The 57671-nt window shown below is 33.8% G+C and carries 30 protein-coding genes; 6 read left to right on the forward strand and 24 right to left on the reverse strand.

Annotated elements, in window-relative coordinates; all coding sequences use genetic code 11:
• The 3 genes from ABXT06_RS18125 to ABXT06_RS18135 all read left to right on the forward strand — a co-directional run.
• Nucleotides 1–246: hypothetical protein (locus ABXT06_RS18125; protein WP_354591997.1), on the forward strand; the 246-nt coding region annotated here is incomplete at its 5' end.
• Nucleotides 247–1218: 972 nt separating this feature from the next.
• Nucleotides 1219–4017: an outer membrane beta-barrel family protein gene (locus tag ABXT06_RS18130; RefSeq protein ID WP_354591998.1), complete on the forward strand. Its 2799-nt coding sequence runs from the start codon at nucleotides 1219–1221 to the stop codon at nucleotides 4015–4017.
• 4 nt (nucleotides 4018–4021) lie between these two features.
• Entirely contained in the window at nucleotides 4022–4804 is a 783-nt protein-coding gene (locus ABXT06_RS18135) for a GLPGLI family protein (RefSeq protein ID WP_354591999.1), read from the forward strand.
• A 161-nt stretch (nucleotides 4805–4965) separates the two neighbouring features.
• Here the strand turns inward: ABXT06_RS18135 and ABXT06_RS18140 are convergent, their stop codons facing one another.
• From ABXT06_RS18140 to ABXT06_RS18170, 7 genes are all read right to left on the reverse strand, one after another.
• Complete coding sequence (locus ABXT06_RS18140) at nucleotides 4966–5946, reverse strand: helix-turn-helix domain-containing protein (RefSeq protein WP_354592000.1); 981 nt, start codon at nucleotides 5944–5946, stop codon at nucleotides 4966–4968.
• 606 nt (nucleotides 5947–6552) lie between these two features.
• On the reverse strand, nucleotides 6553–7407 hold the full coding sequence (locus tag ABXT06_RS18145; protein ID WP_354592001.1) for a thioredoxin-like domain-containing protein: 855 nt from the start codon (nucleotides 7405–7407) through the stop codon (nucleotides 6553–6555).
• Nucleotides 7408–7446: 39 nt separating this feature from the next.
• Nucleotides 7447–7827, reverse strand: a complete 381-nt coding sequence (locus tag ABXT06_RS18150) for a hypothetical protein (protein ID WP_354592002.1) — start codon at nucleotides 7825–7827, stop codon at nucleotides 7447–7449.
• A 93-nt stretch (nucleotides 7828–7920) separates the two neighbouring features.
• Nucleotides 7921–9393 (reverse strand): hypothetical protein, encoded by a 1473-nt coding sequence (locus ABXT06_RS18155; protein ID WP_354592003.1) that lies wholly within the window; start codon nucleotides 9391–9393, stop codon nucleotides 7921–7923.
• A 150-nt stretch (nucleotides 9394–9543) separates the two neighbouring features.
• The gene (locus ABXT06_RS18160) at nucleotides 9544–10347 is read right to left on the reverse strand and encodes a phage tail-like protein (RefSeq protein WP_354592004.1); all 804 of its coding nucleotides are present in this window, start codon (nucleotides 10345–10347) and stop codon (nucleotides 9544–9546) included.
• Between the two features lie 277 nt (nucleotides 10348–10624).
• Nucleotides 10625–12556 carry a glycoside hydrolase family 97 protein gene (locus ABXT06_RS18165; protein ID WP_354592005.1) on the reverse strand — a complete coding sequence of 644 codons (1932 nt, stop codon included), beginning with the start codon at nucleotides 12554–12556 and terminating at the stop codon, nucleotides 10625–10627.
• A gap of 33 nt (nucleotides 12557–12589) precedes the next feature.
• Nucleotides 12590–13612, reverse strand: a complete 1023-nt coding sequence (locus tag ABXT06_RS18170; protein WP_354592006.1) for an aldose epimerase family protein — start codon at nucleotides 13610–13612, stop codon at nucleotides 12590–12592.
• Nucleotides 13613–13750: 138 nt separating this feature from the next.
• On the opposite strand from ABXT06_RS18170, the gene ABXT06_RS18175 reads away from it, so the two are divergent.
• The 3 genes from ABXT06_RS18175 (at nucleotide 13751) to ABXT06_RS18185 (ending at nucleotide 19529) form a co-directional block, all read left to right on the forward strand.
• Entirely contained in the window at nucleotides 13751–14659 is a 909-nt protein-coding gene (locus tag ABXT06_RS18175) for an AraC family transcriptional regulator (RefSeq protein ID WP_354592007.1), read from the forward strand.
• A 127-nt stretch (nucleotides 14660–14786) separates the two neighbouring features.
• Complete coding sequence (locus tag ABXT06_RS18180) at nucleotides 14787–16196, forward strand: sugar porter family MFS transporter (protein WP_354592008.1); 1410 nt, start codon at nucleotides 14787–14789, stop codon at nucleotides 16194–16196.
• A gap of 18 nt (nucleotides 16197–16214) precedes the next feature.
• Nucleotides 16215–19529 carry a DUF5107 domain-containing protein gene (locus ABXT06_RS18185; protein WP_354592009.1) on the forward strand — a complete coding sequence of 1105 codons (3315 nt, stop codon included), beginning with the start codon at nucleotides 16215–16217 and terminating at the stop codon, nucleotides 19527–19529.
• Nucleotides 19530–19999: 470 nt separating this feature from the next.
• Here the strand turns inward: ABXT06_RS18185 and ABXT06_RS18190 are convergent, their stop codons facing one another.
• The 17 genes from ABXT06_RS18190 to ABXT06_RS18270 form a co-directional block, all read right to left on the reverse strand.
• Nucleotides 20000–22267 carry a GH92 family glycosyl hydrolase gene (locus tag ABXT06_RS18190; protein ID WP_354592010.1) on the reverse strand — a complete coding sequence of 756 codons (2268 nt, stop codon included), beginning with the start codon at nucleotides 22265–22267 and terminating at the stop codon, nucleotides 20000–20002.
• A gap of 231 nt (nucleotides 22268–22498) precedes the next feature.
• Entirely contained in the window at nucleotides 22499–24838 is a 2340-nt protein-coding gene (locus tag ABXT06_RS18195) for a glycoside hydrolase family 95 protein (RefSeq protein WP_354592011.1), read from the reverse strand.
• Between the two features lie 180 nt (nucleotides 24839–25018).
• A complete protein-coding gene (locus ABXT06_RS18200; protein ID WP_354592012.1) occupies nucleotides 25019–27964 on the reverse strand; it encodes a discoidin domain-containing protein in 2946 nt (981 codons plus the stop codon).
• A gap of 197 nt (nucleotides 27965–28161) precedes the next feature.
• The gene (locus ABXT06_RS18205; protein WP_354592013.1) at nucleotides 28162–29694 is read right to left on the reverse strand and encodes a RagB/SusD family nutrient uptake outer membrane protein; all 1533 of its coding nucleotides are present in this window, start codon (nucleotides 29692–29694) and stop codon (nucleotides 28162–28164) included.
• 26 nt (nucleotides 29695–29720) lie between these two features.
• On the reverse strand, nucleotides 29721–32747 hold the full coding sequence (locus tag ABXT06_RS18210; protein ID WP_354592014.1) for a SusC/RagA family TonB-linked outer membrane protein: 3027 nt from the start codon (nucleotides 32745–32747) through the stop codon (nucleotides 29721–29723).
• Between the two features lie 518 nt (nucleotides 32748–33265).
• The gene (locus tag ABXT06_RS18215) at nucleotides 33266–34858 is read right to left on the reverse strand and encodes a solute:sodium symporter family transporter (RefSeq protein ID WP_354592015.1); all 1593 of its coding nucleotides are present in this window, start codon (nucleotides 34856–34858) and stop codon (nucleotides 33266–33268) included.
• Between the two features lie 3 nt (nucleotides 34859–34861).
• Entirely contained in the window at nucleotides 34862–35878 is a 1017-nt protein-coding gene (locus ABXT06_RS18220; protein WP_354592016.1) for a GntR family transcriptional regulator, read from the reverse strand.
• 70 nt (nucleotides 35879–35948) lie between these two features.
• The gene (locus ABXT06_RS18225; protein WP_354592017.1) at nucleotides 35949–38153 is read right to left on the reverse strand and encodes an alpha-galactosidase; all 2205 of its coding nucleotides are present in this window, start codon (nucleotides 38151–38153) and stop codon (nucleotides 35949–35951) included.
• Between the two features lie 19 nt (nucleotides 38154–38172).
• Complete coding sequence (locus ABXT06_RS18230; RefSeq protein WP_354592018.1) at nucleotides 38173–40143, reverse strand: sialate O-acetylesterase; 1971 nt, start codon at nucleotides 40141–40143, stop codon at nucleotides 38173–38175.
• Between the two features lie 11 nt (nucleotides 40144–40154).
• The gene (locus tag ABXT06_RS18235; protein WP_354592019.1) at nucleotides 40155–42107 is read right to left on the reverse strand and encodes an alpha-galactosidase; all 1953 of its coding nucleotides are present in this window, start codon (nucleotides 42105–42107) and stop codon (nucleotides 40155–40157) included.
• Between the two features lie 441 nt (nucleotides 42108–42548).
• On the reverse strand, nucleotides 42549–45227 hold the full coding sequence (locus tag ABXT06_RS18240) for a T9SS type A sorting domain-containing protein (protein WP_354592020.1): 2679 nt from the start codon (nucleotides 45225–45227) through the stop codon (nucleotides 42549–42551).
• A gap of 392 nt (nucleotides 45228–45619) precedes the next feature.
• Nucleotides 45620–50314 (reverse strand): hypothetical protein, encoded by a 4695-nt coding sequence (locus tag ABXT06_RS18245; RefSeq protein ID WP_354592021.1) that lies wholly within the window; start codon nucleotides 50312–50314, stop codon nucleotides 45620–45622.
• 90 nt (nucleotides 50315–50404) lie between these two features.
• Nucleotides 50405–52861 carry a hypothetical protein gene (locus ABXT06_RS18250; protein WP_354592022.1) on the reverse strand — a complete coding sequence of 819 codons (2457 nt, stop codon included), beginning with the start codon at nucleotides 52859–52861 and terminating at the stop codon, nucleotides 50405–50407.
• Nucleotides 52862–52868: 7 nt separating this feature from the next.
• Nucleotides 52869–54212 (reverse strand): PKD domain-containing protein, encoded by a 1344-nt coding sequence (locus tag ABXT06_RS18255; protein WP_354592023.1) that lies wholly within the window; start codon nucleotides 54210–54212, stop codon nucleotides 52869–52871.
• A 60-nt stretch (nucleotides 54213–54272) separates the two neighbouring features.
• Nucleotides 54273–55316, reverse strand: a complete 1044-nt coding sequence (locus tag ABXT06_RS18260) for a hypothetical protein (protein ID WP_354592024.1) — start codon at nucleotides 55314–55316, stop codon at nucleotides 54273–54275.
• 30 nt (nucleotides 55317–55346) lie between these two features.
• Entirely contained in the window at nucleotides 55347–56189 is an 843-nt protein-coding gene (locus ABXT06_RS18265; protein ID WP_354592025.1) for a hypothetical protein, read from the reverse strand.
• 131 nt (nucleotides 56190–56320) lie between these two features.
• On the reverse strand, nucleotides 56321–57391 hold the full coding sequence (locus tag ABXT06_RS18270; protein WP_354592026.1) for a hypothetical protein: 1071 nt from the start codon (nucleotides 57389–57391) through the stop codon (nucleotides 56321–56323).
• Between the last annotated feature and the right edge of the window lie 280 nt (nucleotides 57392–57671).

Genomic DNA, 57671 nt, shown 5'->3' on the forward strand with positions numbered 1-57671 from the left:
TTGTTTTCGCTTCTGTTTCAAAGCGGGTGCAAAACTAAAACTTCTTTTTGTTTCTCGCAAGAAAAAATTGAAAAAATTTTGAAGCTTTCTTTTCGCCTCTATATTCTCATTTCTCTGCCAGTATCTCAAGGAACTTTCCGTGTTTTGCGGGGTGCAAAGGTAGTCAGTTTATCATCATTTACAAGAGTTTTCATGATTTTTTTTCTTTTTTTTCTAAAACTTTTTATTAAACCACTGACAACATAGAACTTAACAAACAAAACCTTAAATAAACATTAAAGATTTTACCTACAACTCTGTATTTTAAATAAGATAGTGCTTCAATACAACTTATTTGAAAAGTTGCCAAGTATATACATTATATCATATTGTATCATCAAAATGAAAGGATTATCTTTTTACTACAAAAAACTATGGTAAAAAAAATTCCTTACTATCGCTCCACTAAAGCTTGCTCATTTTTGAATTTGGTTAAAAAATCGCTACATCAAGTTTTAAACAATTAAAACATTATTTCAAAGAGATTTAAATCTTAAATTTCAAATGACTACTGATCACTAGAATTAATGCTTTTGCAACACATTCAGAAAGTAATCTAAACATTATACTACTAAATGTTCTAAACTACATCATTCTTCACAAATCAAAAATAAAGCAGTTTGAAAAAAAATATAAATAAATATAATGACTCCTTCTCTAAATAAACGAATATCTATAACCGTCTTCTCCCTCAAAGTCAAAAATTAAAGAATAGAAAAAATCTAAAGTTAACTGGCATGAAACTTACATAGAAACATTGTAAAATAAAAAACATCTCGAAGACTGCCTTAATTTTATGCAATCTCTCATTTTCTGTAAATGTTAGATGGAATAATTAACCTTAGCAACAAAAGCAAGTCTTTTTTTAATATTGTAGTATTTTTATTTACATTTGAACCAAATTCATATTTAACTATTCTATTAAGTATTACCAATCAAAATCGTTAAAATTCGAACCACTAACAATCAAAACCTCTCAAAAAAAATGAATTTCACAAAACCAAGCCACTTCACTTGTGCAAACCTTTATAAAAAAGTGCTATTTCAATTTCTACTATAGAATCTAGAATCTTCCTGCTCCCAAAAAACAAATCACAAAACCAAGTGCTTTTAATTTCTATTTCTCAAAAAATGGAATAGAACTTTAATGCCTCTTTTTCAAAAAACCATAACCAATTAATGAGACAAACCATTCTAGTATTATACTGCTTTCTTTTTTTATCAAATATTTCACAAGCACAAACATCAGGCACAGTTAAAGGATATGCAATAGACACCATCAACAATTCTCCATTATCGAAAGCATCAGTCTCTCTGTTAAGAGCACAAGATTCCATTTTACTAAAATTTACCCGAGCCAAAGAAAATGGTTATTTTGAATTGAATAATATTAAGCCTGGTAAGTTTATTTTACTGGTATCTTATCCCAAATATGCTGATTTTGTAGATCAATTTTCTATTGATTCCACAAAGTTGATCAAAGATTATGGTAAAATTAATTTGGCTGATAAAGGGAGATTACTATCCGAAATAATTATAAAAGGCAATAGAGCTACCATGAAAATCAAAGGAGATACATTAGAATTTGATCCAAAAGCATTTAAAATAGAACCTAATGCAAAAGTCGAAGATCTGATAAAACAATTTCCAGGAATACAAATTGATAAGGATGGAAAAATTACCGCTCAAGGCGAAACTGTAACCAAAGTTTTGGTTGATGGTGAAGAATTTTTTGGTGATGATCCCACTTTAGTTACAAAAAACCTCCGTGCGGACATGGTAGATAAAGTACAATTGTATGACAAAAAAAGTGATCAAGCCGCTTTTACAGGAATTGATGATGGCCAGAAAACCAAAACCCTAAATGTAAAGCTTAAAGAAGATAAAAAAAATGGTCATTTCGGGAAAGTAGAACTCGGAGGAGGGACTGATAATTTTTACAAAGGTCAGGCCATGTTTAATAAATTTTGGGATAAGAAAAAATTAGCAGCTTATGGCATTCTAGGCAACACAGGACAAGTAGGATTAGGATGGGGAGATAAAGATAAATATGGCCAAAGCAATTATCAAGTAACTGATGACGGCGGTATTTATTTTTCAAACAATGCAAATGATGAATTTGAAAGTTGGGATGGACAATTTAATGGTGAAGGAATTCCTATTGTACAAACTGGCGGAATACATTTTGACAATAAATGGAACAACGATAAAGAATCTATCAATGTAAATTATAAAATTGGTGACATCAAACTTTCAGGAAACCGCAATGATATTAACCAACAAAATTTAAGTTCTAGTAGCATTTATAATACTTCAGACAAGAGTTTTGAGAAAAACATGACTAAAAACAAATTTGATCTAGCTTATGAAATTAAAATTGATACTACTTTAACTTTAAAATTAAATGTAGATGGATTATTTAAGAACAGCAATTCAAGTGAAGCAGAAATGCGAAAAGGTTCTGACGAACAAGGTAACCAATTGAATAATTTGAAACAGACAACTACAAACGATGTTGATGACAAAGTATTTAATATAAATACTTTATTAACCAAAAGACTTAAAAAAACGGGACGAACATTATCTCTTAATTTAAGCCAATCAAGTACAGATAGCAAAAGTGATGGTTATTTAAATTCTCGAGCTGAATTTTTTACACCATCTGCAATTAGTCCAGATAGCACCAAAGTAGTCGATCAAAACAAAGTCAATAATATTAGCAATACGGCTTTTAAATCAAATTTAATCTATACTGAACCGTTATCCAAAAGTCTATCTTTAATTCTTAATTATGGATTCAACATTAGTAACGGGAAATCTGATCGTAAATCTTTTAATCAATCTCCAAATGGTGATTATAATGTTTTGGATTCCATCTTTAGTAATAATTATGAATTAGACCAAACGATAAACCAACTTGGAGCGATTTTCAATTACAAAAAAAACAAAACCGTTTTTAATTTTGGCTCTAAATTTAGTGATGTAAACTTTAAACAATATGATGTTTATAGAGATACTTCTTTTAAGCGAAAATTTGTCAACTACATGCCTCAAATAACCTATCAATACAATTTTAAACAAAGAGAATCACTGCGTTTGTCGTATAACGGAAACAACGATCAGCCAACATTAGAACAAATACAACCAATACCAAATAATCAGAACCCATTAAATACTATTTTGGGTAATCCTGATTTAGATCCTTCTTTTAAAAATAATCTTAGAGGTAGTTATTACTCGTACAAAGTGCTTAGCAATCAATACTTTTCGATTAATGGATCGTATAATTTTACGCTAAATCCAATAATAAGTAATGTGATTACAAATGATAGAGGACAAAGTATTTCTCAATTTGTAAACCTAAAAGACAAAGCTGCAACAAGTTATTATTTGAATAGTAATTTTGGGAAAACAATCAAAGCCATAGACATGAACGCAGGAATTGGTTTAAGCGCCAACAAAAATGTAAACTATAATTATATCAATACAAAACTGAATCAAACTAAAAATTCAACTTATTCCTTTAATTTAAACTTATCAAAATATAAAGAAAAAAAATATAATTTTAATACCAGTTTCGGGCCCACCTACAATGTTGCAGATGCAAGCATCAACGAAAACAGTGATAGTAATGGTTGGGGTTTTAATGGAAATTTCTGGACCAATATAGAATTGCCTTTCAAAATTGAAATTAGCACAGATGGTAATTATCAATATAATGGAAAAACACAAGTGATTCAAGAAACTTTTGAACGTTTTATTTGGAATGCATCTATCACCAAAAAATTCTTAAAAACCGATAATTTAAGAGTTACTATAACAGGAAGAGATCTTTTGAACCAAAATGTAGGATTTAATCGTTCTGCATTCAATGGAAATATCAGCCAAAGTACTTATACCACTATCCAAAGATACTTTATGTTTTCTGTAAGCTGGGATTTCAGCAAAATGGGAGGAGGAGAAATTAAACAAAACTAAAACTATGAAAACAATAATAAATCGCATTTTAATTTTAATAATTGTATTGACAAGCTACAATACTTTTGCACAAAATGACCACTTTGTACAAAATGGCGTAATCGAATATGAGAAGAAATCGAATATGTATGCTTTGATTACAAAAAAAATAAAAGGAGAAACAGATAGTTATTATCAATTAGCTTTTGAAAGTTATAAAAAAAACAATCCCCAATTCAAAACTACAAAAAGCATTCTCAGTTTTTCAAAAAACAAGAGTTTATACAAATGGGATGAAACAAGTCAATCAGCAAGCAACAGTTGGATTGCTGACGATGCAATGGCTAATTTAAAAAATGTTATCGCCACAGATCTTGATACGCAAGTTAGTATTACACAAAAAAATGTTTACGATGATTTATACCTAGTTAAAGATAGCTTACGCAAAATTGACTGGAAAATTACCGATGAAACCAGAGAAATTGCGGGCTATGAATGTCGCAGAGCAAATGCTATAATTATTGATTCTGTTTATGTTGTTGCCTATTATACAATTCAAATTCCATTCTCAGGCGGCCCTGAATCTTTTACAGGCTTACCTGGAACAATTTTAGGCTTGGCTCTGCCACATGAAAACATGACATGGTTTGCCACAAAAGTTACTGAAATTCCAGTTTCTGATAAAGATTTAGCTCCACCAATTAAAGGCAAACCTACTGACAATAAAGGGCTAAACAAAATACTTTTAGACGCTTTGAAAGACTGGGGAAAATGGGCAAAAAAAACATTACAAGCTTACTCTTTATAACTAAGCTTAAAACTTATTTCTGACATAAAAACTAATCTATATGGTTCTTGAGATTTCCAGAATAAATCAATGGAGCCAGTAATAGTATGGTGGAATCGTGATATTGTAAAGATGGAACTAATATATTTTCTACTACAATAGCATAAAGTTACAAATAAGCTTTATAGTTCTTGAATATATGTTTTAGGAGAAACTCCAAATCGCTCTTTAAATTTTGTAGAAAAATGAGCTCCGTTAGCAAAATTAAGCTGATCTGAGATTTGTGATATCGAAAATTGTTTAGTCTCAAGTAATTCTATGGCTTTAAATAATTTATTTTCCATAAAAAACACATTAGGTGCATTCCCTGTTATTTTATTGAATAGCATTTTAAATTTTGCCTCAGACATGTTCGCTTTTTTTGCAAGCAACTTAATACTAGGAAAATGGTCTTTTATATTTTCTATTAAATACATTTGACTTGCTATAATACTTGCTAAATCTTGTCGATTTACTGTTTGAATTATAATGCGTCTAGTACTAAGTTTGTTCAAATAGTTCGCAATAAGCATATGAACTGTCCCTATTAGATTTAAATCGAAAATAGAACCACCTACTTTCTTTTTCTTTAAATCATTTAGAATATGAAAGCTTTTACTGCTCATCCTATCAAATCGAACAATCGTGTTCTTTTGAGGATTTAAGATTTCATCAATATTTGGGAATTTAAGCTGATTATTTATTACATAATTCCGTATTGCCCTTTTTTTTATAAAGATGCACAATGCAAATGTTCTGCTTCCTTTTTTTACACTGTATTCAGATTCAAGTGTGCCGTCAATTACGGATAAATTATATTGCCATCTACTTACATCGTAAATTGAATTATGAATAGATACAGTAGCTTCACCATCGGTTAGATTGTAGTAAAATCCAACAAAATCACTATTAGGATTCTTTTGTATTAGATGCAAATCTTTTTTATATTCTACATTTACATAGTATGCAACAATTCCTTCACCGCAATCGAGAAAATACCTTGTTCCTGATTGAATATCCTCAGGAACTACTATAAAATTGCCTTCTACTTTTCCGCCATATTGTTTGGCAAAACTTTCTACCCAACTTAAATCTGCACCATAAAAATGTTCTATTGTTTCCATTGGAAATGAATGTGCTTTATAAAAATTTATTTTTTGTTTTTGGAAATGTTTTTAAGGCTAAGCTTAAATGCTTCTCGCTTTTACATTTATAATCTTAATGTCTTGAGTTACATCTATTGTTTAATTCACAACAACAGACATAAGTTCATTTTTTTTGTTTAACAAGCAATTAGTTATTCTGGGGTATAAAGATCATTACTTTTGGGGCGTAAAAAATTATTTCTATTAAGCGATGCTTGCTTGTTATACTATTCTTGGTTTAATTTATTCTCTATTATTAAAAATCTATATAGCCTTAAACAAAAAATACTGAAGACTTTATTAAACTCATTAGCAATAAAATAGGTCTATTTATTAATCTTGTTTTTTTTAAGTAAATATCTAACATTTAAAATAGATGATTTCAAGAGAACTTTTTATGAGCCTATGAATTAGGCCTTTACTTTTTTTATCTACTTTGTTTCTTTATATTTGAAAATAACCCATAAGTTTCTTATAATCCACATCTTTCAAAATCACTTTTTTATTTTGATCTAAAAGATAAATTGAGGGTATATTATCTATCCAGTACTCTGTTCTAATCTTACCGAAATTAGAATTGCCCCATTAGTTTATCCAATTTTTAGGAAACTTGTTTTCACTGATATATTTACGCCATAATTTCTCATCATTGTCCACATACACTGCCTGTAATACAACATTTTTAGGCGCACCATTACTTAGCCATTCCTTTACAATTGGAGATACTTGCATGCAGTGGGAACAATCTGGATTAAAAAAATATAAAATGGTGTATTGTGATTTATTATCTAGTAACGATATTTTTTTACCATTTTGATCCTCTAAGCGGAGATCTGCAGCTATAGAACCCAACTTATTTTTTTCGATAAAAGAAATGTTTGAGTCTATAACATCTTTACGCCAGTCTGGAGTAAAAGGCTGATTCTTTTCATTTTTAAGAATGTAGGTTCCTAACTCTTCATTAAAAAAGCCACTTTTCTTCTTCAAATAAAGATTTAACAATGACTCCTCTACAACATGATAGATATCCGGATTAACGCTCGCTTTCTGCAATACTTCATTTATAGCCAAAAGAATATTTTTATTATCTTTTATATTAAAAAGACTAATATATTGTGTCATTTTACCCCCAATATATGGAGTATTAAGAAGTAGATTGTCTTTAAAATTAACTCCACTCCAATAATTTTCCCTTAAAAAATTGATAACTTGTACATATTTTATATCGTCAACATCATACATAAGATGCTCGCCTTCCCACGCCATATTTGGTATAGGCAATGTATTGACACCTGCGATTAATTTTGCTACTGTCGAATTATGATATGCTTCTTCAATTCTTTTACCATAATTATAGAGAATCTGTTGCTCTGAAATTGCTTTTTCTCTAATTTTTTTCTTCTCAACACTATCTGGTTCATTTAAAAAATCTTCTTCCAATTTATGCTGTGTCGCATAAAACTTTTTTGAAGCAACCAGCTATTCTGCATAAGCATTATTTTGTTTGCTATTCTTAAAAACAGTATTCTGATTGTGTTCATAGTAATGCAAATCAATTATTTTCTCTTCAGCATCAGAATATAAAATGGGAATCATATTTTTTGAAATACGGAGCGGAAGCATTAGCATATAAATGCCTTCTGTACGAACTTTACTGGTATCTGTTATTGTTACCAAATCAGAGTCTTCTACTATTTTCATCTGCAAAAGCAAAGCCATTCCGTTTTTATAACCATATAAGACACAAGTATCTCCTTTACGCAGGCCTTCAGCTTCCAGTCTTATGCTTTGCTGCGCAGAATTTTTTGACGTTATTAGGCAAAACATCAATGCAAATAGAATAGTAGAAAAACTTTTCATATAATTAGTTTTTTCAAAAAAAACTGCCCTTAAAAAACTCAAGGACAGTAAATTTATTAATTATAATTCAATTCAGCATTGTTTCTTAAAACATTAATAAACAAACACTTGTATTACTTTATTTGCTGGACTCACAACTAGATTTGCTGGACCGCAAGTTTGCTGACCATTATTACAGTCAAAAAAGTGTCCACTTACTTCTGTAGTAGACCCAAAACCTCCAAAATAGTTGGGCTGACCAGCTGGAGCCCCTGTATAGCCGTATATTCGCTCACTTACAGGTGCGCCATAAAAATACGTAGTAGCATTCATGCTGTCATATGTACTAGGTGAGTAACTAATTACTTTTCCATTTAATTTACCAGTAAAAAGATGTGCTCCATTCGTATCTCCATAAGTAGATGTAAATGCATAACCATTATATGGATTAAATTCAATATAATTATCCATTGCATTTATGTCATCAATTTTTGACGCATTTGCCAAAGTAGATACTACTCTGAATCTCCATTTTGTGTTGGTTGTTGTACCTGTTGAAGTTAAACTTGGTAATGTTCCGTTATCTACACCAATTGCTGCCATTGCCGTTTTTGACATTCTAAAGTTCGCATAATTTATAGTTTCACTAGTGTAGTTATTATCATTTATAGGCATATCCGAAGAAAATTTATAAGTGCTAGGAATACCTGATGTTGCAGTCATATAAATATTTCTCGCTGTCTGTTCAGAATATGACCATACCATTGTTTGGCCATTTGTCATATTACAAAGCGTTTTCATAGCACTACCAGTGTATTGTGTTGGCTTTATCCAATATTCACCATTTGGAGCCACTCCAGCACCACCATTGTCAGCCATTGCATCCTTGCAGGTATTAGCAGGGTAATCCTTAGTACTTCCTTTTGTAGGTACTATAATTATATTTCTTGGGCAAGAAGTCCCTAATGCATCTGTTAAAATAAAAACTATACCATCTGTATTATTAGCTTGGTTTGGCTTACCAACTGCCTGAAAATTAATTGTAGTAGGAGTAGCAATTTGTGTTATAGTACCAGAAGCCTTAAGTGTTACACCTGCGGCCGTTGCACTTATATTATATGGTCCCGTAGAAGAAAACTCGACTGGTATTGCAATTGTTGCTGATGCTCCTGATACAGTAGTATTCATTTTCATTGTACTATTGATTACAGCATATGGCATATTACAAGCCATCGTTGCTTGATTAGCCTGAATTTCTATTTTTGAAGCTGGCGTACATAAAACGGCATTTTTGTTTGCGGCGTCTAATAATTTAAAAGAATATAATCCAACACTTCCTGCTTCGGCTGTACCATTTGAAACTAAAGTTACTTCCTGATTCCCAGTTTTGTCAAAAGTTCCCACTCCATTAAAATAAACTCCTTTAACCACATCAGTAGTAATTTTCAAAGGCCCTGGTTTAGTAACGTTCACTTTAAGCGTAATATAGTTTGTGGGAGATGCTCCCTTTGTTTCAACAAATACACCATTTACAACTGTTCCTGTTACTGTACAATCGGGAGTATAACCTCCTTTAACACTTTGCAAACTCACTGTAAATGTACATCCAACCGCTACGCTATGTTTATCATAAAGCGTAAAAGTGAGTTTTCCATTACTTCCCCATTTTGGTGTGCCTTTCGCAGTAAGAGTAATACGAGCAGCGGATGAAGTTGATACATATCCCGTACCTTCAAATCACATACCTGTATCTGCACCGTTAGATCCAATAACATCTGTATGCAAAGAATAAAAACCTGATTCTGCTACATCCAACTGAAGACTTACTCCATTAGTAACTGGATCTACAGGCTGATCTTCTGTAAAAGTACCAACTGGCTGTGTATTATCGCAAGAGATTTTAAAATCTGCATTATTTTCTGTTACTGGAATTGTAAAATTAGATGCACTACAAACTTCTTTACCTGTTTGATCATAAACTCTATACGCAACAGCTGGATTAACATCTGTTGGGGTTCCAAAAGCAGGAATCTGAATTTTTATTGGCCCGCTCGGCATTGCTGCAACAATTCCTGTATACGAAAATCGCACACCGTTTATTGTTTCTGTGTAAAAAGTATAGGTCCCAGGTTTAACAACTGTTGCAGTAATTTCAATATAATTATTTGTTCCAGTCGGTACTCCAGCATAATAACTTCCTTTTGTAACAGTAGCGGTAGAACAGTCAAAAGTAAACTTTGCTAACGAAATTGCATCACATTCCGACCAAGCATTCCCTTTCCAAGATTGCAGACAATTTTCATCTGTATTATATACTGTTAATCCTTTATTTATCATGCCCAATGTTGACTGTAATGTTGCCATCTGAGCAGAAGTAAATTTAGGAGGCATAAATCCTTTTGTTCCATTTTGCGATAGAATTTCAAAAGTAGCATTATCGTCTCCTTTTTGATTTCCTCCAACTACAACAGGCTTGCCTATCTGTGCAAAAGTCTGCAAGAAAATGAAGGTCATTATTAAAGTAAAAACTTTTTTTTTCATTGTTCTAATATTTATCATTAATGACTAGTAAACTTTCAAAAGATTACATTGTATATGAAACTGCATACCAATTTTCCCCGTCTGACTGTAAAGTAATTTTAGCACTGCCGTTAGTTACGCCACCAAACATACTTGCTGCTATGTAAGGACAAAAAGCAACCTCAAAAGGTTGCTTTAAACTTTATAGAGCCCTAAACTATCTGCAAATCCCAAATGAAATAAGAAATAATTAATCAGCAATTACTGCCATATCTCAAGCAGTTGGTTTGTTATTTTTTTATTTTATAAACTTTATAATAAATCCTCCTTTAGGTGCTAAGCTATACTTCCAGTTTGAAGTTACAGGATAAGTTTCTACTTTAAATTCCATTAACCTGTCGTTGCCTTCAGAGATAATTCTGAATTTTGAAAAACCTTTTCCGTATTTTTTCAGATCAATTGTTATAGGCTGATTTGAATTAGTCCCATTTATACCAACAACATAAGAAAGGTTATCTTTTTGGCGTGACAGCACTAACGCTTTACCTGGTTCTCCAATAATGCATTCTGTTTTATCCCACGTCGCAGGCATTTCTTTTAATAAATTTTTCAATTCATTTGGAAGCGAATTGAAAACTTCTTCTGAATCGGCAAAATGAATAACTCCTGAAGTATAAATCATTGCCATAGCCAATTCGTGCGCAGCAGTATTTAAACGAGTATACTTTCTAAAAGTCAGAGCGAATGGTGTATAATCTGCCGGACCTGCAACGTTTCTTGTAAATGGTAGTACTGTATTTTGTTCTGCTGCTTTTTCAGGAAATCTTGGCTCATAAAAATAACTTTCAGTTCCTAAAATAGCCTCTGCTGTTACAAAATTGGGCCATGTTCTATGCCAGCCTCTTGGCACTGTTGTACCGTGCAAGTTTACCAAAAGATGTTCTTTCGCCGCATCTTCAAAAACCGATTGCAGCGTTCCCATAACTTCCTGCCTATCCGAACACCAAAAGTCGATCTTAACTCCTTTTACGCCCATATCTGCCAACTCTTTGAATCTTTTCTTTCTCTTATCTGAATCAAAATATTCAGCCGAATATCCCCAAACCAATGGCTGAACTCCTTTTGACAAAGCATGGTCAATAATTTTTCCTTCTTTATTAGCTTTTTCCCATCCAGCATCAAAAAGCGTATATCTAAATCCAAATGAAGCCGAAACATCCGTAAACTTTTTATACATTTCTGGTGTAAAATCTTCAGGATGCGACCACCACGACCACGCCGCTTTTCCGGGAACAATCCATGAAGTATCTGAAATTTTAGAAGCTGGAGCCAAATCGGTAATCATAGTAGATAATAATATATCTCCCGCTTTATCTCCAATCATGATTACTCTCCATGGCATTGTCCAAGGCGAACTCGATTCAGGATAAGCAATTCCTTTATCAGCTAAAGGCAATGTGAATTTTTCATCATTTTTAGCAAAAGCAATGGTGTAAATTCCATTTTTAGAATCTGAATTTAGATGGCAGCCTGGAAACGAACCGTCTGTTCCTGATTCTGCAATTAAAACCCAGTTTTTAGTCTCATTAACATTAAAAAGCGCGGGCATACACCAACCTACAGATTCACCTCTTGCACCGTTTATAGGATCTCCAGGCTTGACATTAATATAAAAATCTTCATAACCTGGCGTATAATCTCCTGCTTTGTTATAAGGCTGTAACCATCCTTTTGCATTTTGAGCTATATGAAAACCAGTAAATTCATTTTTAAGTATTCTACTTTGTTTTTCCTGCTCTGGAAACTTATATCTAAAAGCAACACCTTCTTGACCTGCAATTAAATCTATTGTCATTAAAGCGCCTTTGCTATTTTTGAATGTAATGCTTTTGCTTTTAAAAACATGATCCGCAACTTTGTTATTCGCAACTTTGAGTTCGTATTTTTCGCGCTTTTCTTCAATTGGTGAAACTTTTACAATAGATAGTCCTGAAGTAAAATCATTATTCTCGAAATTTAATCCAAGAGGCGAATCTAAAATTATCGCTTGGTCTTTGCGAGTAACTTTATAAGACAATTTCCCGTCTTGGCTTAAAGACAGTTCAATCTTATTTTGATTGTCCTTAGACTTTAAAGAAAGTTCTTCATTTTGAGCGACACAACTTGTCAGTATAAAAAATACTGCGGGTATCAGAATACTTAAAGATCGGTTAAGAAACATTTTTTTCATTTATATAATTATTAGAGGTGATAGTTCTTTTTGTTATTGGATTACATCAAAAACATAAATAATAGTTTCGTTATAAACTTGTCCAGATTGGAATATCGTATTCGGAAAATGCTCGTGATTTGGACTATCGGGATAGTACTGGCATTCTAAACAGAGACCATCAAACGATCTGTATCGTTTATTGTGTTCTCCGATACTATCACTATTCAAATAATCTCCCGTATACAATTGCACTCCTGGATAAGAAGTATAAACCCGCATTATTCTTCCTGATTTTTCATCGTACAATTCACAAACAGGATTTTCATTTTTAGTGTTTCTATCAAAAATATAATAGAGATTAAGTCCGCTGTTTTGCATTACATCTTTTAGTTTGTCCTTCAAAAACAAATACTCATCGGCAAGCAAAATTTTTCCTGTCGGAATATAATCGGCTGTACTTTCCAGAATTTTAGATCCTTGAATAGTAAGCTGATGATGGTATATTTTTTCTTTACAGGCATTCAAATTAAAATAAGAATGATTGGTAAAGTTTAATGGAGTTGGCTCATCGGCTTCTGCCAAAAAAATAATTTTGAGCTCGTTTTGATCCGTCCATTTATAGATCACTTTTGTTTTCAAATTCCCCGGAAAACCTCCTTCTCCGTTTTCAGTTTCAAGAGAAAAAATTACGGCATCTTCTTCTACAATAAAATCAAACACTTTGTTATTAACCCCAGCCGAACCGCTATGATTATTGTTTTTACCATCGTTTTTATCGAGATGATACGTTTTATTTTCAATAGAAAATGCCGCATTATTAATTCTGTTGGCAAAACGTCCAACAGTTGCTCCTATATAAGATTGATCTTTTACATATCCTTCTAAAGTTGGAAATCCTAAAACCACATTTTCTTTGTTTCTCAATTTATCTGACACTACTATGGATTTTACTATGGCTCCATAATTAATAAGTTCGACATAATTGCCGTGACTATTTGTGATCTGAAATTTGAAAATCTCTTTCTCATCATGCCAGCCAAAAGACTCACAAACAATATTATTTGTAGGATTCATATCGTTTTACAAAAAGGTTAAAATCTGAAGTGTTAGTATAGAATTTCAAATTTAGTTTTGATTATTGTTCTCAAAATGGACATTTTTTGCGAAAGCATGGATTAAATTACGATATTTGAAAAACAAGATTCAGGAAAAATGAAAAATGCATCTCAAAAGGAAAAAATAAAAGTCAAAGAAGGTTTTCTAGGACAGCGAATGATAGTAATTCCAAAGAATATACTTTCGATCATAAAAAAGAATCCGCTCATAGCTGGTTTGTATTTTACGGATATTGGCGTGTTTCCTAATGCAAGCCATCATTCCATGAAACGAAAACACGGGAGCAAGCAATACATTTTAATTTATTGTTATAAAGGAGAAGGCATCATAAGCAAAGAAAATAAAACGATAACACTAAAAGCCAATACCTTTTATATAATACCCCCCGAAGTTGCACATGATTATTATGCTTTAAAGCAAAATCCGTGGAGCATTTACTGGATTCATTTTACAGGAATTCAAGCGCCTTTTTTCCATGATAAATTTATCGCTGAATATCCCGACACTGCACCTCAATTATCGCTTGAAGAAAGACGCATTGAACTTTTTGAAAACATTCTCGATGTTATGGAAGACGGCTACAGTGCCAGTAATCTCGAATTTGCCAATCTTTCGTTATGGCAGTTATTAAATACCTTTTTGTATGAAAAATTCTTCATTCAAAAGAATCGAAAATTTTCAGAGGATAATACTATAGAGTCGGCTATTGACTATATGAAAAAACATCTTGATCTTTCCTTAAAAATTAATGATGTTGCCGCTTATTTTAACTATTCTCCTTCTCATTTTTTTACCTTATTTAAGAAACAAACTGGCTATTCTCCTATTCATTATTTCAACTATCTAAAAATGCAGAAAGCTTGTCAGTATCTCAGTTTTACAACTATGAGCATAAAAGAAATCAGTTTTAATTTAGGGTTTAATGACCCTTTGTATTTCTCTCGTTTGTTCAAAAAAATCATGAGTACTTCACCTATACAATATCGAACCGAATACAAGCAGTAACGCAATTGTTTTCGTATTTAAGCATTCAATACCAAAAAATCAGATTATAATCCATCTATTCAAAAAAAATATCCATAAATCAAAGGTTCCTATTCCGCTAATTTTACAAAAGCTATAAAACCTTTTTATGAAAAACTATAATTATACCTTTTTACTATCAATTAGCCTTGTTGCGGCATTAGGCGGATTACTCTTTGGTTACGACTGGGTTGTAATCGGCGGTGCAAAACCATTTTACGAACTTTATTTCGGTATTACAAATTCTCCGGCTCTACAAGGCTGGGCAATGAGCAGTGCGCTTGTAGGCTGCGTCGCGGGTGCGGCCGTTGCAGGAAAATTAGCCGACAGTTACGGAAGACGTCCTATACTAATCGTTGCTGCCGTATTATTCTCCTTATGCGCTCTTGGAACTGGAGCTTCAGAAACCTTTACCGTATTCATTATCTGGCGAATCATCGGCGGAGTCGGAATTGGAATCGCTTCTACCATTTCTCCTTTATATATTGCAGAAATTGCGCCGCAGGAAACCCGAGGATTATTTGTTTCCATTAACCAATTAACGGTTGTTATTGGAATTTTGGCCGCACAAATCACCAATATGCTAATTACAGAAGTGATTCCTCCTGATTATTCTCCTGCGCAAATTTTAGCTTCATGGAACGGACAAACAGGCTGGAGATGGATGTTTTGGGCAGGATTTTTCCCTGCAGTTCTTTTCTTTATTTTAATGTTTTTGATTCCCGAAAGTCCTCGCTACTTAGCAAAAAAAGGCAGTCATGAAAAAGCTGAAAGTACTTTGACCAAAATTGGAGGATTGGCTTACGCCAAAGAAGCAATTACAACGATAAAAGAAACTTTTACTGAAGAAACAGAAGGAACAGATTTCAAAATGCTGTTTGACAAAAAAGCTTTGCCAATTTTAGTTATTGGAATTGTTTTGGCTGCTTTCCAGCAATGGTGCGGCATCAACATTATCTTCAACTATGCTCAGGAAATCTTTGTTTCGGCAGGTTACAGTATCAACGATTTGTTTATGAATATTGTAATTACAGGAAGCATTAATCTTGTATTCACTTTGGTTGCCATGGGAACTGTAGATAAATTGGGACGTAAAAAACTAATGCTATTTGGTTCTGCTTCGCTTGCCATTATTTATGCTTTATTGGGGTATTTTTATTATACCAATGTTACTGGTTTCCCATTATTATTACTGGTTTTATTAGCAATTGCTATTTACGCCATGTCCCTCGCTCCTATTACATGGGTTATTTTATCTGAAATTTTCCCTAACCAAATCAGAGGTGTTGCAATGTCTGTTGCCACATTTGCACTCTGGATTGCATCTGCACTTTTGGTACAAACGTTTCCAATCTTCAACGAATACTTAGGCACATCTGGAACTTTCTGGATTTACGGGATTATCTGTGCTTTAGGATTCTTGTTTGTATTCAAAAAACTTCCTGAAACCAAAAACAAAAGTCTCGAAGAGATTGAAAAACTAATGGTTTCTGATAAAGAATCAAAGAATATTCAATAATTTAAATTTCATTACATCATGCAAAAAGTAAATGTTTGGAAGGAAAAAATAATCCTGCCAACTTATGAGGTGGGCAAACCTGAAAAAAATCCTGTATTTATTGAGAAAAGAGTTTATCAGGGAAGTAACGGATCTGTATATCCTTATCCGGTTATTGAAAAAATCGCTGACGAAAAAACCAACAAAGAATATCAAGCCGTTTATCTTGAAAACGAGTTTGTTAAAATAATGATTCTTCCAGAACTTGGCGGGCGTGTTCATATGGCTTATGACAAAACCAAAGAACGTCATTTTGTATATTACAATCAAGTGGTAAAACCTGCATTGGTTGGGCTTACTGGACCTTGGATTTCGGGAGGAATCGAGTTTAACTGGCCACAGCACCATAGACCGACCACTTTTGATCCTGTTGATTTTACAATCGAAGAACATGAAGACGGAAGCGCTACAATTTGGTGCAGCGAAGTAGAACGTATGTTTAGAACCAAAGGTATGGCCGGTTTCCGACTGTATCCAGATAAGGCTTATCTAGAAATTAGAGCGCAATTATATAACAGAACCTCTTTCCCGCAGACTTTTTTATGGTGGGCAAATCCTGCTGTAAAAGTAAATGATGATTATCAATCTGTTTTTCCGCCAGATGTAAATGCTGTTTTTGATCATGGTAAACGTGATGTTTCGTCTTTCCCAATTGCAAAAGGAACGTATTATAAAGTAGATTATTCTCCTGGAACCGATATTTCTCGTTACAAAAACATTCCCGTTCCAACATCTTATATGGCAATTGCTTCTAAATATAATTTTGTTGGCGGTTACGAAAATGACTCAAAAGGTGGATTGCTTCACGTTGCCAATCATCATGTTTCACCAGGAAAAAAACAATGGACGTGGGGACACGGCGATTTCGGTCGTGCTTGGGATCGCAATCTTACTGATGAAGATGGACCATATATTGAATTGATGTGCGGTGTCTATACTGATAATCAACCTGACTTTACTTGGATTATGCCAGGCGAACAAAAAGAATTTACGCAATATTTCATGCCATATCGCGATTTAGGAGTTGTAAAAAATGCTACTAAAAATGCGATGGTTAATCTGGAAAGTGTTGACAATAAATTAGTCATTAAAGCATACACAACAGGAGTTTATCCAAAAACAACCGTTGCTTTAAAAAACAACGATATTGTTTTATTCCAAAAACAGTACGATGCTTCTCCATACAATTCATTTGAAGAAACTATTGATTTTGATCATAACTCTTCTTTAGAAGGTTTATCGATTTCTGTAACCGATGCAGATGATAAAGTTTTAGTTGACTGGGTTTACGAGGCACAAAATGAAGACGAAATTCCAGAAGCGGCAAAACCTGCACTTGCTCCAGAAGACATCGAAAATAACGAACAATTATTCCTGACGGCACAGCATTTGGAGCAATATAGACACGCCACTTACAGTCCTATTCCGTATTACGAAGAAGCTTTAAAACGTGATTCTGGCGATGTTCGTTCTAACAATGCAATAGGATTATGGCTCATGAGAAGAGCAAAATTTGCAGAAAGCGAACCTTATTTCAGAGCGGCAATCAAAACGCTGACACAGCGAAATCCGAATCCGTATGATGGTGAGGCTTATTTTAATTTGGGACTTTGCCTTAAATATCAAAACAAAAATGAGCAGGCTTATGATGCTTTTTACAAATCTACATGGAATGCAGCTTGGCAAAATCAAGGTTATTTTTATGTGGCACAGCTTGACGCTTTAAAAGGCGATTATGAATTGGCATTGGAACATATCAAAAAAGCTATTTCAAAAAACACCGAAGATCATAAAGCAGTGCATTTACAAGCAGCGTTTCTTAGAAAGTTAAATCAAAAAGAAAAAGCAGTTGAAGTGATCAACAGTTATTTAAAAAATGACGGCTTTAATTTTGGTTTATTATATGAAAAATATCTTTTGAGCAACGATAAAAAGGATTTAGATTATCTAAATGCGCTTATTCGAAGTAACATTCATACTTATATTGAGTATGCTTTAGACTACAATGCAGCAGGTTTTTATGCAGAAGCAGCTTCGTTGTTAAATGAAGGGTTGAAAGATGAAAATACGTATCCATTAGCTTGGTATTTTGCTGGTTCATTTTATGAAAAGTTAAATGATTTCGGTCAAGCCGAAAAATGTTTCCAAATGGCTTCTCAGGCGAAACCGGATTATTGTTTTCCAAATCAGATTGAGGCTGCTTTGGTTCTTTCCGAAGTGATTCAGAAACAGACAAATGATGCAAAAGCGTTGTATTACTTAGGAAACTTTTGGTATGCTTCGAAATTTTATGATGATGCTATTTCGTGTTGGGAAAAATCGGTGGCAATAGATGATACGTTTCCAACTGTTCATAGAAACTTATCATTGGCATATTACAATAAATTAAATGATGAACAAAAAGCACTGGCTAGTTTAGAAAAAGCATTTTCTTTGGACACAGAAGATTCTAGAATTTTAATGGAATTAGATCAATTGTACAAACGTTTGAACAGAGATTTGGTCTTTAGACTTGCTTTCTTAGAAAAACATTTAGAATTGGTTATTCAAAGAGATGATGTGTATTTAGAGAGAGCGGCTTTATACAACTTATTAGGCAAACACGACAAAGCATTGACTTTAATACAAAATAGAATTTTCCATCCGTGGGAAGGCGGTGAAGGAAAAGTAAGCGGTCAATACCTGATCTCTTTAACCGAAATTGCTAAACAGCACATTACTGAAGGGAATTATGATAAAGCGATTGAACTTTTAGAACAGGCTCAAATTTATCCTGAAAATTTAGGTGAAGGAAAACTGCCAGGAGCACAAGAAAATGATATTCATTATTGGCTTGGAGTAGCTTTTGAAAAGAAAAATAATTTACAAGAAGCAAATAACTGGTGGCATAAAGCAACTCAGGGATTAGAAGAACCTACAGCAGCGATTTTTTATAATGATCAGCAGCCGGATAAAATTTTCTATCAGGGATTGGCTTTCTTAAAACTAAACAATATTCCAGAAGCCAATAAACGTTTCGAGAAGTTTGTTGCTTATGCAGAAAAACATGTAAACGATCATGTTACGATTGATTATTTTGCAGTATCACTTCCTGATCTTATGATTTGGGAAGATGATTTAGACAAGCGAAACAAAATTCACTGTTTGTACATGAAAGGATTAGGTCTTCTAGGTCTTAATAAAAAAGCCGAAGCTGAACATACTTTTAATAGTGTTCTTTCTGAAGAGAAAAGCCATTCAGGCGTTACCATACATCTTTCATTATTAAAAAATGAGGAATCGGTTTCAGTTTAAGTTAGTATTTTAAATAGGAAATAAAGATTAGCTTCGGAGAAGCGAAATATTTATAGTAATTGTATTTATTATTGAGGACAAAGCTCCAGCGGAGCGACATCTTTTTACAAAGCTTTTATATTTCGCTCCTCTGGAGCTCTTTTGTAGGTACGTGATTGAATTTCTATAAATATTTTGCCCCGCTGGGGCTTATTTAAATGCAGATATAAAAACCAAAAGACTGGGCAAAAAGAATTGACAGCCTTTTATTTTTTATAATTAAATTGTGTTCCTATAAGGTAAAAAAACTGTCGAATCTTTTAAAAATAAAAAGGTTTTATGAATTTAATCATCAAACCTTTTTATTTCGACAATCTTGTCATTCCGAGGAACGAGGAATCGCACTAGTAATTCCGCAACGATATGTCTTTTCTTTGCCGAGTCACTTTTGTGATTCCTCGTTCCTCGGAATGACAAAATAAATCAATTATTTAATTAATTGGTTTATCGTCTCGTTTAACTCCCCAATTTTTATTTGGTTTAGATCCCATTACAAACTCTAAAATACCGCCATTATCAATATCCGATTGGTGAATAAAAGTCTTTTTATAGGTTTTACCATTTAATTTAGCGCTTTGAATATAAATGTTTTCATCTGAAACATTTTTAGCAATAACTTTAAAAGTCTTTCCGTTTTTCAATTCAATAGAAGCTTCTTTCAACAGCGGAGAACCTATAATATAAGTACTGCTTGCTGGGTTAACAGGATAAAATCCCATTGCACTAAAAATATACCAAGCCGAAAGTTCACCACAATCATCATTACCAGAATAACCCGAAGAGGTCGTATTGTACATTTTCTTCAATATATCAGCAGTATATTTTTGAGTTTTCCAAGGCTGACCTGCATAATTGTATAAATAAGCAATATGATGACTTGGCTCATTTCCGTGTGCGTATTGGCCAATAAAACCCGAAGCATTATCATTTACTTCTTCTGGCTTGTCTTCTAATGTGAAAAAAGTATCTAGTTTTTTGGTAAAGGCATGATCTCCTCCAACCAAATTTACAAGTCCTTTTACGTCTTGCGGAACATACCAAAAGTACTGCCAGCCATTTCCTTCAGTAAACGGATAACCACCATTAGCGCCATATTTTAAAGGATCAAATGGACCAATCCAATTGCCTTTGTCATCTTTTGCTCTGAAAAAACTTATTTCTTTATCATACAGATTTTTATAAAACTGAGAACGTTTTGCAAAATGGTTATAATCATCGATTTTAACGAGTTTTTTTGCCAATTCGGCCACACACCAATCGTCATAAGCCATTTCTAAAGTCAATGAAACCGACTGTGATTTTAAATTTTCTGGAATATATCCATACTTTTCCCAAATATCGAATGGCGATCCGGGATGTTCTCGCAATGATGAATTCTTTACGGCTTCAAAGGCTTCTTCGGCATCAATTCCTGGGATTTTTTTCAGTACAGCATCCACAATAACCGGAATAGCATGATTGCCAATCATACAGTAATTTTCCTGTCCCCATAGCTGCCAGATTGGTAAATAGCCAAAAACTTTGTAATATGCCAGCATACTGTTTACAAAATCAGCGGTTCGTTCGGGTTGAATCAAAGTATATAAAGGATGTGCGCCACGATACGTATCCCATAAAGAAAATGTTGTATAATAAGGCTTGGATGAATTTCTAACTGTAAAATCGGCCGCTGGATAATCTCCACTCACATCTGATAATGTATTCGGCTGAATGAATGTATGGTACAAAGCGGTATAAAAAATCTGTTTTTGTTCTTCTGTTCCATCAATTTTTATCTTGCTCAATTCATTTTCCCAAACGGCATCTGCATTGTTAATTATTCCGTCAAAATCCCAAGCTGGAATTTCGGTTTGCACATTCAAACGCGCATTTTCAATACTTGTGGCAGAAATTCCAACTTTTACCAAAATTTCCTGCTGTTTTGAATTATCAAAATCTAATATTGCCCTAATTGCATTACCATTAACCACTTTTGCATTGTCATAAACATTACCACCATCTGTGATATGATTGCGAATTATGGGCTGTGAAAATTCAGCATGAAAATATACTTTTCGCATAGGTGCCCAACCCGTAATAATTCGAAATCCTTCAATAGTATGATCATTTGGAAATGATAATTGAGACGCAATAATTCGAGTATTCCAATCTGATTTTTTCATCGAATGATCTAAATCAACAATGATATGTGCTTCTTTATTTTTAGGAAAACTGTATTTGTGAAAACCCGCATGAGTTGTTGCTGTTAATTCGGCTTTTATTTGATAATCTAAAAGTTCTACACTGTAATAACCCGGTTTTGCAAATTCCTTATCATGTGTAAACTTAGATTGATAAGCATTCTGCCCCGTTTCTTCTTTTACAATAGCACCACTGAAAGGCATTAGCATTACATCAAATAATTCGGCTACTCCTGTTCCACTTAAATGCGTGTGACTAAAACCTGCAATAGTGGTATCGTTATAATTATAACCACAAGCAACGCTCCAATCTGGTGTGTTTCGGGTGTCTGGACTCAGCTGTACCATTCCGAATGGCACTGTAGCACCAGGATAATTATTTCCAGAAAGCGGCGAACCGTGTGCTGCTCCCGTTCCAATAAACGGATTTACATGTGAAGTGATTTTTTCTTTAGTTTGCGCTCCAAGAATTATAGAACTCAAGATAGCACCACAAAGTATTATTTTATTGAGATTCATTTTTTAAAGATTTTGAAATATGATTTCATTTTTTTGAATTGCCTCCAGCTTTAGCTGTAGGTTATTGAAATTAGATTCAAATAAGGCTTTAGCCAAAACACTACGATTTTGGCTAAAGCCCTTTGTTTAATAGACTCTTATAAACCTCCAGCTAAAGCTGGAGGCAATTCAATCAATGTTTTATACCTGACAGGTTTTAAAAACCTATCAGGTATAACTAAACTTTATAAATTACAATTTAGAAGAAGTGATCTCTTTCAATTCACCATTCACTTTTACTTTCACCTTTGTTGGTACAGGAGATAAAACTTCATATTTCGCCACTTTACCTTTTTCCCATTTCATATTTATAGTAAAGTTTCCTTCAGCTTTAAGTCCTTTTACTTCTCCTTCTTTTAACCAAGCATCTGGCATTGCAGGCAATAATTCTATAAATCCAGCGTGGCTTTGAATTAACATTTCGCCAATTCCAGCAGATGCACCAAAGTTTCCATCAATTTGAAATGGCGGCCCTGCAGAAAGTAAATTTGCATACACACCACCGCCAGGACCATAATTAATATTGGTATCCTTTGTTTGCCTAAGTATGGTCTTAAATAATTTATAAGCTCTGTTTCCATCTTTTAAACGAGCCCAAAACAGCATTTTGTATGCAATTGACCAGCTTGTTCCATCGTCTCCTCTTACTTCAAGTGTTTTTTTAATTGCATCGACAAGTTCAGGTTTGTTTTCTGGAGTAATCAAAGATCCTGGATATAATCCATACAAATGAGAAATATGACGGTGTTGCGGATCTTCTTCTTTATAATCTTTTAGCCATTCCATGATTCTTCCGTCAGGGCTAATAACTCCTGGAGGCGGTAATAATTTTAATTGTTTCTCCAATTCAACACTTAAATCATTATCCAATCCAAGTTTTTTTGACGCTATTATAACATTATTAAATAATTCGCGAATAATCTGATTGTCGATTGTAGGTCCCATACAAACATGAGATGCATCTCCATTTGGAAGCAAAAATGAATTTTCTGGAGATACAGATGGTGACGTTACCAACCAGCCTGTTTCCGGATCTTTTACCAGCATGCTTTTATAAAATTGCGCTGCTCCTTTTAAAACCGGATAAATCTCAGCTAAATAAGCCTGATCATTGGTATACAAATAATGACTCCACAAATTATTACACAACCAGCCTGATCCTGATTTTGTGATTCCCCAAGAAGCACTTTCTCCGGGTTCTGTAAAGCCCCAAACATTGGTAATAACATGTGCTACCCAACCATCAGCATTATAATAGGCTTTGGCCGTTTTTTCTCCATTTGGCACAATCGCTTTAGTCAAATCTTTTAGAGGAAGATTTAATTCTGATAAATTGGCTGTTTCTAATGCCCAATGATTCATCTGAACGTTTACATCCAAATGATAATCCGAGTTCCATGGCGTTTGCACATCTTTTGCCCATAATCCCTGTAAGTTTGGCGGTAACAATCCTAATCTGGTACTGCTAATGCTCAAATAACGGCCGTATTGATAAAATAAAACAGGAAGCGCTGTATCTAAATCTGGCTGATTAACAAAAGCATCTAAACGCTCATTTGTAGGCAGTGTTTTTTGTGGTGATTTTCCGAAACTCAAAGTCACACGATTGAATAACTTTTGGTAGTTTTCAATATGCTTTTTCTTCTGATCCTGATATTTCTTCTGCATTGCTGCAGTTAGAATTTTATCTACTGAAGATTCGAAATTTTTATCTTTATAATCTGTTCCCGCAGAAATAAAGAGCACGACTTCTGTTGCATTTTTTACTTCAATTGCATTATTGGCATAAACTGCATTTCCATCTGTAATTTGGGCTTTTACCTTTACTTCATACTTCATTCCTTTTCCATCAGTTCCGTTATTCAACTGACCAGTCATTACTAGTGAATTATCAGTGCCATTCTCCGTTTTAAAACGCTCTGGTCGTCTCAGCTGGACAGTAAAATTCAACTTTCCTTTTTTACTTGACGTCAATCTGATAAAAGAAGCATCATCACCAAATCCCGTAAAATATTCACGTTTATACGTTACACCGTCAATTGTAAATTGAGTCGCAGCTACTGCAGTTTGTATGTCTAGGTTTCTAGTGTAATTTTGAGCTTTTGATTTGGTTTTATAATCAAAATTCAACGTCATATCTCCCAAAACCTGATAGGCGCCAAATGGTACATCAGCTCCATTTCCGCTTCCAGAACCTGCTCCTGTACAGATAAAATGTTCATCGATTAGTTTTTGGGCTTCTTTATTTTTATTCGCTAATAACAATTCTCTAATTTGAGGCAAAAAACTGTAGGCTTTGTAATTATTGGCATCTTGCGGAGATCCGCTCCACAAGGTAATTTCGTTTAGAACTAATTTTTCGGTTGTAATTCCGCCATCAGGCATAAGTCCTAATCGACCATTTCCTAATGGCAGTGTTTCTTCCCATTGAGCTGCTGGTTTGGTATACCATAACTCCAACGGGTTGCTTTGCGAATAGCCTAATAATGGCATTAGTATAAAAAGCAGTGTTATAATTTGTTTGATATTCATGATTGTTTGTGGTTTTTAGCCACAGATTAAAAGGATTGGAAATGATTTTTAATCTATGGCAAATTGTATTTAATTAATCGCTTTCTGATATGTAATAAACTTGACAGATTTACATTGAGAATCTCTTGTTCTCAAATCATACCTACAAGGTTTTAAAAACCTTGCAGGATTTGAAACTGATTATTTATTATAAGGAATCGCTTTTACAATTGGTTTTTCACCATTTTTTAAAGCTGTTTCATCAAATTCGATTGTCACTTCTTTGCTTTCTCCTTTTAATAAAGTGAAATAACTGTCACTCACAATTGCCGGTAATATTTGAGTTCCAGATTTTTCATTCAAGGCTTGAATCTGAATTCCAAAAGCGATTCCCGACGGACTTGAAACTTTTGACTTTATCAAGTATTTCCCGTTTTGTTTTGTGACTTTGCTGGAAACATTTACGTTTGCTTTTGGCAGTTTATTCAATTCTGTAAAATCTTTCATATTGGTACCTCTCCAATAAAAATTCTCACTGATTAATTTATCTGAAGCATCTTTTAATTTTAATCGAATAAAATGCACCGGACTTAAATCGGAAGTATCAACATTGGTTTCTGCTCCAAAAATTTTGAAGTCGTATAATGAATATCCCCATCCAGAACCACGTTTTATTCCTAACATTCGAACGTAACGGCCTTTTGTTTCATCAAACGAAATAGTTTGAAGGCCTTGTTTTCCGTCTTTAATAATACTCACATCTGTCCAATTTTGCGCATCTGAACTGATCTGGATTTTGTATTCTTTTCCATAAGCATTTTCCCAATTTAAAACGACACGATTGATAATATAGTCCTTTTCAAGATCTACATAAATCCATTCCTTATCTGTGGAATTACTTGCCCAGCGCGTGTTTGAATCTCCGTCTGCAACATCTCTGGTATTTCCTCCATCGGTAGAAGATGCCATAACATTTTTTTGAAAAGCCAAATCTTTCTGATTGGAATAAAACGGAATCACAAAGCTTTCTACCGCCGTATTAGAATAAGAATCTACTACAGCATTTTGTTTGTATTTTGCTACCGATTTTCCATCTAAGTTATACACAACAGCTTCGGCTTTCAGATTTTTAAAATCGGTTCCTGTCGTATTGATTACTTTTACCGAATTGTCTACAGGACTCCACTGAATATGCATAGGTTCGCAAGCCGATTTTACCCCCCAATAAGCTCCCGTTAAATCATAATAGTAATCGTAAGTCTGCCAAACCATACTTGGATACGAAGACTGACTCATCCAGATCATAATTCCAGAAGCATCTTCCCACATATGATCGAGCCATCCTTCGTACATGGCTTTGTTGGTTTCTATGTTTAAAAGCTGTGCTTTTCTGGTATATTCTTCCAGATTATTTGGTTTGCCGTAACGCTCTGTAATGCTTTTATCATAATTATCCGGCGTGGCATTAAAGGCTTTTTGTCCAAAGAAATGTTTGTCCCACATGTCGTTTCTTGGCCACCAGTCTTTTTCCGGAATAAACTTTTTAAAGCTTTCAATGTTCGGAAAAACAGCTGTACCAATTTCAGATCTTAACCCCCAGCTTGGCCCATCGCCTGTTCCTGCATAAGGTTCCGGATATTTTGTAAAATAAAATCTCGGATCTTTATTACCCCAAAGTCCGCTACCGCTTAAGTTTCCTGTATTGGAACAAGGCTGATAATAACGGTCATTGTTGTCAAAAGTTTTAATATTTTCGGCAATCCAGCCATTTAGCGGTGGCTGCGGAAGACCTTCATTATTCCCACACCAAATGGCAATACTGGCGTGATTTCTAACGCGTTTTATTTTTTCAATTACATTATTATTAAAAACATGAATGTCTAATGGCAGATTCGGATTGGCATTTAGCCAAAAATCATCCCAAACCATAATACCATATTTATCACAGGCTTGGTAAAACTCTTCGTCAGTTGTTGAGCCCAGCCAGTTACGAATAATATTGTAATTCATTTCTTTATGAAGTTTTACTTTAAGATCGTATTCTTCACCTCTGCAACGAAGCATATATTCGCTCATTCCCCAGTTTCCTCCTTTTAAGAAAACACGTTTTCCGTTTATGGCAATATGCAAAACGCCACCTTCTGTATCGTAAGTATATTTTTTAATTCCGAACGTTATTTTTTGACTATCTGAAACTACATTTCCAATTTTGAAAGTAAACTGACAGGTATATAAATTAGGATCGCCATAACCGTTTGGCCACCATAATTTAGGATTCTGGATAGAAAGTTCCGGAAACTGTTCTTTGGTCAGTTTTACACTTGTAATTCCGTCAGCATCCAGATTTATTTTTTTAGAAAACGTTATGTTTCCTGGCATTATCACTCCGGTTAGTACTCCTTCCTGATTTTGTGAAGAGGTATTTTTCAAATCTACTTTTACTTCCAGATCTGCACGTGCATTGGTTGGCAGATTGGTATGAATCCAAGGATCTGCAATGGTGACTTTATCTGTATTGGTTAAAAAAACGTCGTCTGTAATTCCAGAATTTAATCCTGGCACATAAGGCATCCAATCCCATCCTGCACTTGAAATGTAAGTTGGGCTTCCGAAGTTATTTAATGGCTGTTTTGGAATGCTTACTAAAATGTTTAAGACATTTTTTGCTTTACGGTTTACAAGCTTTGTAATATCAAATTTACCGCGTTGCATCATACCGCTTAAAACGGCTATTCTTTTTCCGTTAAGGTAAATTTCTCCTTCGCGGTTTATACCTTCAAAATTGAGCCAAATGATTTCTTTGGTAAAATCTTCTGGAATAGTAAATTCAGAACGATACCAAAAACTGCGATCGTATTTTGATTTATCGACCTGATATATATTGTCTCCAAAATTAGGGTCTTTTTCTAATCCGCTAACAACATAAGAGTTAAAGATTGTGCCAGGAACAACTGCTTTTACCCAGTCGGCATCAGCATAATTTGGAGTAAACATTTTAAGACTATCTCTCCCTATTTCTGCTAGTGGTTTTACCTTCCAAACAATATCAGAAGAGTTTAAGCTTACTTTATTCTGAGCGTAAAAATTGAACGAAATGGCATTTAGAACAAATAAATAGAGGTAAACCTGATAAGTATAAAATTTCATACTGTTATTTGAATGATTAAAAATTGTTGAATTATAAGAAATAAGAATGCCATTTTGGAATAAGCTTTTTTCGAACAGAAGAACTCAGTACTGTTACAACCTATACCCAAAATGGCATTACAAATCAAAACCGTGGCATTAACCGAACCACATGAACCAAAAAAATAAAAATTATATTATAGTGTGCGTAAGGGATATTAATAACCTGGATTCTGATCCTCTGGACCAATCTCTTCATTTAATTTGATCTCTCCGATAGGAATAGGATAACGGTTATGAAAAGCGGCAATTGTACCGTTTTGTTTTGCCCATTTGTTGCGAGCACCTACCAATTCTACCAATTTTCCTGTACGAATAAGATCCATTCTTCTCCATCCTTCAAAAGCTAATTCACGCATACGCTCATCTAGAATTTGATCTCTAAACTGCGTTTGAGAAAGTCCGCTCCAAGCCATTCCTGCCGGCAATGTTCCTCCAAAAGCTCTTGTACGAACTTGATTCACATAACTTTCAGCTTCTGTTGTGCTTCCTAATTCATTTAAACATTCTGCGTAGTTAAGCAATACATCAGAGTATCTGATATAAGCTTTATTTTTACCTGAATTCCAAAATGATTGTTTTCCATCTACACGAATATCTTCGTATTTTTTAATGTGCGGATCCAGCTCATCACCACCAAAACCAGCAGGAAGTGTTGGCGTAACTCCTTTATAAGTAAAATCATAACGGATACTGGCAGCTTTACGTGTGTCACCAGCTTCCCATATTCCTCCAGCCGTTTTGTCTTTATAGCAATATTGAGTAGGAAGAATAAGATCGTAACCTCCAAAATAAGCATATTGATCCATATTGGCTAAAACTCTTGAACCTGTCTGCCATTGTATCTGGTTGTTATCTGGCCAGTTATTATTATACTGCCATTCATATAAAGATTCTGAAGAATTAGCATGGTCTGGGCTAAAAACATCTGCGTAATTAGGTGATAAACTGTACTTTCCAGATTTAATAACTTCTTCAAACCATTGTTTTGCTTTGTTATAATCACGGTATCCTGATGCTTCTGGAGCATATAGATATACTTTTCCTAAAAGTGCCTGTGCCACACCTTTTGCGGGAAATGCAGGATTGCTTTGTGTTACAGGAAGTTTTTCTACTGCTCTTTCTAAATCGGCAACTATATAAGAATAAACCAATGGCAAAGGCTGACGTTTTAGTCCATATTCTGCCGATTTTGCTTTATCATTAATAGGTATTTCTCCCCAATATTGCGTAAGCTCAAACATTAATGTTGCTCTTAAAAAACTAGCTTCACCCATTAAAAGATCGCGTTTTGCGCTATCATCTTCGGTATTAATTCCTAAAGCTCTGATAGATTGCGCCGCTACTTCGATTACTGGCCATCTGTCATTCCACAATTGTCCAATTGCTTGATTCTCCTGACTTAAGAATCCATTGTACAAATCAAGTCCCGCTTGGTTTGCATCTCCGGTTACCTGCAAAGCTCCTTGTTGCGCTTCGTCTGTACCAAGAGAAGTGTAAAGTCCCGCACGGTCTTTTTGCATATTTCTCCAATTTGTAATAGCTCCCAAAAGAACAGGCTCTATTTTACCTAAACTGCCATATGCTTGTGCAGCAGTAAGTGAACTTTTAGGCTCTTCATCTAAAAAATCTGAAGAACATGAAGCTGATAATATTGCTAGGGCCATAAAGGCTATAATTTTTGCTTTCATAAAAATAATTTTTAGAATTAATTTGATTAAAGAGATACATTTAATCCTAGAACTACCATTCTAGATAAAGGATAAGAATCTCCTCCCTCAGGATCATAACCTTTGTATTTAGTTATAATAAATAGATTCGATCCCGTTACATAAAACCTGCAATTTTTAAGAAAAACACTTTCTGCAACTTTGTCTTGTAATGTATATGATAATGTTAGTGCATTTAATCTTAGGAATGAAGCATCTTGTATTGCTTTATCTGTTTCTCCTAAAGTATATCTTCCTCCTCCATAATACGCTCTTGGTACATCTGTATTTGTGTTTGTTGGAGTCCAACGATCCAAAAGATCTGTATGTGCTGCACTCATTCCTCCAGAGTTCATATAGCTTTCATAAGTACCGCTTGGTCTCTTACCTCCTATTGAATACGCAAATACTGCATTTAATCCAAAACCTTTATAATTAAGATCTGTAGAAAAACCACCATAGTAATCAGGATTCAAATCGCCAACCACATATCTGTCTTGATCGTTTATTACGCCATCTCCATTACGATCTTTAATTTTAATATCTCCTGGCTGAACAGTTCGGCTTCCATAATTTACTTTACTAAGATCTTCTCCTTGCTGTGCAATACCATCATATTGAAATACATAAACTGTGTTTACTGATTTCCCTAAGAAAAAGTTCCCTGTACGTTGGATTTCATTGTTACTATAACCACCTAAGTTGTATATCTCTGTAGCATCTCCATAAAGTTTTGTAACCTTATTTTTTGCCGATGATATATTAGCAGAAACATTCCATTTAAAATCTTTGTTTTTAATAATATCTCCGCTAAGTTCTAATTCTATACCTTCATTTGTTGTAGAACCGATATTATCTAGCTTGTATTTATATCCTGATGAAACTGGCATATTACGCAACATCAAAAGATCATCATTATTTATATGAAAGTAATTAGCACTTGCAGTAAGTCTGTTTTGGAAAAAACCAGCATCTAATCCAATATTAAATTGCTTTTGTTTTTCCCATCTTAAATCGAAATTATCGATGTAATTATCAGACACGTAAGTTCCAGAATTATTACTCACTTGCGCATTATATAATGCAAAGTATCTGTAAGCATCTACATTCTGATTTCCTACCATACCATAACCTACACGAAACTTAAGTTGGCTTAATTTTTCAAATCCTGAAAGGAAATTTTCTTTACCAATATCCCAGCTTCCTGCTATAGAAGGAAAGGTTCCCCATTTGTTATTAGGACCAAATTTAGAAGAACCATCTCTTCTTATTGTACCTGTAATATTATACTTTCCATCAAAAGTATAGTTAGCTCTTGCAAAATACGATTGGTTTGTATAATCTGTAAAATTCGATCCTAACTGTGCATTGTCTTTTTGATAGGCTCCTGATAATGCCATATATGTCAAATCATCACTCACAAACCCTCGAGCTCTTACATCTGTACTATTACCTGAATTACTCATTACAGAAAATCCTCCCATTATACTTACGTCATGCTTTTCAGCAAAAACTTTACTATAACTTACAGTATTATCCCATTGATAATTTAATTGCGAATATCTGTAATGATGTGCTTCTCCATTCATAGAATTTCTGAGTGACTGACCCGTGTAACTTGGCACATAATCAAAATTTGCTTGATCTATAACATCCACAGAAAGATTCGTTCTGATATCAAGTCCTTTTACTGGTTTTGCACTTAAAAAATTACTGCTTGTAAGTCTATTGCGTGAACTTGAATTTATGATATCAAGACTTATTATCGGATTGTAAAGATTTTGGTCAAATACTTCACCATATCTCAGATAAGTAGCTTTTGAGTCAATAGGCAATAACGGGTTTGCTCCCAATGCCACACCAAAAGCACTTCCTTCCTGATAGTTGCTTTCGCTTCTTGAAAAAGTAGTATTGGTACCAAACTGCAACCATGATTTTAAATCCTGCGTAAGGTTAATTTTTCCATTATATCTTTTAAAATCAGAGTTTTTAAGAAGTCCCTTCTGATCAACATAATTGAAACTCACAAAATAAGTTCCTTTTTCTCCTCCTCCGCTAAAGCTTAAATTATGATTTGTTTGAAAACCTGAACGCGTTACCTGATCTAGCCAATTGTAGCTTTTACCAGTTCTGTATGATTCTAACTCGTAAGGCGCAAACACAGTCGAACCATCTGATTTAATCTGATTAATATAAGCTGCACGATCGGCTCCAGGATTCTCATCCATATAACGATTTGCATAAGCGTCAACTCTCAAATCAAATAACTGTTGGCCATTCATTAACGGAATAGTTCTTGCAAATTCAGATACACCAGTCCATGTATCATACTGTATTTTTGCTTCTCCTGATCTTGAACCTTTTTTTGTTGTAATTACAATTACTCCATTTGCAGCTCTTGAACCATATAATGCAGTAGCAGAAGCATCTTTAAGAACTTCCATACTTGCAATATCGTCAGGATTTATGTTTTCAAAATTACTGTCGGTAACCAAACCGTCAATTACAAATATTGGGTTACCGCCAAAGTTTAGAGAATTATTTCCTCTAATTCTTATTGTACCCGTTTGGCCAGGCACTGCACTTTGCTGCACATATACCCCTGAAGCACGGCCTTGCAACGCCTGTACTACGTTTGGAGTAGGAACCTCTCTAAGTTTATCTCCAGAAACACTGCTTACAGCACCTGTTAGATTTCCTTTTTTCATAGCCGCTCCAACTATTACCACTTCAGTCAGTTCCTGAGTGCTTGGAGTCAAAGAGATATTAATTTCAGACTTGTTTGCAATGGCAGTTTGCTTATCAAATCCAATAAAACTAAATTCTAGTGTGGAGCCAGATTTTACGTTTAATAATTTGTAACTACCATCAATGTCTGTTACTGTTGAATTCTGAGTACCTTTAACCTGAATAGTTGCTCCTGGTAAAGGTAAATTTTGTTCATCCTTAACTTTACCAGTTATGGTTTGGGAGTAAAGTGTGCCGGCATACAACATAACTACTAAGAAGCATAAGTATCTTATTGCAATTCTCATAATAATTTGGTTTTTAGTTAATAAATTAGTTAGTTAGTTTTTTGTTCTTTATTGAGCATTTAAAATACGAGAAAACGAATTGACTTATACTATACTATACTACAACATTACAAACATACAAATATTTTCATTACATCCAAATTTATGTTTTAAGAATTTGCTATTTTTTTTATTGATTTATTTCGGCTTTGCCACAAATACGGCAACTAAAAAAGGAAAAAGAAAATAAAGGATATGATAATTTAAAGAAATGTCAGACAAAAAAAAGATGTACTGCAATTAAAACCAAGGAAAAAAGTGTACAAATTCAAGGAGCTCATTCTAAATAAATTTATCCTTTAAAAGACATGCAAAATGCATCTTTTTAATAAAAAACTTTTCAATATATGTTCTATTAATTAAACCTAACAGGTTTTAAAACCTGTTAGGTTTAACTAAAACATAAAAAAAGACGCACTGAAGTGCGTCTCTACAAATAAACCTTTGAACCTTTGTCCCTCAGAACCTCTGTACCTTTACTAAGCTATTCCCCATTTAGAGAATAAAGTAAAGATACTTATCATACCAATAATCAATAAAGCAAAATACCAATAGCGATTCTTCCAAGGCGATAATTCAAGCGATTCTAGTTTGATTTCGGTGTACTGATAAGCAGGATAAAATCTAGAAACCAATAACATACAAAATGAAGTCAGAATAAACAAAAGAGCCAGCATATGCAGATAATGCAATTTAATGTCCAATACATAATTGAAAATAATGTAGCTCAAAATGAAAAAAATCATACCTGTTTTTGCTGCTTGAGGCGGTACTTTTTTAAATACAAAACCAATCAGAATAATGGTAAAAATAGGCACACAAAACATACCGCCTAATTGCTGCAAGTAAGTGTAAAAACCAGCTTTACTAAAAATGATGAATGGTGCTGAAAACATAGCCAAAGCTGAAACAATAATCTCAAATTTACGTCCTGTGTAAACCAGATGTTTCTCTGTCACTTCTTTATTTCTTTTTTCTAACCAAGGTTTATAAAGATTAAGAACAAACAACGTACTGCTGCTATTAAGTCCTGCGTTAAAAGTACTTATTGCTGCTCCAAGAACCACAGCTGCGGTAAGACCAATCATGATTCCAGGCATGGTATCCTTGATAACAAGAGGGAAAACTTCTGCTGTATTTTCTAGATTTTTATAAAGATGAGTTCCAACCAATCCAGGAATATTGATAATAAAAGGACATAAGAGCTTTCCTAAACAAGCTAACCCCATACCTTTCTGGCTATGAGATAAACTTTTTGCAGAAAGTGCCTGCTGGACAATAAATTGCTCCATTCCCCAATAATACAGATTCATGATAAACATACCTGTAAAAATCGTGCTGAGCGGAATTTCATCATGAGGCCCGCCAATTGCATTTAAATGCTCTTTATTTTCTGTAAGCAGAATATGAAGTCCTTTGAACCAATCTCCGTTTCCTAAGAATTTAAATCCAAAATAAGGAAATGCAACACCAATAGTCAACAAACCAACGCTCAAAACAGTATCACTAATCGATATGGCTCTTAAACCTCCCAAAACAGAATACGCACAGCCTGTAAGTCCTATCAGCCAGACCATAATCCAGATATTCTGCCAATACGTTAATTGCAACGGACCTAAAAAATTAAACATTCCAGTCAACGCTACTGCACCGCCGTATAATACAGCAGGAAGTAAATTAACAATATAACTACATAGAAATATAATCGATACAAGTCTTTTCGTCGATTGATCGTAACGTTTTCCCAAATAATCAGGAATTGTCATTGCACCGGTTCGAAAGTAAATTGGAAGAAAAAACTCAGCAACCAAAAGCATTGCCAGCACAGAACTCACGCCCCATGCCATAACGCTCATGTTGTTGGTGTAAATAGATTCGTTTTCGCCTATAAACTGATTGGCGCTTATATTACTAAGAAGCAAAGCACCTCCAACTATAAAAAAGTTATTGTTATGATCTGCAAAAAAAAGTCCGCTTGTGGTTTGTACCTTTTTTTTTCGCGTTTTTATTGCTGAGATGACAGCAACTAAACCCGTAATCAGTAAGAAACTAACAATCGATAAAACATTCATAAATTACAGCGAATTTCTATCAATAAGAACTGTTGGAATGATTTCCTGTGTTTTCTTTCTATTCAACACAAAATCAGCTGCTCTTCGTCCCATTTCTGAGAAATCTGTTGAGAATGTCGTTACACCGTCAAAAATAATCTCTTTTACGATATCATCATTGTGCGAAATAAAACCAATGTCTTTACCTATCTTAAGTCCTTTGATTTTGGAGTCTTTCAGCATTTCCCAAAGTTCCAGATTGTGAATGGTAAAATACACTTTTCCTTTTTCCAGAGAACCCGATGTATATTCTTCTTTAATTACACCTTTGATGTCATGATCTTTCATGAATCTCTTAAACGAATTCAAGATCTCATTAGGTTCTGCAGACGATGGCTTAAAGAAGAAAACAAGTTCATCGTATTTTTTAATTTTATCTTTAAGCTGCACAAAAGCATTGTAAGACGAATCTCCAAACTCTTGTGCAACATAATTATAATCTTCATCTGTTTCTATAAAACGATCTACCAGCAATACTCTGTTTGTTGGCAATTGTTTTAAGACAGCAGGTGTTTTTTTGTTCGGAATTGGAGCGATAACAAACATTCCGTATTTTCCTTTTATACTTTGAATTATATTTTCGAAAGTATCAAAATTATTATGATGGAAGAAAATGTCCAATTGCACATTTTTACCAAGTCCTTTTCTAAAATTCTCGTAAAACATTTCCTGAAAAATATCAAAAGCAAATATTAGCAATGCCACTTTTAACTCTTGCTTTACATCATTGGTCGCCACAAAATAACCCAATCGGTTTTTCGATTCGATAATTCCTCTGTGCACGAGTTCTTTGTAAGCCTTTGCGATGGTTTCTCTTGCAAAACCCAATTCACTAATAAAAGTGTTTACAGAAGGAAGTAAATCGCCTTTTACGACTACCTTTTCATCAATGGCATTAATTATTCCCTGAACCAATTGCTCATGTTTAGATAAGGAATTTATAGATTCAAGATTTTTGATCTGCTGAATAATTTGCTTCATAAACGGTTTTAATAGGTATTTATTTAGAAAATATTGTATTACAAATATATACTAATGTTTGAAATTTAGTTTAGGCCTTAGTAATTTTTAAAACAACACTGCTGTTTGATGCAGTAACATTCGGATTAATCCCAACCTGCATTAAAAAATCGCCCGAATATACAGCAGTTTCTACTACTGCTTTTTTATCCGGATATACATTGATTTCTTCGACTTTATAGTTTTGTCCTGCCTGTAATCCTTTTAATTTAATTGGAAGATGTGTTCCTGCTTCGTATCTCGAATTAACCGAATAACTGAAAACTACAGCTTCATTTCCGTTTTTATTTACAAACATAACCGAAGCCGCATCATTACCCCAAGGATTCTGTAAACGATATTGGTCTCCTTGCCAAATGGTATTGCTTAATTCGTTATAGTTTTTAATTGCTTTTTGGGTAAAAGCCAAATCTTTCTCATTTAAATCTTTTACTACAATATCAAAACCTAATCTTCCCATCATAGCTACGTCTGTACGGTATTTTAGAGGTTGTTTCCCCCAGTCTGTAACGTGTGCCGCGATAGTAAGCGCAGGATAAAAATACGAGTATTCCCATTGCATGTATACACGCTCTAAAGGATCTGTATTGTCACTTGGCCAGAATTCAGTAAAGTATTTCAAAGCAGCATAATCTACTCTTCCGCCACCGCCAGAACAAAGCATCATTGGCACTTTTGGATATTTTACGCGAATACGCTCCAGCACTTTGTACAATCCGTTTACGTAATCGGTGTAAAAATTATTCTGTTTGTCTTTTAAATAATTAGAATAAGCGTTATAAATCACAGCATTACAATCCCATTTAATATAAGCCAATTCTGGATTTTCAGTAAAAAGATTATCTACAACTCCATAAACAAAATCCTGAACTTTCGGATTTGCTAAATCTAAAACCAATTGATTACGGAAATAGTGTTCTGCTCTTCCCGGCTGTTTGATCACCCAATCAGGATGTTTTTTATACAAATCACTTGCAGGACTTACCATTTCCGGTTCAATCCAGATTCCAAATTTCACTTGATTATCTTTAGCAGTTTTTACCAAAGTTCCAATTCCGTTTGGCAGTTTCTTTTTATTGACATCCCAATCTCCTAAAGCAGCGTCGTCATTGTTACGAGGATAAGTATTTCCGAACCAACCATCATCCAACAAGAACATATCAACTCCTAGTTTTTTACTATCGGCGATTAAAACTTTCAATTTCTCTTCATCAAAATTAAAATAGGTTGCTTCCCAGTTATTTAATAATGTTAAACGATTTTCTTTTCCGTCTAAGATTTTATAATTTCTTGACCAATCGTGCAGATTACGGCTTGCAGTACCTTTTCCTTTTGATGATAAAGTGTACCAAAATTTAGGCGTTGTAAAAACTTCGCTTTTAGCCAATTTATAAGCTGCCGCCGCATTATTGATTCCCGAAATAATACGAAGATTATTCAATGGATCTAATTCTAAATCGGTTCTAAAATTACCCGACCATTCTAAACCTGCAAACAAAACTTTCCCCTCATCTTCAGTTGCTGGTTTGTCTAAAGAAACCATAAATACAGATGGCTGAAATAAATTGGTACGAGAACCTAATTTAGTATCTAAAACCCTGATTCCGTGGGTTAATTTTGATTCTTCCGGTTGCATTTCTTTTGCCCAGTCACCGTGATATTGATTTAGATAGAAGTTTTGGTATCCTTTCAAATATAAATTAGCCGAAGCATATTTATTTAAAGTAATGCTTCCTTTTTCATTGTGCTGAATAGTGGTCCATTGCTCGATAACATCTGTATCGAAATAAGCCTGAATAAACAAATGAACTTCAACCGGATACACAGGATCTTTAAGCGTGATTTCTGTTTGAGAAATTCCTGTGCCAACAGTATTTGTTTTGTGACTTACATATAGCAAATCCAAAGAAGTATTTCCGTCAGCATGTGTAACTGTGATTGCAGGTTCTAATAAATTTTTAGATCCAGATGCTGTGTAAGCCGCATTATAAATACCAGAGTAATCTGTTCCCTGACGAAACTGAGCTTGTATTTTAGAATAATCTGAATCGTTTGCTAATTTTTCACCCAAATAAATGGCGTTTACTTCTTTTCCTGGTGTTACTTGTAAAACTAGTGCGTTAGATTTTGTCTTGACAGCAATAATCTGCTGCGCTGTTACTGAACTGCAATAACTCGTGAGAATAAAAAATGCTATCGCAAAAGACTGCCTTAAATTGATACTTTGTTTTTTCATTTTATTATGTATTATTTCTTTATTTTTTTCCTTCTGTAATTCCTTTCCAATTATCTGTTCTAAATGATGAAGCTGGTAATCCTGATGCATTGGTTAAATTCCCGTCTGGATTGTCTGCCCAATTGTATCGTACCGCCACAGGATTTGGAACTTCCTGAGCATAAACCGCTACTTTTCCATCCACTATTTTTGTTTCTGCCCAATAAAACTTCTGGTCAGATCCCGCAATTGAAAATCCTTTCAGCACACCTTCTTTAGCTTTAATTCCTGTATTAAAATCAAAATCCAGAATAATGCTGTTATGTTCAATTTTATATGATTTATAAAGAGGTCCTGAATAATCAATTTTGGTATTATACACTTTCGCCAGAGCAATATTCGCCAAGCGTCCTCCCACATCTTGTTTATTTTTCGGATGAATATCTTCTCCATTTCCAATATCAGTTGTAACGGCCATTCCTGTGTTTGGAACTTTTAAAGTCAGAAATTGTGCTTCTCTCAATTCTGCCCAATCTGAATCTCCTGGCTGTTTTTTCTTCTCTTTATAATTGGCCAACTGCACAAAGAAAAATGGAAGGTTTTTATCTTTGAATTTATCTCGCCAATCATTTATCAAGAGAGGCATTAATTTTTGATACTGATGCGCTCTTTCGGCATTACTCTCGCCTTGATACCAGATTACTCCTTTTATTTTATAATCTAACAAAGGCGCAATCATGGCATTGTATATCGCGCTTGGTCGGTTTTGGCCTTGAGCCAAATACGGTTTTCCAGGTAAATCTTTACTGTCTGCACCAATAACATATTTCCAATCTCCAGCCAATGAAATAGTCTCTTTCTCTGATTTTAAAGCTATATTTTCATCTCCGTAAATCCCTCCATTTCCTGATCCGTCAAAAACTCTTATTGTTATTAGGTTTTCGCCTTTCTTTAAATATTTTGCTGGAATGGTATAATGGCGTTCTACATTATAACCTTTGGTTTCTCCAACATAATTTCCGTTTATCCAAAGTATATCGTCATCATCAGCGAAATAATTCAGAGTAAAATCTTTACTAACATCTGAAATATTTACTTTTTTTCGAAACCAAACTATACCATCAAAATTCCCTAATCCGTTGCTGTCAAAAAAAGAGGGCACTTTCATTATTTTCCAAAATGAATCATCAATTTTAGACGTTGCCCAAACCGCTTTTTCGTTCTCATATCCTTTGTCAGCATTAGCAAGATGTTTTTCCCAAACTGCTAAATCAGCATTGTATTTTTTCTCTAAAGTTTCTCTGCTTGATTCAGATTTCATGGCTTCAATTTCGGCATCAAAATCATGAATGGTACTTAACGCTCCAGAACTTGTCCATGCTTCTATTAATGTTCCGCCCCAAGAAGAATGAATCAATCCGATTGGAATCTTTTTTTCTTTATAAATTTTTCTAGCAAAAAAATAAGCCGTTGCACTAAAATCGGCAATATTTTTAGGATCGCAGACATTCCATCCATTGTGCTGTACTTTTAGTGTATTTAATGGTAAAGTACTTTCTATATGTTCTGCCTGCAATAATCGAATCTCAGGATAATTGGCATTTGCAATTTCTTCTTTATAATTCTCTATTTTTCCCCAACCTTCCAGAGGCATTTCCATGTTGCTTTGTCCAGAACACAACCATACTTCGCCAATTAAAATATTTTGAAGCGTTTTTACTTCTCCGTCATTTATTGCAATCGTATATGGTCCGCCGTAAACAGGCGTTTTTAAAACTACACTCCATTTACCGTTTACAACATTGCTTTTATATGTTTTTTTATCCCATGAAGTTGTAACGGATACCGATTTCTTATTGCTTTCTCCCCAAAAAGGAACTGTGCTTTTTTGCTGCAATACCATATTGCCTGTAAAGAAAGATGGTAATGAAACCGTTGCGTTTATTACGTTTGATGAAAGAATAAATAAGGTAAATATTAAAGCCGTTTTCTTAAAAAAAAGTTTTTTCATAAACCTATCAATTAACGTTTTACTATTTTAAACAAACCTGCATCTTTAGCACCGAGATTTAAATCGATACTATTGTTCTTTACCTCAACAGTTTCGGTTGTAAAAAGATTTTGCAGTTTGTAATTACCATTCTTAACACCTAATCTTTCTAATGGCAGAGCAAAATTTTTAGCGGCTGAACCATAATTTAAAACTGCCACATACCAATCATTTCCTATTTTTTGTTCGAAAACTTCGGTTGTTAATTTTCCTGTATTTCCTTCAACGGGACGAAAAGCGACACCATTGGTAACAATTTTAAGCAATTCCTGATTCTGAAGCCACTCTTTTGCGCGCTTGCTCCAGATTCCATCTTTACTGTAATCGTCTCCTGTAATTAATGTTCCCGTAATTACCGAAGATATTAATCTTGCTCGATTTTCGCCTTCTGTAACATCTGCAAAAACAACATGGTCTGCATCTATATAATCATACGAATATGTTTGCCACCAACCATAATTCACACTATTTAAGGTGTATTGTGTCTGCTCGATTGTTTTCCAAGCATCACATGCAATACGACGAACGTGTGCATAACGGCTTGTAGCCATATTAGGAGAAATTGCAGCATAAATAAGCATTTGCCCATCTAGTGCTTTTACTAAATGTTCCATTCCTATTTTATAAGCCTGCATTCCTGTAGTTACATTTTTATCATAAAATGAAGTCGATTCTGCTGCTGCATGCCCTAAAAAGTCAATTTTTATCATTTTGAAGCCGCACGCTTTTAGTTTATTAATTACATAATCAACACGTTTTAGTGTACCAGGATGTGTTGGATCAATTGCGCGTGCACCATCAAAATCAAAATACGTATTTCCCGTTTTTGTCCACATTTCGCCAAAAGTATAGTCACTACCTTCTGCTTTTCGGTTTGGACCGTCTTTCCAACCCCAATCTGTAAAAGGTGCCCAATAGGCTCCAGGCTCTAAACCTTTACTTTTGCAATAATCTGCAAATTCTTTTAACTTGCTAAAATCTCCTGTAAACCCACCTTTTACCATGTTATCCCAAAAGGAATCTAGATCAATATAAGCCATGTTGCCTACTCTAAATTGCGGAATTGAGTTCGCAAAAAAATCGGCAACTTTAGTAGTATTCTCGTAATTAATTTTTTCCATCAAAACACCCCAGCTATTCCAGCCAACAGGAGTTGGCTTATCCCATTCAAAAACATACGGTTTTTCTACAATACGATTGGTTTTAGCATATTCTTCCATTCCCTCTCTCCAATCAGAATAATATCCGACGAAGAATTTAGGAGATAAAACTTTTTCACCTTTTATTATTCCATGCGCAATACTATCTCTAGTTATTTCTTTTTCTGAAAATCCTGCCCAAGCCGAAAATTGTGCTTCTTTATTTTTATTGATTGTTTTAACAGCACTTTTCCAAACAGTATGTTCTAAAGAACCGACAATGAAACCATTTCTAGAAGTATTATTGAATATTATTCCAACTTCAGCACTTGTATTGCTTGAAATTGTATCTAATTTTTTAGAGTTATAACTCGCCCAAGCATCATTATCATAAGGAACAAATACCGTCTGTAGATTTTCTACTTTATCAAAAGCAATTTTTCCTAAATCTAATGGCGCAATATAATTGGTTGCTATCTGCTGATCCCCTAAAATTTCAATTTCAGTTATAAAAAAAGACTGATTAGTATAGGTAAAGAAATTTTGAATTAAAGTTGGATTGTTTTTAGCCTTATAAGTCAAAATGTATTTTGTCCCTTTTCCTAAATTATCAGTAAAAGTTTCTTTTGAAAGAATGGCTTCTGAATAATCAGCGATAGAAATTGTTTTACCATTCACAACAACCGAAGCTTTAGCTCCAGAAAAAATACTTTTACCTGATTGGCTTACGGCTATTGTTTTGTTTTTAGCATCATAATTAATAGTGCCATTTTTTCCAAAAGTCATTTTTATACTTTTTTGCGCCTGCATGAATGGACTAAAAAAGAGCATTATTAAACTAGACAAAAATAGCTTTCTTATTAATAAACAGTGTGGTTTCATCAATCTTATTTTTGGTTATTATACTATTCTATACTACAATGATACGAATTAAAATTTACCCTGCAAGAATATTACAAAAAATAGTGGTTGTTTTTTTTACTCAAAAACACTTAAGTACCTAAAAATCAATACCTAAAACTAAACCAATGATACTTCATTTTTTTTCTTCAAAATAGTCATTTTGACAATAATTATGACATAATCTCAAAAAACTAACTAAAAATATGAGTCTCAAAAAAATTTACAAATCAAAAATTATCATTTTAATATTTTAAAATGCTTAAATAAAAATCCCGATTCTCAACTAAAATGAAAACCGGGATTTTGAATATTTTTATTCAGATTTTAATTCTTCACAAACCTAAAGTTTTTAACAGGCTGTCCGGTCGCTTTTACTTTTACCATATAAACACCTTTTAAAAGTCCGTTTACAGGTATTTCCGAACTCAATGTCCCTTCAGTGGTAATGGTGGTTTTCCAAACTTCTTTTCCGCTTATATCGTATACTGAAATTGCCGCGGGACCATTAATTGTTTGATCAAATTTAATTCTAAAACTGTCTGATGCAGGATTAGGAAAAACATAATTTGTAGAAACTCTCTCCCAATTATAACTTGGGGCAGTTAATGTCCCCGCACTAGAAATAGCATAAATAGCCGCATCTGCCTGCGGTAATTGAACATTTAATGTGCTTTGAGCTGTACTTGTAGCCCCCGAATAAAGTTCTTTAACTGTATAGTTTCCTGATCCAAGCCCTAAACGACTTAAACTAATATTAGTGGTTGTTGTAGTATTTCCGTAATTAAAAACAGCGACATAGGTAACCTCATTGTGTGTTGCAGAAAAAATATTGGCTGCATTATATCCCGTATTTCCATCTACCGGAATAAAGTGCATTTCGTTACGGGCAACATCCATCACATCATTATTTTGCAAAAGATTCTGTGCAGTTGTTTTCCACTGTCCAGCAACAGAAAAATCATCACCAGTAACTACCGTTCCAGTAACTACGCTGCTTAATAATCTTGCACGATTCTGTCCAATTGAAGCGTTGCCAAAAACTACATGATCTGCATCGATATAATCATAGATTTGATTTTGCCACCAGCCGTAAGTTGTACTATTTAAAGTATAATCTGTCTCATTTATGTTTGTATAAGCATCGCAAGCTATACGTCTAACGTGTGCAAAAGGACCTGTTGCCAAATTAGGAGATATGGCTGCCTGAACCAGCATCGTTCCTCCAATTTGATCAATTAAGAATTTCATTCCTTCTTGATACGCTTCCATTCCTGTATGAAGCTGATTATTCGCAAAGCTATCTGCTTCAATACTTGCATGGGTCAAAAAGTCAATTTTTATCATTTCGAATCCAGCAGTTTTAAAACGATTTATAAAATATTGAATTCTTGCCTTAGTTCCAGGGCTTGTTGGATCCATAGCGTATGCACCATCCAATTCTAAAGGATTCCCATTGACTTTTGTCCAACACTGATTATAAGTATATGAACTTCCTTCTACTTGTCGATTGTATTTACCCCAATCTACAAACGGAGCCCAATAAATTCCAGCCTTATACCCTTTACTTTTTGCATAAGTAACAAATTGTGCCAACTCCGAATCGCTCATATTATCCCAATATGAATCCAAATCAATAAACAAAGTATTATCTTCTGTTTTAAACGCAGGACAATCATTATGAAAAAAATCTACAACTGCTTTTGCTTTAGTTAAGTTAATATTGGTCTGCATAGCCCCCCAACTGTTCCATCCAATTGGTTTTGGCGCCGTCCAGTCAAAAATATATTTGGGTTGCATGGCTGCATTGGCTTGTGCAAACTCTTCAAATCCTGTTCTCCAATCGTTAGTAGCATTAATCATTATTTTTGGAGAAGGACAGCTCGTCTGCCCAACATTTACCCAACCATGTCCTCGCGTATCTCTAGTTACGTCTTGTTTGGTCCAGCCTGCAATAACTGAAACATATGCCGATGAAGAACCACCACCACTCACTGTAATACCTGTTTTCCATTTTGTATGTTCCAAAGAACCAATTACAAGTCCTTTTCGATTGGTATTGTTATAAATATTGGTTACTTCTGAAGCTGTAAAGTCAGCCGAATTTAAAGTATAAGCATTGTAGCGAATCCACGCATCATTATCATAAGGCACAAATACGGCTCTGGTATCACCTGTTCCAAAATTAGGCGTTATCTGATTACTGGTCAAAGGGGACATTTTATAACAGTTTGATCCGTTTCCTGTTAAAACCACTTGTACAGCTATGTAGTTTTTATTAGTGTAAGTGTAAAAAATCTGCTGCATTTCAAGATTATAATTCCCACTTAAAGTAAAAATATGTTTGGTACCGCTTCCTATATTGTCTGTAAATGGCTCTGAAGCATAGACCGCTGAAGCAAAATTACTGCTCACATATTGCTGATCACTGTTTGCATAAGCAGATGCATTGCTAATTACAGTTGCGCCATTAAACTTTATACTATAGGTTTTATTAGTGAGGTTATAAACGATACTATTGTTTGTTCCAAAAGTGATAGTTTGATTGGTTCCTGCGGCTATAGGTGTCAAAATGAACTTATCAAGATTGGGAGCCCATGAATTTGTATTATCCCAAAGTAGAGTGGTTGTACCGTTGTTTAGATAGACACTTATATTTTTGGAAGCTGCTGTACTCCATCCTCCACTGGGTTCACAAGGTATTGCAATAGCTGCTGCTGAACCAGGAGTTAATCGAATTGCACGTGGATCTCCCGTGCAATAAAACAATTGCAGATTGTACCAACCTGCTGCTGTTACGTTTACATTTACAGAGACACTTCCGGTTCCTCCTAAATTGCCCACTATTTTTCCTGAACAGGAATCGCAATTCTGAATGTCGGCATTTCCCGTACGGGTACCATTTTCAAATTCATAAGTCTGACTCCAGCCACATATCGTTAATAAAAATAGCAATAATGCGAGAATGTTTTTAAGTGGTACTGTTTCTTTTGTAATTTTTTGCATGGTTTAATTAATTAGTTAGTAAAACACAGTTCTATACTGTACTATACTACAATAATACAAAAAAAATATTACTATATCACTAAAAAAGAGTCATTTAAACAGAAACGCAGTATCTTGTTTTGCTTTTTATTCTTTATTACTTTAAACCGCTATAAGTGCCAAATATAATTTTATTAGATCGTATGCTTTCAGCCTATTTATACACTTTACTAGTAAAGAAGCACTGAGACAGCTTTAATAAAACGAGATTAACCAGTTCTCTCAAATTAATGAAAAATACTAAACCGAGTGACTTGCAAAAAAAAATCCCGTTTGAGCATTTTCAAACGGGATTTTTATCTGTAACCTTAATACAAGCCCTAAATCAGAATCATAGATGAATCCTTTAGAATCTATCTAAAATTATTATTGTTTTTATACTTATAAACAAACTCGTTTGCCTGTTTATTTCCTGGCAAATTATACTTCATTAGTATTTCGTAATTTCCGTAACGCATAAATAAGAAATTGCTATTTATAAATTTCTGAGCAAGTGCAGCAACACCTTGTTCTCCATTAATATACGAATTAACAATCTGGTTACTCAAATCAACCCAATCCTGTTTGTAAAGTAATGGCATATTGTACTTAAACGGAAAATTACCTTTTGTCCATGACTGATTAGTGTCATTTTCAATACTCGTCATATAATAAGCATTTAGCGGAATTGCTTTTGCAGGAATAATTCCCAACTCATTTGTATCTCTATTATTTATCGAAAAAGTTCCGTTCAAAGGATAATCTTTGTATAAATAAGGATAAATATCTGTTGTATAATACTGATCATTTAATTTAGACTCTGCTGTGACTAAAGCCTTATTGTCGCTATAGGTTACTCCACTAAGCTCCACTATATCAAAAGCTTCTTGACTAGAGATCGTGTTGGTTAAATAAATTACGTCTGAATACAAAACTCCGAAGTTGTAACTTTGAGTATTGATAGCATTCATCTTAGAGACAAAAGTCTTATACTTACTGGTACTAAATGAATAGGTTAATCGATCAATGCTTCCCTCTGCTTTTGATAGGGCATCGGCTTGATTTTCTTTTATTTGTATATCATTTCCTCCATCACTGATTGTATTGTTTTTTTCTGCGGTCGTCCCTCTGCTCGATGAATTCTGCTTCAAATTACTTACGATTGAAAAATTGTATTTTTTCTCCTGATCGATATTTGGCAAATTATAATATACTTCGTTTGAACTTGTATCATAATTAAATGCTACAGCTTTAGCATTTGAAGTTCCGTCTTGGTCCATCTTAATGCTAGTCTCCCAATTTGAATCTTCAAACAAATAATCCTGACCTCTTTTAAGCTGGATATATCCTTTTGGATATTCTTCTTCCAGAAAATATTTCTGATCTACAATCGGATATGAATATTTAATATTGGTAAGCGGAATATGATTTGGAGCACCACCAGTTGTAAACAATCTTTCTTCAAATTCTGTGGCTACTTTTCCGTCTACTTTTATAGGCTGAAAAGAACCATTTATCATTTTCTGAAAACTAACCTCAACTTGAACTTTCAATTCTTTATGCGGAGGAAGGATATCTGTTGAGACAAAATTTACCCTGTCTTTCATTGTACTCCACTCAAAAGTTCCAGGAATTTCTTTTGTTCCATCAAATACTTTAAATTTTTCTAAAATTACTTTATAAGTAACATCACCAGCATCTTCAGGTATTACAAAAGCTTCATTAACTTTCATAGAAAATGCAGCCTGCGGTATCGCAAAAACATCTACATCTGTTGAACTTTGTTTTGGAGTCACGTCTGTTATCAATTTAATACCTCCTAAAGGTAATCCATTTTCAAATTGACATTCTTCTCCCAGTTCAAATTTAAAGCGGAATTTCCCTTTTATCAATCCTCCTAGTATGTTCATGTTTCCTGCCATATATCCTCGCATCCAAACTGGGTTTGGTAATTTTGCCTGTAATAAAACTGCGGCACCACCCGAAATTATTGGAACTTTCAATTTTAAGAACGATAATTTAATTCTGATTCCAAGTTCACCCTGCAAATAAGCATACGATTGCCCATTGGCATACCAGCCATTTATACCTACACGATCCCCTGTATTAGAACATCTGGCTTCTTGATAATCTTTAAGCATAATATCGAATCCCATTCCAGCTTGAAAACGTGCATAAAAAAGTAAGAAGCTTAAATCTCCAGTATCAAAATCTAAACTGGCTCCAAATGCCAAACCTCCTCCATTTGCTAATGCATTTTCGTCACGCATATAGTCTAGTTCTTTATAATCGACCCCTAAAATGCTAGCTACTTGTGGCGGTGGCGGCGGACTTCCAGGAAGTACTGTTCCTGCCATAAAATAACTTGTGGTTTTTAAGAACATTCCTGCTACTCCTATTTTTACCCCACATCGGTCATCTGGTGTCCCCATATACATATACCAATCTTTAGGATCTTTATGGAAAACTCCCCAAACGGCTCTACCTCCTGGTCCTGTTCCCGAAAGGAAATTTCCTGGGGTATTAATATATACATCTGTTGTAGCATGCATGGAATTGTTTTCAAAATCAAATTCGATAGCTGCAGCCATTTTAATTCCAACTGCCGCCGATAAGTCCCCCGGGATTGCTTCTTTAGCTTCTGGAATATATTTACTGGCAAAAGAACCTTTTAAATCGTTATCTGTTATTCCTAAAAAGCTTTTCTTAGCAGTAACGTTTGATGCTACTTTTCCCATTAAATCGGTAACATTTTTAAGTCCTGGTATTTTGGCCATTACATTGGCTTTACCAAAAATAGCCAGTCTATTTATTCCTCCTTTTGAGTTAAATGCCATTTCGAATCCAGCTTCACCATCGCATATTGTTTCTGATCCTACGTGAAAATAAATTAAAGCCTTAATTCCTAAACTTATTTTTTCGTCTGGTGTATAACTTAGTCCTGAAGGAGAGAATTCACCAATAGCTATATCTTGGTTTCTATGCATTTTATAATACGCTCCGCCACCGAAGCCAGTAATCATAAAAGGAACACCTGGTGTTGGCGGAAACTTTACAGCTCCATCAAAATACCAATACCTGAAAGTGGTACGCCCAAAAATTGCTTTTGCCTTTACATTGACTACTTTAACAACGTCGACTTCAACATCTGCATTAAACCCATCTCCATAAACAGGATCTTTTTCCATTAGAATAAGACCTCCTTTTATTGTTAATCCACTAAACTTACAATCTATATTAATGGCAGAAAGATCAAGACCAGCATATCGGCTTCTTTGCCTATATCCATCGTCGTACATCTTACCTTTTATCCCAATTCTTGCCGTCGCACCTGCTCCAATGCTTTCCATTAAATTAATTCCTAAATCAAAATCAATTCGAGAATCGTCTCCATTAATGGCTACATTTATATTACCAATAGAAACTGGAAAATTAGCAAAACCAACTGTACCTTTATATCCCATATTTCGAACAGAAATAATAGGCGAAACGGTTTGCAGCTGAAGATTCTCAAAAGTAATTCCTTTAAAATCTACGGTGCGTTTTCCCTCTACATCTTTATCGTCTGTTGCTCCTTTATTTGTTCCAAAAGAAACCGAACCGTTAAGATTTGCTTTGGGTAAAAATCGTCCGTTGACCAATTTTAATTCTACAGAACTATTTGGCAACAGTAATGCTTTTGCTTTCCATATATCAAAAGCAATAGAATCTTTTGTAATAACAACTAATTGCTGTTCTTCCATCGAAATAAATCCGTTGTACTCCAAACCAGCTCTATTGGTCTGTTTCGGTTTAGACGGAACATTTCCTGAAGTATTTGATGCAGGATCTGCTGGCGTGTTTGCTGCTGGACTGGAAGCCGTTTCTTTTTTCTCTGGCGAAGCTTTACTGATCGGTAAAAGGATCTGTCCTTTTAAATTTGCTTTTACAAAAGTGTTGGCCGCGATGGTAACATCAATATGGTCTAACGAATAAGCCCATGATTTTTCTTGGCTAGTGATACCTCGATCTAACGGAAAAACATTATCTGCATAAAAAGTTCCCGAAACACCAAATTTATCTATAATAAGGTTTTGCGCTCCTACATGAAGCCTTTCTTTACTTGATGCAGTATCTGTGGTTTGAAACTCTTTTGGTAGGCCAACATCAAATGTCTGAACAAAAACTCCTTTCCAAGCTTCCTGACTTGGAACCAAAAGTGCATTTTTTGCATAATATTCTGGAAAAACAACTACTGGATCGTTTTTCAAGTCGCTCAAATCTAAAACAGCATTATTTACCAGAAACTGAAAATTACCATCAAAATCTTTTCCATTTCGTTTATCTTTCAAAACAAATGGCTGTAAGCTTACATTCAGCAGAATATCATTCCAGCTTCCCGCTGTAAAACTGAATTCCCCTCTTACTCTGTTTGGAATTTGAACGGTCTTTCCATTATAATACGTTTTAGGTATTGTCGTTTTTGCTTCATCAACAGTCTTCGTCAATGGATCTATTGGCAGAATTAAATTCCTCGAGAACTCAACTGCTCCAGAAATTTTCATCTCTTTAAATCCATCGCAATCAATTTTCACATAAGTCAGATCATTTACATTTCCAGTCGCCATATCAAATCCTCCATATAGAGAAAGCTGCCACTTATTTTCATTAAATGGAATATCAACATTACCCAGCAGTACTAATTTAGCTTCACCCATAATACCTCCTTGATGTGATAATTTAACGTTATCCGCACCAAAGAAAAGCTGCATAGGTTGTCCGTTTTTATCTTTTTGCGGAATATCAACTCGACAAAAAACAGTCAAAGTAGTGTATTCTGGCGAAAAAACAGCTTTTGTAACTCCTATAGAATACTGAATATTGTTTACTGTATTACGAATACCTATTGGCAGTTCTACCAAATCTTGATTTGAAAATTTGTCTACCCAGCGATCAGAGGCTTCTATTTTTTCGATAGAACTCGAAGCGGCGCTTAACTCTTTTGGAGGTGCAATATCCTGCCCATAAGAAAAAACAACCGAAAACATAATCAGTAAGGCAGCAAAATATATCTTGTAATTCTTTTTCATAAGCAAATTATTCTGTTTTTTTGAAAAATAAAGCATACTAACTTCTTTTATATTTTATGTGCTTCTTTAAAGCCCATTTCGTTTTGACAATTAATTATTTTTTAAAAACTTAAAATCAACCTCATCATCTTTTATATTTTTAAGGGCCAAATCATGATAGAATGGAATTAATTTGATTTTTATTTCTTCAATTACTGCCGCATCAGTTTTTTTCTCTTTCATCATCTTAAAGAAATCTCCCAGTTCTTCTTTATTAAAAGCAGAAAGATTTTCATTTTTAGAAATCTGATCTACTGGTGTATTTGAGAGTATTGCAATTTCATTATACATCCATCGATGCACCAATAAAGGTTGCAACTTTTTGTTTTTTCGTTCAACTAGTTTTAAATAAGAATTATAACTCACCTTATCTGTTGCATCTTTCTCACTTACACCATGCATTTTGTGTTTGTTTACCCTTCCCAACGCGATAACATAATCATTCTCGTATCCTTCATCTTTTCGGATCATTTCTTCTTTTAAACTCTTGGCTGTTTCAAGAATGTAACTATCGTATTTATTTAAGATATCATTATTGGCATCATATGCTTTAAGATAGTTTAAAGCTTTTTCTTTGAAGCTATCGTCATCAGGAGTTAAAGTGGTAAGTGTCAGCAAATGCTGTAGCTCGTTAACATCTTCTTTAGGCATTGGGCGAAGTGCCAACTGCATGTCTTGAAGCTGTTTTATAATTTCGTCCCTCGTTCCTTCGTAAGTCTTGTCTTTATGATTTATTTTTAAGATAGGATTCAAAACCTCTTCTTTTTCTTTTTTAGGCTCTTTTTTAGCTGGCAATTTAATCTTATCAAGAGAACAAGAGTAATTTAACGTTGCTGTTAAATCGTTAAATTTCTGAGTATTTGTACTGCTTCTAAACATCGAAATAATGTTCAAACTGAAATTATGCCTTTCGAGCATTACGTAACTGTTATTGAACTTAACTCCAAAAACAGAACTTGAATTCATATTTCCTTGCGAATTATTATACAAAAAACCAAGATTGGTATTTAACTTGTCTTTAAATAATTTTTTCGAAGCCCCGACTGAAGCTCCCATTGAAGAATTATTATTTCGGCTAACTTGGTTATTTGTATAATTAAGCGAACTGTTTAAAGCAACTTTTGTGGCAAGAAAACTAACCGTATGTGCTAAGTTATAATTCTGAACAGTGCTAGCCTGTCCTTTGCGTATTATTCCGCCTTGTTCATTTGCCTGACCCGCAATGCTATAATTGAAATTTAAATTTTGATTTCTTTTCTTTCCGAAAGCATAGGACATATTTACATTGGCATTCTGCGATAATTGCTTGTAATCCAGAGTATCTGCTTGAACAACGTTAGGATTGTTTATAAGCTCAAACTGGTCTAATTTTTTGTTTGTATAAGTAGAAAAATTAGAATAACTACCTATAATATTTATTTGATCTGTAACTCTATAATTCATGTTAATAGAACCAACCACACGCTTTGTATCTTGCTTTTTTACTTTATCCAAATCATCTTTTTGAAATCCTAAACTGGTTGAAACCGTAATTTTATCATGATAAAAAGGCCTTGCGAAACGCAATGCAATATTTTCTAAATCATTATTAAAATACAATGCCCCAAGAGTACTATAATTGGGATCAATACGTTCGTAGGTTAGTCCAACAGTACTTTTTTGAATATTATAATCAAAATTAACGTTGAAGGCGTTCATATAACTTGTACTTTCTTTGCTAGAAAATATTTTATCTCTTAAACCTCCGCCAGAAATTCTTTCACTTCTCGTATCATCTGTCAACACAGACAAAGCGTACTCGACATTTAAATTTAAGTTTTTAACTACCGAAGTACTAAAAATCAAACTGTTTACAAAGTTTTCTTTTGGCGTAACTCCTTTATCAGTCGTTATATTTAATGAGTTGGCATCGTCTTTGGCATAAAAACCAATCCAGCCCAATTTATACTGTGCTTTCTCAAAACCCACTTTTGCGCCGTAACCGAAACGCTGATATACAGGAATTCCTCCTGAAGCGTTTTCTTCTGAAACGGCTTTGAGCAACTGTCCGCCCATTAAGGCAATTTTAAACGGACTATTAGGCGTGAGTTCTAATCCAACACCTTTAAAAGGATAACCGCTTAACGTATAAGGCGAAAATGTCATATTTACATTTCCGATATAAGCTTTGACCCATTTGTATTTAGGCATAATGCTCAATCTATTAAAATCAAATGGTGCTGTGTAGCCCAAATTATTTCCTTGATTGGTGAAGCTGTAAAATAACGGAACATTAAAATTGAAAGCGCTGATGTTCAAACTACCAGAAAATAGGTACGTGAAAGGTTCACGCGAATTTTCCATATTAGAGTTGTAATACATCATATTGGCATTAATATTACCCGTTACCTTAAAATTAGGTTTATAAAAATTCTCCAAATCTACATCCTGTGCATATCCTTTCCTGCAAAAACAACAGGCAAAAACAATACATAACCAAAATAAGATTTTACTATTTTCTATCTTCATTTACTGGTTATTGTTTTTGAACTTTGATATCGCATAAAATATAAGAACTCGTACCGTTCTTTACCATTTCTTTAATTTTTATGGCACCTTTTCTACCGTCTTGCGTTTTAAATAAAATGATTCTAGGGTAGATAAAACCAAATTCCTGTGCTCCTCCTGCAGTATAATTTATGTTTAATGACTTTATAGGCGTATCATTTACCATAGTGTCAAATTGTGTTTCGGTAAAATTTAAACCGCAATTACACAAATTTTGAGAGTTGACAAAAATGGTGCTCTGTGCATTTTTCAATGTTAAAAATCCATAGTTATTGGCCTGATCTGGAGAGATAAATTTATTGTATGTAAAGTTGCTGTTTAAGCCTTGAAATACAATATCAATTTGACCGCTGTTCTGGTCATCGATTTCGTTTGCTTTATAAACTTTACGCGTAATGGTCGAAAACATTGCACCAATATTATTACCATTATGTGCCGAGTTAATTCCTAATTTAATATTAGTAAAAGTTCTCAAGTTTGTATCAGGAAGAACTGTAATTGTTGATTTAAAAATCTGGCTTGTTTTATCGTTAATTGCTTCTAAAGTCACCTCATGAGTACCTGCATTTGCAAAAACAACTGTTGGATTTTCTTCTGTAGAAACAGCTGGATTTCCGCCTTCAAAAGTCCACTTATAATTTGTTGCACTAATTGATTTATTTGTAAAATTAATGGTTACTGGAGCTTCATAATCATCATCTTCAAACTTTGGTTCATAAGTAAACAAACTCACTAAATAAGGTGCAACTGCAATGGTTTTAGTTTGTTTATCAGATTCAAAACCATTTGAAACAATCAACGTAATGGTATGTTCTCCAGGAGTTGTGAACACTACATTTGGCGGAGTTTTTCCTGTAAAAGAAGCTGGCGATCCGTCCTGAAATTCCCATTTAAATGTCAATCCTTCTCCAATAGTAGAGTTCTTTAAGATAACCTCAACTGGAGAGTAATTGCTCTTTATGATTTCATGCGTAAACTCAATATTGATACCATCTTTTATTTCAACCGTTTTAGTAAATTCTCTACTCTCTCCGTCTACATTTTTTGCTATTAGCTTAATGGTGTAAGTTCCCTGCTTACTGTACAAAATCTCTCCTGGATTTTTAGAATTTGAAACAGAAGGATTCCCTCCTTCAAATGTCCATTCATACGTATCTGCACCCGTTATTTTATTATCAATTTTAATAATAACGGGGATAGATTCATCCTGATCAACATACGAAGTTGTAAATTCACCTTCTATGGCTATAGCAGTTTCTTGATAACAAGAAGCAAGAACAATAAGTAGGAATAAGAGTAAAGTTTTTTTCATTTAGAGCACTTTAAAACACTGCAGTTATTTAAAACATGCAGTGTTTTTTTTTAAAATCTATTATTTTTCTGCGGCAGCAAATTTTGTTTGGAAGTCCGAAATCTTGATTAAGTTTCCAGAAACAAGCAAATAAATATCGTTCCCTTTAAACTTAAGCATTTCAGTGTATTTGAAAGAAGAGAAAACCCCTCTACCAGATGCCGCTCTTACTTTTAAATCTCCATCTTTAAAAAGAGACAGACTATTATCTTGAAGATTTAATTTAAAGATTCCTTTTCCTGCATTTACAACATATAACTCATTTTTTGTATCAAAAGTAATATCAGAAAAATGATCACCGTTTGTTGCTGAAACTAGAGTTGTTACCTTCCACTCATTGTTCACATATTCTAACTTTCTAATTGCAGAGTTTTTGTAAATTCCTGTACTTGGATCTTGAACATGATCAATTAAATATAAAATATTATTCAAGCTAATGATTTTTGTTACAGCAGCAAAACTTGCATCTAGCCCAGCTCCATCTTTTATTTCATTTTTACCTGAGCCAGCAACCAAAACATCACCATTTAATTCTGCTAAAACACGTTTTATGTTTCTTGCATTCAAGTCAAAAACAAAATAAGTATTATCGTTATTATTGCAGATACTAAAAAGATTGATCTTACTGGCAAATGGAGAACTTATTGGTTTCATGGTATAAAATGGGTTCAATCCTGAAAAGTTATTTTCGAAACGCATTATTTTATCCTGATCTGGACTATCATTCCCTTTTGCAACCATTAAGACATCTCCGTTTTCTGTTAAAGCAAGTTTTGCATATGTATACGTTGCGAGATCAAGATTTTTAAGTGTGGTTTCTTTTCCATCTAGATCAGTCTTTTTTAAACTTATAGCATATCCCTTTTCGTCTTGCGTTTGTCCTATCGTATATAGCGTATTATCATTACCAACAACAAAATCATTGATAAAGAAACTTGTAATATAGTCTGCTTTTATTTCTCCTTTTTCTTCGGGAGTCCCTCCTGGCTGACTGTCTGATCCTGAACAGCTATTTAAAATCAACAAAAACTGTAATGCTGTAGCTACTAAAATACTTTTCTTCATTATTATCATTTTATATCTTAATTCATTGTTTTATTTTCCATTAAACTGACTACCTAAAGTATAGCCATTACCAACCAATACTCTAACAATATTCATTGCCGTTATATCCTGGCTCATTTTATATCCTACTGGATTTCCTCTATTTTCAAAACTAGCCTTAAACACTTTCCCGTTGATTGTGATCACTTCTTGGTTTAATAATTTATCATAACCTGAGAACATTCCTCCTCTGGCAAACCATGTTCCTATTAAATTATTATCAAGATCTAAAACCTCATATTTTAAATCTCCATTTGAAGAGGGTGAAGTCATTCTAACAAACCCAATTCTTTTATCGTCTATACTTTGATTTTGTGCTTTAATGCTAAAAATAGTACCATAATCATCAATTGCTAACTGATAGGTATCTGCAATTTTATTCGCATTATCTACTTCATCTTGAATTCCTAAACGTTTTGTGGCTATACCTGCCGATGCGCCATTTATAAAACTTTCAATTGCTTCTTTGTTTAAACCCTCCGTTCCGACCATTCCTCTGTCTAATAATTCATAGACAACACTGCGGTCGTAATTAAAGGCACTGAATTTTCTGCTTTTATTCTTAAATTCTATTTCGTTAGTTTTTCCTGTCGCTAGATCTTTAAGTTCAATCCATGGCAATACTAAAGATTCTTCGTTTGGAGCTTTCTTTAGTTCTGCAGTAATTGAATAATTTTTATCTAAACTAAAAATAGTAAAAAGCGGTTTTTTACCCTCTACAAAACCTATTGTCTTATCGTCTAGTTTTATTTCTCCTTTATCAATTTTTAATTTTTGTGCAAAACTGCATGTGCTAATTAATATTACTAACAGAGCTAAAATATTTTTTTTCATATGCAAGTTTTCATTTTTAATTAATGTTGTATAATCTGCTTTTTCTATTCGCCAATAGAAGCTTTTATAATTTACATATCAATATCTGTTTGCTATCATGAGCAAGATGCTTGAGCTAATAGAAAACAGATTTAATTTCTTTCGTAAACCCTTAAATTATTTTCACTATCCATAACCCCTAGTACTTCATTGTTGACCTGTGGCACATCTGTGAAGAACAAAAGCTTTCTTTCTTCTAATGGTGCTTCAAACCATATAACTTCAAATTTTTCTGTATCAAAAACACCAACTGCCCTATTAACAACTTCTCCTTTATTGGTACCGATAAAATAAAGATTTCTATCTCCAGAATAATATTTGCTTCTATTTATTCGCCACGATTCTTTAGAATTTTCCCCAAAATCTTTTTTGATTTGGATTTTCAAAGTGTCTAAATTTAACTCCCAATAATATCTATATGATAAACTTTTAATAATTCCTTTTTCATTATCTATATGAATATCTTTAACAGAAAAACTAAAATCTTCATTTGAATTAGGTACTAATCCTAATTCTTTGCTCAAATCTAATTCATGTAATAATGCCCCATTCTCTACGTCTAGTCCAATAATTTTACGATGTGTGACTAGTATCCAAAGCACCTTTTTATAAACTCCTATTACTGATACAACTTCTACATTTGTTTCTTCATCATTAACGCCCTTTACTAGTTTTGAAAATGAAAATTCAAATAGTTTTATGCCTTTCTTTAACTCATACAACACCAATTTCAATTTATCCCAACTTACGAATATCGTTTCAAATAGTTTAAACCCAAAGGGATCAACAATACTTTCAATAATTTTTTCACCATCAAATTTCACAACATTTAAGATTGTATTAAATGATGAATCATATGATAGTTCGACGACTACATTATTTTCTATTTCTTTTAAAAATTTTTTCTCCTCTTTTATTTTTTTTAATTTGAAATCTTCACAGACTTCAAATTCGCAAAGCATTTCCAAACCATCTTCATTTGAAAAATAATTAACAACAATTAAATTATCTTTTTTAAACGCCTGAAAAATATTACCATTAACATTAGCCAATAAACCATTATGTTTTATATGGTATAGTCCTCCACCTTTCCAATACAATCTAAACTGATTATCTAAAAAGAAATTTGACACTTTTTCTATTTTAATTAAATTACTGTACATATCTATTCTATTTTAATAAAATCAAATAAACCTTCATCTAGAGAATTTACTTTCTGCATGAATTGCCACATAGATTTCTTTATTAAATAATTTAATGGGGTTATCAATAAAGAATAGTAAATCCTTTTTTTAGTCTCATTTCTTAGTAATTTATTATTTTCAGAATTTCAAATTTAGCATTATATTAATCCAACCAGACACTTTTAGCTCTCTTGACAATAATAAAAAACTCAACATAATCTGTTTTGTCGTAGTTGCCATAATTAGGATATTCCTTTTT

The sequence above is a fragment of the Flavobacterium sp. UW10123 genome, from assembly GCF_040538975.1.
Lineage (GTDB): Bacteria > Bacteroidota > Bacteroidia > Flavobacteriales > Flavobacteriaceae > Flavobacterium.

Coding starts and splice junctions, on each gene's coding strand:
- ABXT06_RS18130 (WP_354591998.1), top strand. CDS start 1,219: ATGAGACAAACCATTCTAGTATTATACTGCTTTCTTTTTTTATCAAAT.
- ABXT06_RS18135 (WP_354591999.1), top strand. CDS start 4,022: ATGAAAACAATAATAAATCGCATTTTAATTTTAATAATTGTATTGACA.
- ABXT06_RS18140 (WP_354592000.1), bottom strand. CDS start 5,946: ATGGAAACAATAGAACATTTTTATGGTGCAGATTTAAGTTGGGTAGAA.
- ABXT06_RS18150 (WP_354592002.1), bottom strand. CDS start 7,827: ATGAAAAGTTTTTCTACTATTCTATTTGCATTGATGTTTTGCCTAATA.
- ABXT06_RS18160 (WP_354592004.1), bottom strand. CDS start 10,347: ATGAAAAAAAAAGTTTTTACTTTAATAATGACCTTCATTTTCTTGCAG.
- ABXT06_RS18165 (WP_354592005.1), bottom strand. CDS start 12,556: ATGAAAAAAATGTTTCTTAACCGATCTTTAAGTATTCTGATACCCGCA.
- ABXT06_RS18170 (WP_354592006.1), bottom strand. CDS start 13,612: ATGAATCCTACAAATAATATTGTTTGTGAGTCTTTTGGCTGGCATGAT.
- ABXT06_RS18175 (WP_354592007.1), top strand. CDS start 13,751: ATGAAAAATGCATCTCAAAAGGAAAAAATAAAAGTCAAAGAAGGTTTT.
- ABXT06_RS18180 (WP_354592008.1), top strand. CDS start 14,787: ATGAAAAACTATAATTATACCTTTTTACTATCAATTAGCCTTGTTGCG.
- ABXT06_RS18185 (WP_354592009.1), top strand. CDS start 16,215: ATGCAAAAAGTAAATGTTTGGAAGGAAAAAATAATCCTGCCAACTTAT.
- ABXT06_RS18190 (WP_354592010.1), bottom strand. CDS start 22,267: ATGAATCTCAATAAAATAATACTTTGTGGTGCTATCTTGAGTTCTATA.
- ABXT06_RS18195 (WP_354592011.1), bottom strand. CDS start 24,838: ATGAATATCAAACAAATTATAACACTGCTTTTTATACTAATGCCATTA.
- ABXT06_RS18200 (WP_354592012.1), bottom strand. CDS start 27,964: ATGAAATTTTATACTTATCAGGTTTACCTCTATTTATTTGTTCTAAAT.
- ABXT06_RS18205 (WP_354592013.1), bottom strand. CDS start 29,694: ATGAAAGCAAAAATTATAGCCTTTATGGCCCTAGCAATATTATCAGCT.
- ABXT06_RS18210 (WP_354592014.1), bottom strand. CDS start 32,747: ATGAGAATTGCAATAAGATACTTATGCTTCTTAGTAGTTATGTTGTAT.
- ABXT06_RS18215 (WP_354592015.1), bottom strand. CDS start 34,858: ATGAATGTTTTATCGATTGTTAGTTTCTTACTGATTACGGGTTTAGTT.
- ABXT06_RS18220 (WP_354592016.1), bottom strand. CDS start 35,878: ATGAAGCAAATTATTCAGCAGATCAAAAATCTTGAATCTATAAATTCC.
- ABXT06_RS18225 (WP_354592017.1), bottom strand. CDS start 38,153: ATGAAAAAACAAAGTATCAATTTAAGGCAGTCTTTTGCGATAGCATTT.
- ABXT06_RS18230 (WP_354592018.1), bottom strand. CDS start 40,143: ATGAAAAAACTTTTTTTTAAGAAAACGGCTTTAATATTTACCTTATTT.
- ABXT06_RS18235 (WP_354592019.1), bottom strand. CDS start 42,107: ATGACTTTTGGAAAAAATGGCACTATTAATTATGATGCTAAAAACAAA.
- ABXT06_RS18240 (WP_354592020.1), bottom strand. CDS start 45,227: ATGCAAAAAATTACAAAAGAAACAGTACCACTTAAAAACATTCTCGCA.
- ABXT06_RS18245 (WP_354592021.1), bottom strand. CDS start 50,314: ATGAAAAAGAATTACAAGATATATTTTGCTGCCTTACTGATTATGTTT.
- ABXT06_RS18250 (WP_354592022.1), bottom strand. CDS start 52,861: ATGAAGATAGAAAATAGTAAAATCTTATTTTGGTTATGTATTGTTTTT.
- ABXT06_RS18255 (WP_354592023.1), bottom strand. CDS start 54,212: ATGAAAAAAACTTTACTCTTATTCCTACTTATTGTTCTTGCTTCTTGT.
- ABXT06_RS18260 (WP_354592024.1), bottom strand. CDS start 55,316: ATGAAGAAAAGTATTTTAGTAGCTACAGCATTACAGTTTTTGTTGATT.
- ABXT06_RS18265 (WP_354592025.1), bottom strand. CDS start 56,189: ATGAAAAAAAATATTTTAGCTCTGTTAGTAATATTAATTAGCACATGC.
- ABXT06_RS18270 (WP_354592026.1), bottom strand. CDS start 57,391: ATGTACAGTAATTTAATTAAAATAGAAAAAGTGTCAAATTTCTTTTTA.